This window comes from Caulobacter sp. (assembly GCF_039596335.1).
In the GTDB taxonomy this organism is placed as follows: Bacteria; Pseudomonadota; Alphaproteobacteria; order Caulobacterales; family Caulobacteraceae; genus Caulobacter.
On sequence record NZ_JBCNJZ010000001.1, the window covers coordinates 610,241 to 666,706 of the forward strand.

Annotated in this window: 48 protein-coding genes and 2 pseudogenes (2 of these 50 only partly in view); 18 read left to right on the forward strand and 32 right to left on the reverse strand. The window is 68.1% G+C overall.

All coding sequences use genetic code 11. The features are described from left to right. Positions 1-1,233 carry the 5' portion of a dihydrolipoyl dehydrogenase gene (gene lpdA, locus ABDW31_RS03015; protein WP_184716171.1) on the reverse strand. It extends 168 nt beyond the left edge of the window, so the window shows 1,233 of its 1,401 coding nt (coding positions 1-1,233); the start codon lies at positions 1,231-1,233; the stop codon falls past the left edge of the window. 250 nt (positions 1,234-1,483) lie between these two features. Between lpdA and ABDW31_RS03020 the strand changes: the two genes are divergently transcribed. Further along, positions 1,484-2,164 (forward strand): AcvB/VirJ family lysyl-phosphatidylglycerol hydrolase, encoded by a 681-nt coding sequence (locus ABDW31_RS03020; protein ID WP_184716169.1) that lies wholly within the window; start codon positions 1,484-1,486, stop codon positions 2,162-2,164. Here the strand turns inward: ABDW31_RS03020 and ABDW31_RS03025 are convergent. From ABDW31_RS03025 to ABDW31_RS03080, 12 genes are all read right to left on the reverse strand, one after another. Continuing rightward, positions 2,161-2,505: a DUF3088 family protein gene (locus ABDW31_RS03025; RefSeq protein ID WP_184716167.1), complete on the reverse strand. Its 345-nt coding sequence runs from the start codon at positions 2,503-2,505 to the stop codon at positions 2,161-2,163. The genes ABDW31_RS03020 and ABDW31_RS03025 overlap by 4 nt on opposite strands. Positions 2,506-2,603: 98 nt before the next feature. Beyond that, positions 2,604-3,830, reverse strand: a complete 1,227-nt coding sequence (gene odhB, locus ABDW31_RS03030) for a 2-oxoglutarate dehydrogenase complex dihydrolipoyllysine-residue succinyltransferase (protein ID WP_184716165.1) — start codon at positions 3,828-3,830, stop codon at positions 2,604-2,606. A gap of 61 nt (positions 3,831-3,891) precedes the next feature. Continuing rightward, on the reverse strand, positions 3,892-6,855 hold the full coding sequence (locus tag ABDW31_RS03035; protein WP_184716163.1) for a 2-oxoglutarate dehydrogenase E1 component: 2,964 nt from the start codon (positions 6,853-6,855) through the stop codon (positions 3,892-3,894). Positions 6,856-7,029: 174 nt separating this feature from the next. Further along, on the reverse strand, positions 7,030-7,914 hold the full coding sequence (sucD, locus tag ABDW31_RS03040) for a succinate--CoA ligase subunit alpha (RefSeq protein ID WP_184716161.1): 885 nt from the start codon (positions 7,912-7,914) through the stop codon (positions 7,030-7,032). After that, positions 7,915-9,114 (reverse strand): ADP-forming succinate--CoA ligase subunit beta, encoded by a 1,200-nt coding sequence (gene sucC / locus ABDW31_RS03045; RefSeq protein WP_184716159.1) that lies wholly within the window; start codon positions 9,112-9,114, stop codon positions 7,915-7,917. A 294-nt stretch (positions 9,115-9,408) separates the two neighbouring features. Next, complete coding sequence (locus tag ABDW31_RS03050) at positions 9,409-12,774, reverse strand: glycosyltransferase (RefSeq protein ID WP_184716157.1); 3,366 nt, start codon at positions 12,772-12,774, stop codon at positions 9,409-9,411. A 95-nt stretch (positions 12,775-12,869) separates the two neighbouring features. Next, positions 12,870-14,183, reverse strand: coding sequence for an MFS transporter (locus ABDW31_RS03055; RefSeq protein WP_184716155.1), 1,314 nt, complete (start codon positions 14,181-14,183; stop codon positions 12,870-12,872). An 85-nt stretch (positions 14,184-14,268) separates the two neighbouring features. Continuing rightward, the gene (locus tag ABDW31_RS03060) at positions 14,269-16,515 is read right to left on the reverse strand and encodes a TonB-dependent receptor (protein WP_184716153.1); all 2,247 of its coding nucleotides are present in this window, start codon (positions 16,513-16,515) and stop codon (positions 14,269-14,271) included. A 161-nt stretch (positions 16,516-16,676) separates the two neighbouring features. Then, a complete protein-coding gene (locus ABDW31_RS03065) occupies positions 16,677-17,393 on the reverse strand; it encodes a TetR family transcriptional regulator (protein WP_184716151.1) in 717 nt (238 codons plus the stop codon). Between the two features lie 78 nt (positions 17,394-17,471). Then, positions 17,472-18,932: a carotenoid oxygenase family protein gene (locus ABDW31_RS03070; RefSeq protein WP_184716149.1), complete on the reverse strand. Its 1,461-nt coding sequence runs from the start codon at positions 18,930-18,932 to the stop codon at positions 17,472-17,474. An 11-nt stretch (positions 18,933-18,943) separates the two neighbouring features. Further along, positions 18,944-19,360 carry a DUF2141 domain-containing protein gene (locus ABDW31_RS03075; RefSeq protein ID WP_184716147.1) on the reverse strand — a complete coding sequence of 139 codons (417 nt, stop codon included), beginning with the start codon at positions 19,358-19,360 and terminating at the stop codon, positions 18,944-18,946. Between the two features lie 32 nt (positions 19,361-19,392). Beyond that, positions 19,393-19,917: a DUF2306 domain-containing protein gene (locus ABDW31_RS03080; RefSeq protein WP_184716145.1), complete on the reverse strand. Its 525-nt coding sequence runs from the start codon at positions 19,915-19,917 to the stop codon at positions 19,393-19,395. Between the two features lie 62 nt (positions 19,918-19,979). Here ABDW31_RS03080 and ABDW31_RS03085 point away from each other — a divergent pair, with 62 nt between their 5' ends. Then, entirely contained in the window at positions 19,980-20,807 is an 828-nt protein-coding gene (locus ABDW31_RS03085) for a LytTR family DNA-binding domain-containing protein (RefSeq protein WP_184716143.1), read from the forward strand. A gap of 4 nt (positions 20,808-20,811) precedes the next feature. Here ABDW31_RS03085 and ABDW31_RS03090 read toward each other — a convergent pair whose 3' ends face one another. The 6 genes and pseudogenes from ABDW31_RS03090 to ABDW31_RS03115 all read right to left on the reverse strand — a co-directional run bounded on the left by ABDW31_RS03090 (position 20,812) and on the right by ABDW31_RS03115 (position 29,118). Next, complete coding sequence (locus ABDW31_RS03090; RefSeq protein ID WP_343698303.1) at positions 20,812-21,576, reverse strand: methyl-accepting chemotaxis protein; 765 nt, start codon at positions 21,574-21,576, stop codon at positions 20,812-20,814. Positions 21,577-21,969: 393 nt separating this feature from the next. Further along, positions 21,970-22,722, reverse strand: a pseudogene (locus ABDW31_RS03095) (MCP four helix bundle domain-containing protein); the annotation flags it as partial. Positions 22,723-23,012: 290 nt separating this feature from the next. Next, the gene (locus ABDW31_RS03100; RefSeq protein ID WP_184716139.1) at positions 23,013-24,419 is read right to left on the reverse strand and encodes an efflux transporter outer membrane subunit; all 1,407 of its coding nucleotides are present in this window, start codon (positions 24,417-24,419) and stop codon (positions 23,013-23,015) included. Continuing rightward, a complete protein-coding gene (locus tag ABDW31_RS03105) occupies positions 24,419-27,604 on the reverse strand; it encodes a multidrug efflux RND transporter permease subunit (RefSeq protein ID WP_184716137.1) in 3,186 nt (1,061 codons plus the stop codon). The genes ABDW31_RS03100 and ABDW31_RS03105 overlap by 1 nt, the downstream gene beginning before the upstream one ends. Positions 27,605-27,742: 138 nt before the next feature. Then, positions 27,743-28,903, reverse strand: coding sequence for an efflux RND transporter periplasmic adaptor subunit (locus ABDW31_RS03110; RefSeq protein WP_184716135.1), 1,161 nt, complete (start codon positions 28,901-28,903; stop codon positions 27,743-27,745). A 53-nt stretch (positions 28,904-28,956) separates the two neighbouring features. Then, positions 28,957-29,118, reverse strand: coding sequence for a hypothetical protein (locus ABDW31_RS03115; protein ID WP_184716133.1), 162 nt, complete (start codon positions 29,116-29,118; stop codon positions 28,957-28,959). A gap of 170 nt (positions 29,119-29,288) precedes the next feature. Between ABDW31_RS03115 and ABDW31_RS03120 the strand changes: the two genes are divergently transcribed. Next, positions 29,289-29,927 carry a TetR/AcrR family transcriptional regulator gene (locus ABDW31_RS03120; RefSeq protein ID WP_184716131.1) on the forward strand — a complete coding sequence of 213 codons (639 nt, stop codon included), beginning with the start codon at positions 29,289-29,291 and terminating at the stop codon, positions 29,925-29,927. Positions 29,928-29,938: 11 nt separating this feature from the next. Here the strand turns inward: ABDW31_RS03120 and ABDW31_RS03125 are convergent. Then, positions 29,939-30,024 (reverse strand): annotated as a pseudogene (locus tag ABDW31_RS03125) (hypothetical protein); the annotation flags it as partial. A gap of 14 nt (positions 30,025-30,038) precedes the next feature. After that, positions 30,039-30,791, reverse strand: a complete 753-nt coding sequence (locus ABDW31_RS03130; RefSeq protein WP_184716129.1) for a LuxR family transcriptional regulator — start codon at positions 30,789-30,791, stop codon at positions 30,039-30,041. Positions 30,792-30,888: 97 nt separating this feature from the next. On the opposite strand from ABDW31_RS03130, the gene ABDW31_RS03135 reads away from it, so the two are divergent. Then, positions 30,889-32,073, forward strand: coding sequence for an acyl-CoA dehydrogenase family protein (locus ABDW31_RS03135; protein ID WP_184716127.1), 1,185 nt, complete (start codon positions 30,889-30,891; stop codon positions 32,071-32,073). 108 nt (positions 32,074-32,181) lie between these two features. Then, complete coding sequence (locus tag ABDW31_RS03140; protein WP_184716124.1) at positions 32,182-34,635, forward strand: TonB-dependent receptor; 2,454 nt, start codon at positions 32,182-32,184, stop codon at positions 34,633-34,635. 109 nt (positions 34,636-34,744) lie between these two features. On the opposite strand, the gene modB is transcribed toward ABDW31_RS03140, so the two are convergent. Together modB and modA are read right to left on the reverse strand one after the other, a co-directional pair. Next, positions 34,745-35,422: a molybdate ABC transporter permease subunit gene (gene modB / locus ABDW31_RS03145; protein ID WP_184716123.1), complete on the reverse strand. Its 678-nt coding sequence runs from the start codon at positions 35,420-35,422 to the stop codon at positions 34,745-34,747. Between the two features lie 2 nt (positions 35,423-35,424). After that, entirely contained in the window at positions 35,425-36,189 is a 765-nt protein-coding gene (modA, locus tag ABDW31_RS03150; protein ID WP_184716115.1) for a molybdate ABC transporter substrate-binding protein, read from the reverse strand. Positions 36,190-36,261: 72 nt separating this feature from the next. On the opposite strand from modA, the gene ABDW31_RS03155 reads away from it, so the two are divergent. Then, the gene (locus tag ABDW31_RS03155; RefSeq protein WP_184716113.1) at positions 36,262-37,032 is read left to right on the forward strand and encodes a TOBE domain-containing protein; all 771 of its coding nucleotides are present in this window, start codon (positions 36,262-36,264) and stop codon (positions 37,030-37,032) included. Here ABDW31_RS03155 and ABDW31_RS03160 read toward each other — a convergent pair. From ABDW31_RS03160 to ABDW31_RS03170, 3 genes are read right to left on the reverse strand one after another with little or no spacing between them, the layout of a single operon-like run. Further along, positions 37,029-37,796, reverse strand: coding sequence for a sulfite exporter TauE/SafE family protein (locus ABDW31_RS03160; protein ID WP_184716111.1), 768 nt, complete (start codon positions 37,794-37,796; stop codon positions 37,029-37,031). The two genes, ABDW31_RS03155 and ABDW31_RS03160, sit on opposite strands and share 4 nt — an antisense overlap. 27 nt (positions 37,797-37,823) lie before the next feature. Continuing rightward, positions 37,824-38,837 (reverse strand): aldo/keto reductase, encoded by a 1,014-nt coding sequence (locus ABDW31_RS03165; protein WP_184716109.1) that lies wholly within the window; start codon positions 38,835-38,837, stop codon positions 37,824-37,826. Between the two features lie 13 nt (positions 38,838-38,850). Then, on the reverse strand, positions 38,851-40,014 hold the full coding sequence (locus ABDW31_RS03170) for an MFS transporter (protein ID WP_184716107.1): 1,164 nt from the start codon (positions 40,012-40,014) through the stop codon (positions 38,851-38,853). A gap of 99 nt (positions 40,015-40,113) precedes the next feature. On the opposite strand from ABDW31_RS03170, the gene ABDW31_RS03175 reads away from it, so the two are divergent. Beyond that, positions 40,114-41,040 (forward strand): LysR family transcriptional regulator, encoded by a 927-nt coding sequence (locus ABDW31_RS03175; RefSeq protein WP_184716105.1) that lies wholly within the window; start codon positions 40,114-40,116, stop codon positions 41,038-41,040. A 19-nt stretch (positions 41,041-41,059) separates the two neighbouring features. Here the strand turns inward: ABDW31_RS03175 and ABDW31_RS03180 are convergent, their stop codons facing one another. After that, positions 41,060-42,106: an aspartate-semialdehyde dehydrogenase gene (locus ABDW31_RS03180; RefSeq protein WP_184716103.1), complete on the reverse strand. Its 1,047-nt coding sequence runs from the start codon at positions 42,104-42,106 to the stop codon at positions 41,060-41,062. A gap of 271 nt (positions 42,107-42,377) precedes the next feature. Here ABDW31_RS03180 and ABDW31_RS03185 point away from each other — a divergent pair, with 271 nt between their 5' ends. Then, positions 42,378-43,025, forward strand: a complete 648-nt coding sequence (locus ABDW31_RS03185) for a glutathione S-transferase family protein (RefSeq protein ID WP_184716095.1) — start codon at positions 42,378-42,380, stop codon at positions 43,023-43,025. On the opposite strand, the gene ABDW31_RS03190 is transcribed toward ABDW31_RS03185, so the two are convergent. Then, positions 43,022-43,693, reverse strand: coding sequence for a glutathione S-transferase family protein (locus ABDW31_RS03190; protein ID WP_343698283.1), 672 nt, complete (start codon positions 43,691-43,693; stop codon positions 43,022-43,024). The two genes, ABDW31_RS03185 and ABDW31_RS03190, sit on opposite strands and share 4 nt — an antisense overlap. A 135-nt stretch (positions 43,694-43,828) precedes the next feature. Between ABDW31_RS03190 and ABDW31_RS03195 the strand changes: the two genes are divergently transcribed. The 3 genes from ABDW31_RS03195 (at position 43,829) to ABDW31_RS03205 (ending at position 46,131) form a co-directional block, all read left to right on the forward strand. After that, positions 43,829-44,866, forward strand: a complete 1,038-nt coding sequence (locus tag ABDW31_RS03195; protein WP_184716091.1) for a ribonucleotide-diphosphate reductase subunit beta — start codon at positions 43,829-43,831, stop codon at positions 44,864-44,866. An 80-nt stretch (positions 44,867-44,946) separates the two neighbouring features. Beyond that, positions 44,947-45,159, forward strand: a complete 213-nt coding sequence (locus ABDW31_RS03200) for a DUF2945 domain-containing protein (protein WP_184716089.1) — start codon at positions 44,947-44,949, stop codon at positions 45,157-45,159. Between the two features lie 99 nt (positions 45,160-45,258). Further along, positions 45,259-46,131 carry a 2-dehydropantoate 2-reductase gene (locus tag ABDW31_RS03205; protein WP_343698284.1) on the forward strand — a complete coding sequence of 291 codons (873 nt, stop codon included), beginning with the start codon at positions 45,259-45,261 and terminating at the stop codon, positions 46,129-46,131. 12 nt (positions 46,132-46,143) lie between these two features. Here the strand turns inward: ABDW31_RS03205 and ABDW31_RS03210 are convergent, their stop codons facing one another. After that, positions 46,144-46,578: a DUF6491 family protein gene (locus ABDW31_RS03210; RefSeq protein ID WP_184716085.1), complete on the reverse strand. Its 435-nt coding sequence runs from the start codon at positions 46,576-46,578 to the stop codon at positions 46,144-46,146. 147 nt (positions 46,579-46,725) lie between these two features. After that, positions 46,726-47,985 (reverse strand): dicarboxylate/amino acid:cation symporter, encoded by a 1,260-nt coding sequence (locus tag ABDW31_RS03215; RefSeq protein ID WP_184716083.1) that lies wholly within the window; start codon positions 47,983-47,985, stop codon positions 46,726-46,728. 219 nt (positions 47,986-48,204) lie between these two features. Between ABDW31_RS03215 and ABDW31_RS03220 the strand changes: the two genes are divergently transcribed. Next, on the forward strand, positions 48,205-49,659 hold the full coding sequence (locus ABDW31_RS03220; protein WP_184716081.1) for an AMP nucleosidase: 1,455 nt from the start codon (positions 48,205-48,207) through the stop codon (positions 49,657-49,659). Positions 49,660-49,755: 96 nt separating this feature from the next. Next, a complete protein-coding gene (locus ABDW31_RS03225) occupies positions 49,756-51,531 on the forward strand; it encodes a M14 family metallopeptidase (RefSeq protein ID WP_343698304.1) in 1,776 nt (591 codons plus the stop codon). A 10-nt stretch (positions 51,532-51,541) separates the two neighbouring features. On the opposite strand, the gene ABDW31_RS03230 is transcribed toward ABDW31_RS03225, so the two are convergent. Further along, positions 51,542-52,468 carry a LysR family transcriptional regulator gene (locus tag ABDW31_RS03230; protein WP_184716077.1) on the reverse strand — a complete coding sequence of 309 codons (927 nt, stop codon included), beginning with the start codon at positions 52,466-52,468 and terminating at the stop codon, positions 51,542-51,544. A gap of 75 nt (positions 52,469-52,543) precedes the next feature. Here ABDW31_RS03230 and ABDW31_RS03235 point away from each other — a divergent pair, with 75 nt between their 5' ends. The 5 genes from ABDW31_RS03235 to ABDW31_RS03255 all read left to right on the forward strand — a co-directional run bounded on the left by ABDW31_RS03235 (position 52,544) and on the right by ABDW31_RS03255 (position 56,254). Then, on the forward strand, positions 52,544-53,260 hold the full coding sequence (locus tag ABDW31_RS03235) for an SDR family oxidoreductase (protein WP_184716075.1): 717 nt from the start codon (positions 52,544-52,546) through the stop codon (positions 53,258-53,260). 86 nt (positions 53,261-53,346) lie between these two features. Next, positions 53,347-53,748: an MAPEG family protein gene (locus tag ABDW31_RS03240; protein ID WP_184716073.1), complete on the forward strand. Its 402-nt coding sequence runs from the start codon at positions 53,347-53,349 to the stop codon at positions 53,746-53,748. A 142-nt stretch (positions 53,749-53,890) separates the two neighbouring features. Next, entirely contained in the window at positions 53,891-55,222 is a 1,332-nt protein-coding gene (locus ABDW31_RS03245; RefSeq protein WP_343698285.1) for a TldD/PmbA family protein, read from the forward strand. Beyond that, positions 55,219-55,998 (forward strand): 3'(2'),5'-bisphosphate nucleotidase CysQ, encoded by a 780-nt coding sequence (locus ABDW31_RS03250; RefSeq protein ID WP_184716069.1) that lies wholly within the window; start codon positions 55,219-55,221, stop codon positions 55,996-55,998. The genes ABDW31_RS03245 and ABDW31_RS03250 overlap by 4 nt, the downstream gene beginning before the upstream one ends. A 19-nt stretch (positions 55,999-56,017) precedes the next feature. After that, a complete protein-coding gene (locus ABDW31_RS03255; RefSeq protein ID WP_172265883.1) occupies positions 56,018-56,254 on the forward strand; it encodes a DUF4170 domain-containing protein in 237 nt (78 codons plus the stop codon). 134 nt (positions 56,255-56,388) lie between these two features. Here ABDW31_RS03255 and ABDW31_RS03260 read toward each other — a convergent pair whose 3' ends face one another. Beyond that, positions 56,389-56,466 carry the end of a tyrosine-protein phosphatase gene (locus tag ABDW31_RS03260; RefSeq protein ID WP_184716067.1) on the reverse strand. Its footprint extends 588 nt past the window's final position, so the window shows 78 of its 666 coding nt (coding positions 589-666); its start codon lies off the right edge, out of view — the gene reads right to left on this strand; it ends in the stop codon at positions 56,389-56,391.

Below are 56,466 nucleotides of genomic sequence, written 5' to 3' on the forward strand. Positions count from 1 at the left end.
GGCGCCCAGGATGCGGTCGGTCTTGGCGTCGGCCAGAACCTTCACGAAGCCATCGCCCTCGTGGTTGATCTTGGCGCGGCTGTTGGCCAGGAACGGGAACTTGCCGACCTTGTAGGCGATGCCCGCCGCCTTCAGGTCTTCCTCGGTCTTACCGACCGTGGCGACTTCCGGCTTGGTGTAGATCACGCCCGGGATGATGTCGTAGTTCATGTGGCCGGCCTTGCCCGCGATCAGCTCGATGCAGGCCACGGCCTCGTCCTCGGCCTTGTGGGCCAGCATCGGACCCGAGGTCACATCGCCGATCACCCAGATGCCATCGACGCCGGTCTTGTAGTGGTCGTTGGCGATGACGCCGCGCTTGTCGGGCGTGATGCCGACCGATTCCAGGCCCAGGCCTTGGGTGAACGGACGACGGCCGATGGCGACCAGCACGTAGTCGGCTTCGATCGTCTGAGCCGCGCCGCCGGCGACCGGCTCATGCGTCAGCTTCACGCCCTTGGCGCCGGCTTCCGCGCCGGTGACCTTGGCGCCCAGCTGGAACTTGAAGCCTTGCTTGGTCAGGATCTTCTGGAAGGCGGTGGCCACTTCGCCGTCAGTGCCCGGCAGGATGCGGTCCAGATACTCGACCACGGTCACTTCGGCGCCCAAGCGCTTCCAGACCGAGCCCAGCTCCAGGCCGATGACGCCGGCGCCGACCACGACCAGGCTCTTCGGAACTTCCGGCAGCGACAGGGCGCCGGTCGAGTCGATGATGCGCTTGTTGTCGATCGTCACGCCCGGCAGCGGGGTCGGCTCCGAGCCGGTGGCGATGACAATGTTCTTGGTCTCGAGGGTCTTTTCCGAACCGTCGTCGGCCTTGACCACGACCTTACCGGCGCCGTCGATGCGGCCCCAGCCCTTCACGTACTCGACCTTGTTCTTCTTCATCAGGAACTCGACGCCCTTGGTCAGGGCTTCGACGCTCTCGGCCTTCTGGGCCATCATCTGGTCGAGGTTCAGCTTCGGCTTCACCTCGATGCCCAGCTTGGCGAACTCGCCACCGGCGGCGGCTTCGTAGTATTCCGAGGCGTGCAGCAGAGCCTTCGAGGGCATGCAGCCGACGTTCAGGCAGGTGCCGCCCAGCTTGCCGCGGCCTTCGACGATCGCGGTCTTCAGACCCAGCTGGCCGGCGCGGATAGCCGCGTTGTAGCCACCGGGACCACCACCGATGATGACGACGTCGTACTGAGCCATGGATCTACCGCCTAGAGGACGCGCCGAAAGCGGCGCCGGACAAAATATGGGGCCTCGCCGGCCAAATTGTCAGACCTCTGGAGGCCCGAGTTCCTTAGAGGCAACAGCGCGAAAACGGAACCCTTTTCCACGGCCGCGGCCTTGAAAATCAAGGAGATCAGGCTGGTTGGACTGTCCGGGCGCGCGAGCGTGACAATAGGACGCGCATCCTTGCCTGGAGAGCGCCGCATCTCGGTGACGTCATGGCTTCATGAGCCTGCACAAGCCCCTCATCGCCGCCGTCGCCGCCCTTCTGCTCACCGCAGGCGCGGCCGCCCCCGCGCCGGCCGGGGCCGAAGCGCCGTTCGCCGCCCGGATGGCCGGCGACACCCTGGCGGTGCTCTATTCGGGTGACGGCGGCTGGCGGGCGCTGGACCAGAACGTGGCCCGCCACCTGGCCGACAACGGCGTGCCGACGGTCGGAATCGACTCGCTGAACTACTTCCATGTCCGCCGCACGCCCCAGGCCGCCGCCGCCGATCTGGCCACCGCCCTGCGCCGCTACGAGCAGCAATGGGGTCGCTCGAAGATCGTGCTGATCGGCTATTCGTTCGGGGCCGACGCCCTGCCGGCGATCATTCCCTACCTGCCGGCCGACCTGCGCGGCCATGTCGAGCGACTGGTGCTGATCGGGACCGGCCCGATGGGCGACCTGCAGTTCCATCCGGTCAGCTGGCTGGACATCGCCGCCGCCGACGCCTTCCCCGTCGCCCCGGCGATCGCGGCGCTGAAGAACCTGAAGATCACCTGCGTCTACGGCGACAGGGAAAAGCACGACATCTGCCCCACCCTGCCCGACGCCGAGGTCGCCAAGGTGCGCCTGCCCGGCGATCACCATTTCGACCGCGACTACGCGGCCCTGGGCGCGGCGGTGCTGAACGCCAGCCGCTAGAGCGGCGCGGCCAGCTCGAAGCGCTGCGCCAGCCAGCGCGTGATCGGGCGGGCGTCAGACAGGAAGCTGAGGCCATTAGCGGACTGGATCTCGCCGTGCGGGCCGGCGTCCGGCGCGGCCTCGCCCAGGATCAGGGTCGGGGCGTTCTGGTGATCCTCGCCCAGGCGCTCGACCAGGATCGCGCGCGGACGGGCGTAGTCGACATAGACGATGTCCAGCGCCTGCCGCAGATGCGGATAGGTCGCCAGATAGCCTTCCATCATCGCGCAGTCGGGGCAGAAGCGGATCTGGCCTTCCTTCTCGAAGAAGGGGTTCAGCAGGTAGAGCGTGTCCTTGGCCATCGCGCGCGTCCTTCCGGAAAAGCAAACGGCCCCGGCGATGAGACCGGGGCCGGATACGAAGAAGCCCGCCGGTGAGGGCGGGCTTCTCGCTAAGTCTCTTAGAGGTCCAGCAGCAGGCGCTGCGGGTCTTCCAGGGCTTCCTTGACCTTGACCAGGAAGGTCACGGCGCCGGCGCCGTCGACGACGCGGTGGTCGTACGACAGGGCCAGGTACATCATCGGGCGGATCTCGATCTTGCCGTTGACGACCATGGCGCGTTCCTTGATCGCGTGCATGCCCAGGATGCCCGACTGCGGCGCGTTCAGGATCGGGGTCGACATCAGCGAACCGTAGATGCCGCCGTTGGTGATCGTGAAGGTGCCGCCCTGCATGTCCTCGATGGCCAGGCCGCCGGTGCGGGCCTTCTTGCCGAGGTCGCCGATGGTCTTTTCGATCTCGGCCAGGTTCAGGGTGTCGGCGTCACGCACGACCGGAACCACCAGGCCCTTGTCGGTGCCGACGGCGACGCCGATGTCGTAGTGGTTCTTGTAGATGACGTCCTGGCCGTCGATCTCGGCGTTGACGTCCGGGATGGCCTTCAGCGCGGCCACGACGGCCTTGGTGAAGAACGACATGAAGCCCAGCTTCACGCCGTGGCGCTTCTCGAACACGTCCTTGTACTGGGCGCGCAGCGCCATCACCGCGGTCATGTCGACCTCGTTGAAGGTCGTCAGCATCGCGGCGGTGTTCTGGGCTTCCTTCAGGCGACGGGCGATCGTCTGACGCAGGCGCGTCATCTTCACGCGCTCTTCGCGCTCATGCAGGGCGCGCGGGGCCGACGGGGCGGCGGCCGGGGCCGGAGCGGCGGCGCGGGCTTCCAGAGCGGCCAGGGCGTCGCCCTTGGTCACGCGGCCGTCCTTGCCGGTGCCCACGACCTTCGACAGGTCGAGGTTGTTCTCGGCGGCGACGCGAGCCGGGGCCGGGCTGACCGGAGCGGCCGAAGGCGCGGCGGCGGCGGCCGGGGCCGGAGCAGCAGCGGCGGGAGCCGGCGCGGCCTTCGGGGCTTCAGCAGCCTTCGGCGCGGCGGCAGCCGGAGCAGCCGAGGCGCTCGCGCCTTCGCTCACGACGCCCAGGACGGTGCCCGGAACGACCGTCGCGCCCTCTTCGGCGCCGATGGCCGAGAGCACGCCGTCGGCGGGCGAGGCCACTTCCAGCGAAACCTTGTCGGTTTCCAGCTCGATCAGGATCTCGTCCTTCTTCACCGCCTCGCCAACCTTCTTGGTCCAGCGGGCGACCGTCGCTTCGGTGACGGATTCGCCGAGGGCGGGGGTCATGATGTCGGCCATGGGGCTTTCCAGGTCTTTCTTGTTCGGTCCGGCGGGTTTCAGGTCTGAATGAGGAGCTCGCTTACGCGAACGCCTCGTTCAGGAAGGTCTCGAGTTCTTTCAGGTGGCGGCTCATCAGGCCCGCGGCCGTCGAGGCCGAGGCCGGGCGACCCACGTAACGAGCGCGCTTGGCCTTGATGTCCAGCTTGTCCAGCGTCAGCTCCATCCACGGATCGACGAAGGTCCAGCCGCCCATGTTCTTCGGCTCTTCCTGGCACCAGACCAGGTCGGCGTTCTTGAAGCGGCTCAGCACGTTCATCAGCGACTTCATCGGCCACGGATAGAACTGCTCCAGACGCAGCAGATAGACGTCGTCGCGGCCGGTCTTGGCGCGCTGGTCGACCAGGTCGAAGTAGACCTTGCCCGAGCAGACGATGACGCGCTTGATCTGATCATCGCTCTTGAGCGTGATGCCGCCCACGTCGCAACCAGCCTCGGCGCCGTCCACCATCACGCGGTGGAAGGTCGAGCCTTCGGCGAAATCGGCCAGGTTCGAGACGGCGCGCTTGTGGCGCAGCAGGCTCTTGGGGGCCATCACGATCAGCGGCTTGCGGAACTCGCGGTGCATCTGGCGACGCAGGGCATGGAAGTAGTTCGCCGGCGTCGTGCAGTTGACGACCTGCATGTTGTCTTCTGCGCACGACTGCAGGAAGCGCTCGAGGCGCGCCGAGCTGTGCTCGGGGCCCTGGCCTTCATAGCCGTGCGGCAGCAGCATCACGAGGCCCGACATGCGCAGCCACTTGCGTTCGCCCGAGCTGATGAACTGGTCGATGACCACCTGGGCGCCGTTCACGAAGTCGCCGAACTGGCCTTCCCACAGGGTCAGGGTGTTCGGGTCGGCTAGCGAGAAGCCGTATTCGAAGCCCAGCACCGCCTCTTCCGACAGGGCCGAGTCGATGACTTCGTAGTTGGCCTGGCCCGGACGGATGTTGTTGAGCATCGTGTAGTGCTCTTCGGTCGCCTGATCGATGACGTCCGAGTGGCGCTGGGTGAACGTGCCGCGCACCGAGTCCTGACCCGACAGGCGAACCGGGATGCCTTCGTCCAGCAGGGTGGCGAAGGCCAGGTGTTCGGCCGCGCCCCAGTCGATGCCTTCGCCCTTGGCGAACGCATCGCGACGGTTCTCGATCGCGCGGCGCACGGTCTTGTGGGCGTTGATCCGTTCCGGGATCGTGGTGATCTGGCGACCCAGTTCCTGCAGGCGGGTCAGCGGGAAGGCCGTCTTGCCGCGGCGATCCTCGTCGCCCGGCAGGGTCAGGCCGGCCCACTTGCCGTCCAGCCAGTCGGCCTTGTTGGCCTTGTAGCTCTTGCCGGCGTCGAATTCCTTGTCGAGGAAGCTCTCGAACTCGGTGACCCAGGCGTCGCTCTCGGCCTGGGTGATCAAGCCTTCGCCGATCAGGCGCGCAGCGTACAGTTCACGGGTCGGCGGGTGACCCTTGATCTTGGCGTACATCAGCGGCGACGTCATGGTCGGATCGTCGCCTTCGTTGTGACCGAAGCGGCGATAGCAGACCATGTCGATGACCACGTCCTTGCCGAACATCTGGCGATATTCGGTGGCGACCTTGGCCGCGAAGACCACGGCTTCGGGGTCGTCGCCGTTCACGTGGAAGATCGGGGCTTCGACCATCAGCGCCATGTCGCTGGGGTACGGCGACGAGCGCGAGTAACGCGGGCTGGTCGTGAAGCCGATCTGGTTGTTGACGATGAAGTGGATGGTGCCGCCCGTGCGGTAGCCCTTCAGGCCCGACAGGGTGAAGCACTCGGCCACCACGCCCTGGCCGGCGAACGCGGCGTCGCCGTGCAGCAGCAGCGGCAGCACGTGGCCACGGCCGGCGTCCGGCGTCTCGCGCAGGGTGAAGGCCTGCTTGGCGCGGGCCTTGCCGATCACGACCGGGTTGACGATTTCCAGGTGCGACGGGTTGGCGGTCAGCGACAGGTGGACCTTGTTGTCGTCGAACTCACGGTCCGACGAGGCGCCCATGTGATACTTCACGTCGCCCGAACCCTCGACGTCCGAGGGGACCGACGAGCCGCCTTGGAACTCGTGGAAGATGACATGGTAGGGCTTGCCCATCACGGCGGCCAGCACGTTCAGGCGACCGCGGTGCGGCATGCCCAGGACGATGTCCTTCACGCCCAGAGCGCCGCCGCGCTTGATGATCTGCTCCATGGCCGGGACCATGGATTCACCGCCGTCCAGGCCGAAGCGCTTGGTGCCGGGGAAACGCTTGTGCAGGAACTTCTCGAAACCTTCGGTCTCGATCAGCTTCTTCAGGATGGCGACCTTGCCCTCCTTGGAGAACACGATCTCCTTGTCGCGACCCTCGATGCGCTCCTGCAGCCAGGCCTTCTCGGCCGGGTCGGAGATGTGCATGTACTGGACGCCGACATTGCCGCAGTAGGTGCGGCGCAGGATCTCGAGCATCTCGCGGATGGTCGAGGTCTCCATGCCCATGACGAAGTCGAGGAAGATCGGACGGTCGTAGTCGGCCTCGGCGAAGCCGTAGGTCGCCGGATCCAGTTCGCTGGCGTCCTTGGCCGGGTCCAGACCCAGCGGGTCCAGGTTGGCGGCCAGGTGACCGCGCATCCGGTAGGCCCGGATCATCATGATGGCGCGCAGGCTGTCCAGCGTGGCGGCGCGGACGGCTTCGGCGGAAGCGCCGGGGGCCTTGCCCTCGACGGCCTTGGCGATCTTGGCTTCGACGGCGGGGGCGACGCTGGCCCACTGGCCGTCCAGGGCCGACAGCCAGTCGGGACGCGCGGCGGCGACCTTCTTGGGCGTCCAGGCCGGGTCTTGCGCGGCGCGCTTAACCTGGTCGGTCTGCTCTTGCAGGGTGGAGAAGAAGGCGTTCCACGAGGGATCGACCGATCCGGGGCTCTCCGCCCACTGGGCGTAGAGGTCTTCCACGAAGGCCGCATTGGCTCCGTAAAGGAAGCTGGTCTCGGTCAAGACCTGGTTGAGGATGCCTGCGTCGTCCGCCATTGTTGTTCGCCTTAGATCCGCTTGCTTACGGGAGCGCTACCGCAAGCCCGTAAATATAGTCTCTCAATCGCCCGGGCGCCCGTCGATCGGCGGGGCCCAGGTGATTTTTTCGGATCGTCGACTGGCGGTCGCAAAAAACCTGGGCCCCGCGCGGGGCGGGGTTCGGTGTTCTAGTTAGCCTTTAAGGACTTCCAGCAGGGTCTCGCCCAGCTTGGCCGGCGACGGCGAGACGCGGATGCCCGCCTCTTCCATCGCCGCGATCTTGTCCTCGGCGCCGCCCTTGCCGCCCGACACGATGGCGCCGGCGTGGCCCATGTGACGACCGGGAGGAGCCGTACGGCCGGCAATGAAGCCGACCATGGGCTTCTTGCGACCGCGCTTGGCTTCGTCCTTCAGGAACTGGGCCGCTTCTTCTTCGGCCGAGCCGCCGATTTCACCGATCATGACGATCGACTTGGTGGCTTCGTCGGCCAGGAACAGTTCCAGGACGTCGATGAACTCGGTGCCCTTGACCGGGTCGCCGCCGATACCGACAGCCGTGGTCTGGCCGAGGCCAGCGTTGGTCGTCTGGAACACGGCTTCATAGGTCAGGGTGCCCGAGCGCGACACGACGCCGACCGAGCCTTCCGAGAAGATCGAACCCGGCATGATGCCGATCTTGCACTGGTTCGGCGTCAGGACGCCGGGGCAGTTCGGACCGATCAGGCGCGAGCGCGAGCCGGCCAGAGCCTTCTTCACCTTGACCATGTCCAGCACAGGGATGCCTTCGGTGATGCAGATGATCAGCGGAATCTCGGCTTCGATGGCTTCCAGGATCGAGTCGGCCGCGAAGGGCGGCGGGACGTAGATCACCGAGGCGTCGGCGCCGGTGCGATCCTTGGCTTCGGCGACGGTGTTGAACACCGGCAGGCCGATGTGGGTCTGGCCGCCCTTACCGGGGGTGACGCCACCGACCATCTGCGTGCCGTACGCGATGGCTTGCTCGGTGTGGAACGTGCCTTGAGCGCCGGTGATGCCCTGGCAGATGACCTTGGTTTGCGAACCGATCAGAACCGACATTTAGCGGGCGCCCTTCACAGCAGCGACGATCTTCTCGGCGCCGTCAGACAGATCGTTGGCGGCGATGACGTTCAGGCCGCTTTCCGAGATGATTTTCTTGCCGAGTTCGACGTTGGTGCCTTCCAGACGGACGACCAGCGGAACTTGGAGACCGACTTCCTTCACAGCGGCGATGACGCCTTCCGCGATGATGTCGCAGCGCATGATGCCGCCGAAGATGTTGACCAGGATGCCCTTCACAGCCGGATCGGCGGTGATGATCTTGAAGGCCGCGGTGACCTTCTCCTTCGACGCGCCGCCGCCGACATCCAGGAAGTTGGCCGGCTCGGCGCCGTACAGCTTGATGATGTCCATGGTGGCCATGGCCAGGCCAGCGCCGTTGACCATGCAGCCGATTTCGCCGTCGAGGGCGATATAGGCCAGGTCGTACTTCGAGGCTTCGATTTCCTTGGGGTCTTCTTCGCTCTCGTCGCGCAGCGCCTTGATGTCCGGGTGACGGAACAGCGAGTTGCCGTCGAACGACAGCTTGGCGTCCAGGACGCGCAGGTGGTCATCCGCGGTCACGATCAGCGGGTTGATCTCCAGCATAGCCATGTCCTTGGCCATGAACGCCGTATACAGCTGGTTCAGCAGCGAGGCGGCTTCCTTGGCCAGACCACCGGTCAGGCCCAGGGCGTTGGCCAGGGCGCGGGTGTGGGTCGGCCACACGCCGGTCGCCGGGTCGATGGTGAAGGTGTGGATCTTCTCGGGCGTCGAATGAGCGACGTCCTCGATGTCCATGCCGCCTTCGGTCGAAGCGACCACCGAGACCTTGCTCGTGGCGCGGTCAACCAGCAGCGACAGGTAGAATTCCTTGGCGATCGCGGCGCCTTCCTCGATGTAGAGGCGGTTCACCTGCTTGCCCTTGGGGCCCGTCTGGTGGGTCACCAGCACGCGGCCGAGCATTTCCTCGGCGTTGGTGCGGACTTCCTCGACCGACTTGACGACGCGGACGCCGCCCTTGGCGTCGGGGCCCAGGCCCTCGAACTTGCCCTTGCCACGGCCACCGGCGTGGATCTGGCTCTTCACGACGAAGACCGGCGTGCCGAGCTTCTCGGCAGCTTCCGCGGCTTCGGCGGGCGTGAAGGCGGCGAAGCCGCGCGGCACGGGGGCGCCGAACTCGGCGAGTACAGCTTTGGCTTGATGTTCGTGAATGTTCATGAGGGCCCGGTCTCGACGACGGCTTTCTGAAATGTGGCCGGGTTATAGGAGCGCTGTTTGTCAGGCGCAACCGCACGAAGGCGATAAGGTGAGGCCTTGCGGGCTTCTTCTGACCGAAAGGACATTCCCCGCGCCCGCCTGCACGCTCTGGGCACAAGCATGCGCTGGGCGCGCCCACTGTTACCGGTCACAAAGCTCACCTTCAACAGCCTTAAAAAATGGGCTGGATCAGCCGCTCTTGGCGCCCCGAAAGCGGCTGACGGGCCAGATTTGCTGATACCTAACGTCGACGCCTCAGGCCTCGGGCGTGACCGAGACCGTCGCGCGTCGCTCCAGCTTGCCCCAGCCGACCCGGCCGCCGCGGATCGCCGCAACCACCGATTTGACGACGACATAGTACATCAGCTGGCGATAGCCGAACCGCTGCACGGGCAGGAACGGCAGGTCCGCCCACGGCGCGCGCTTCTCCAGCGCCATGCCCAGCGCGCCGGCCGACAGGTCCACAGCGATGAAGATCGCCCAGTAGGCCAGGCCCAGCAGCATGTCGTCGGGCCGCCACTCCACCGGGTGGGCGACCGCGCCATAGAGGCCGCTGATCAGGCTCCAGACCACCGCCAGGTCGACCAGCGGCGCCGCCACCGCCAACAGGATCTGGAACAGCCAGATTTGCGGCAGAGCCACGAAGCCCAGCACCGGCGTCTTGGCGCCAAACATCGCCCGTCGGTGCTTCCACACGCATTGCAGGGTGCCGAACGACCAGCGGAAGCGCTGCTTGAGCAGGCCGCCCACGGTGTCGGGGGCCTCGGTATAGGCGCGGGCCTCGGGATCGAAGGCCACCTTCCACCCGGCGCGCTGGCAGGCGATGGTCAGGTCCTGGTCCTCGGCCAGGGTGTCGGACGGATAGCCGCCCAGGGCGTCCAGCACGCTCTTGCGCCAGGCTCCGACCGCGCCCGGCACCACCGTCACCGCGCCCAGGGCCGACAGGGCGCGGCGCTCCAGGTTCTGGGCCGTGACATATTCCAGCGCCTGCCAGCGGGTGACGATGTTCAGGCGGTTGCCGACGATGGCGTTGCCGGCGACAGCCCCGATGTCCGGATCCTGGAACCAGCGGGCCAGGCGGCCGATGGTCTCGGGCGGGAACAGGGTGTCGGCGTCCAGGGCCACCACGTACTCGCCCCTCGCCACAGCCAGGCCCTTGTTCACGGCCCGCGCCTTGCCGCCGTTCTCGAAGCTCAGCAGCGTCACGCGCGGATCGTTCGCGAAGTGGTCCCTCACCTCCTGGGCCGTGCGGTCCTTGGAGCCGTCGTCCAGGACCAGGACCTCCAGGTTCTTCCAGTCGCTCTCCAGGATCCGTGCGATCGAGGCGGCGATCACCTTCTCCTCGTTGAAGCAGGGGATCAGCACGCTGACCAGCGGACCGTCGGCCCCATCCAGATCGGCCGGCTCCTCGTGCGTCCAGAAGCGGTGGACCAGGGCCAGGCTGGCCAGGAACACCAGTCGCGCCACGCCGAGGAAGATCGCCGTGATGAACAGGAAGGTCATCGCCGCCTGCGTCCAACGGAAGAAGTCGAAGCCCAGGCGATCCAGCGCCAGGTCCAGACCGTTGCGCGAAGTCGGCGGCATCACCTGCTGCGGGGTCATGCCGGCTAGCTCGCCGACCGTGACCAGGCGATAGCCGCGGGCCCGGATCTGGTCGATCAGTCCCGGCAAAGCCGCGATCGTGTGGCTACGGTCGCCGCCGGCGTCGTGCAGCAGCACCACCTGCCCCGGCCGGTCGCCGGGATTGTCCAGGCGGTCCAGGGTGCGGTCGATGATCTGCTGCGGGGTCGGCTTCTGCCAGTCGTCGGGATCGATGCGCAGGCCCACGGTCATGTAGCCCAGGGTCTGGGCGATCACGAGCGGGGCGACCTCACGCGGGGTCGAGGGCTCGGCGTCACCGAAGAACGGCGGCCGGAACAGGCGCATCGAGCGGCCGGTCAGCACCTCGAACAGGCGCTGGGTGGCGTTCAGCTCGACCTGCACCTGGGGCAGCGGCGTCTCGCCGATATTGGGGTGGGTCCAGCTGTGACCGCCGACATCGTGGCCCTCACGGACCTCGCGCATCACCAGTTCGGGATGCTTCTGCATGTTCTGGCCGATGACGAAGAAGGTCGCCGGCGCCTGCTTGGCCTTCAGGATGTCCAGGATCCTGGGCGTCCAGCGCGGGTCGGGACCGTCGTCGAAGGTCAGGGCCACGACGCCCTTCTTCTGACCGTAGCGGTCGATGACATAGCCGCTGGGGAGGATGTCATAGGTCTCGCCCGAGACCAGGCCGGTGTCGGGATCGAACTCCAGGCTGCGCTTGCCGGGCGTGGGCAGCTGGGCCACGCGCAGCACCTCGCCGCCGCCGTCGAAATCGACGCCCTGCCCGTTAGCCAGGGTCGTCAGCCCCGCCGCTGAGGCCTGACCGTAGGGCTTGCCCATCAGCGACCAGACGCCCGGATCCTCCATGCCCATCCGCCACAGGGCGTAGCCGCGCGGCTTCCAGGCGTCGGTGACCTTGACCTGGTTGAACAGGGTGACCGCATCGAGGAACCAGACGACGTGCTCGTCGCCGTTGTCGTCCTTGTAGGCATAGGTCGGGTTGAGGACGTCGTCGTCCATGCGGATCTTGGCGCCGGCGTCCTGGGCGTTGCGCATAGCCTCGTGGAAGGTGGTCGCCCCCCCCGAAGCGCGAGAGCCTTCCTTGTTCAGCGTCCAGTCGTAGCCGTACGTCCCCAAGGCCATGATCGTGCGGGCCGGGTCGAGAGTGGAGAACCGCTTCTCCAGCTCGGCTTCGTACCAGTCCTGGCCGGCGTTGGGGCCGGGGTCGCCCAGGGCGTAGTGCTGGTCATAGGCCATCAGCAGCAGGGTGTCGGAGGCCTGCTGCAGGCGCCGAAGCGGCCAGCTGACATCGTCGAACGGGGCGGTGACCCAGACCTCCCGGCCGACGGGCTTGAGGGCCGCCCGCGCCTCGTCCAGGAACTGCGGATAGGCCGCCAGGCCCTTGGCCGACAGCGCCTCGAAGTCGAAGACATAGCCGCCGTAGCCCTTGCGCTGGGCGAGGGTCGACAGGTTGTCGATCAGCTTGCGGCGGGCCAGTGGGTCGGCCAACAGGGCGTCGGCCAGCGGTCCGTCGAAGGCGGCGTTGGCCGAGTTGTGGACCAGCGGCAGCACGGCCGGATGGTTCGGGGCGGCGGCGATCCGGGCCGCGCCCTGCGGGTCGTCGACCAGGCTGAGATCGCCCTTGCTGCCTTCGATCGCCACCCACTGGGGCGAGACCACATCCAGCTTGTCGATGTTGCGGCGCAGGGACTCGCGGCTGTCCTCGTCCCACGAGACATAGAAGCCGACCGACAGCGGGCGCACCGCCGTCCCGTTGGGGGCCGCCTTGGGACGGGGCACGCGGCGCCAGGCCTCGGTCGCCTTGACCTTCTTGCGCGGCGTCTCCTGGTGCAGCGCCGTCAGGACCCGCGGATCGCGCAGCGGCGCGTCGGGCAGGCGCGGGGCGAAGGCCAGGGTGGCCACGAAGCCGGCCACCAGGGCGGCGATGGTCGAGGCCAGGATCCCCAGGATCAGCTTGGCCCGCCGCTCGCGCTGACCCGACGGGTCGTGGAAGATGGGACGGTCTTCAGGGCTCATGGCGGCGCTCGCGATTTGAGCCCGGCTTGATCCCCGATCATGACCGAACGGTGGCGTTTGTCAGCGCCCCGTCGCGACGTCTCGCCGCAGCCCGCCTACTCTACCCAATCCCGGTCCAGACGGCGCGAGGCCAGGAAGAACAGCAGCGCCGCCAGCAGGTAGAAACCCAGGCCGGTGTAGATCGACCAGCGCAGCGACTCCTCGCCGAAGGTCGGGCGCAGCAGGTCCGAGACGGCGCCGAAATAGTAGATGCCGACGGCGATCCCCAAGAGGTTGTTGATCAGCAGGAACAGGGCCGAGGCCGTGGTCCGCATCGGGGCCGGGGCCAGGTGCTGGACGGCGGCGGTGATGGGCCCGAGCCAGGCCAGGTTCAGGCCCGTGGGAATGAGGAAGATCAGGAAGGCCACCGTCAGCGACGCTCCACCGCCCAGGCCGCCGACCAGCGATCCGCTGTTCATGGCCAGCAGGAAGCACGGCACCGAAATCAGGAAGGCCACCGCCGGGGTCAGCGGATAGCCGGCCTTGGACTTGGCGCCCAGGCGGTCGGCGACCGCGCCGCCCATCCAGATGCCGACGATGCCGCCCAGGAAGGCAATGCCCGAATAGTACCAGGCGGTCTGGCCCAGGGTCAGGCCCAGGCTGCGCATGAAGAACGACGGCAGCCAGGCTGCGACCCCATAGCCGCAAACCGACGACGAGGCCGCGCCCAGCGACAGCAGCCAGAAGCTGGGCTTGGCCGCCAGCAGGCGGAAGACCTGGCCGACCGGCGCGGCCGGGGCCGGCGCGACCGGCGGCGCATCGGGCGCGCGGTCGGCGCCGCCGCGCGGCGGATCGCGCACGACTAGGCGGAAGATCGGGGCCAGCAGCACGCCCAAGAGGCCCACGACGATGAAGGCCGTGCGCCAGCCGTAGTTCACGGCCAGCAGACCGCCGACCAGGGTGCCGGCCGCCGTGCCCAGCGGAATGCCGAAGGCGTAGGCCGCCAGGGCCCGGGCGCGCTGGTGCTTGGGGAAGTAGTCGGCGATCAGCGAATAGGCCGGGGCCACGCCGCCCGCCTCGCCGATGCCCACACCCATGCGGGCCAGGAACAGCTGGCCAAAGCTGCCGACCATGCCGCACATGGCGGTGAAGCCGCTCCACAGGGTCAGGGCAGCGGTCATGATCCAGACGCGGCTGAAGCGGTCGGCCAGCCAGGCGATCGGAATGGCCAGGGTCGTGTAGAGCAGCGCGAAGGCCAGACCGCCCATCAGGCCGAACTGGGCGTCGGTGAGCTGGAACTCATCCTTGATCGGCTTGGCCAGGATGCCCAGGATCTGCCGGTCCAGGAAGTTGAAGGTGTAGGCTAGGATCAGCATGGCCAGCACCACGTAGCGGTAGCCGCCGCTCGTCTGTTTCGCGTTGTCGCTCATCACCTGCCCCCTTACGCCACAGCCTACATAAAGAAAGGGCGGGACTTGTTGCAGCAAGTCCCGCCCAGTTTCATCGCCTAGATGATTAGAACGCCACCTCGATCGAGCCGGCCACCGTGCGCGGCGGGCCGTAGAAGCCGATCACCGAGTTGTTGTAGGTCGCGCCGGCGAAGTTGTAGCCGCCCGTGCGATAGCGCTCGTTGGTCAGGTTCTTGCCGGTCAGGGCCAGCTTGTAGCGGCCGCCCGGCGCGGTCCAGATCGCCGTCAGGTCAACCAGGGTGAAGGCCTTCTGGTCCAGGGCCGGCAGGGGCTGCTCGAACTGCTGGTACTTGTCGCGATAGCTGACCATCGGGGTGATCGCCAGGTTGCCGCCAGCCAGGTCGCCGCGCCAGGTCAGGCTGACATTGCCCGTCCATTGCGGCGTGTTCTGGAAGCCGTACAGGTCGGCGACGTTGATCACCTGACCGGTCGCCAGCGTCGTCGACGGGTTCAGTGGGTTGGGCGCGCCGGCCGGCACGAAGCGGTTGAAGCTGTCGTACTTGGCGTGGATGTAGCCGAGGGCCACGTTGCCCGACAGGTTCGGGGTCAGCTTGGCGTTGGCTTCGAACTCGGCGCCGTACAGGGTCGAGGCGCCGGCGTTGTCGACCGAGCTGGCGATGCCCGAGGGCACCACGACCTGGGTCGTGACCTGCTGGTCGGTGTACTTCGACAGGAACACCGCCGACGAGAACGAGACCCGGCGCTCGAGCATGTAGCCCTTCAGACCGGCTTCGTAGGTCTTGACGATCTCGGGGCGATAGCCGTCGACGGTCTGCGGGGTGATGAAGGCGTCGCCGCGCATGTCCCAGCCACCCGACTTGAAGCCCTTCGAGAACGAGGCGTAGGTGGTCAGGTCGTCGGTCAGGTCGTACGAGGCCGAGATGCGCGGGGTGAACTGCGAGAAGGTCCGCTCGGCGCTGTAGTTGGTGCGCGTCTGCAGGATCGGACGCTGGGCGCCGCCCTGATACGGCGACGGCGTCGCGCCCAGATAGAACAGGCGGAAGACGTTCGAGCGCTTGGCGTCGCGCGTGGCGCGGGCGCCCAGCGAGACCTTGAAGCGATCGGTCAGGTTGGCGCTGAAGTCGAAGAACGCCGCGAAGCTCTGGGTGCTGACCTTGCCGCCGTCGGCGATCGAGACGCCGAGGTTGCCGGCGATGGTGTCGAACTCGCCCGAGGCCTGGCTGTTCATGTAGTACAGGCCAAAGACGCCCTGGACGTTCTCGTCCGAATAGACCGCCTGCAGTTCCTGCGAGAACGAGCGGTCGTCATAGGTGGCCGGCACGTCCAGGGTCGGCAGCGGGGTGCCGTCGAAGTCGATCAGGGTCTGGGTGTGACCCTTGCGGTCGGCGGTGATCGACTTGAAGGTCAGGTTCTCGGTCGCGTTCCACTCGGCCGTCAGCGACAGGCCTTCGGTCTCGACGTGGTTCTTGTCGCCCAAGCCAGCGCGCGTGTCGTAGACGCTGTCGAGACGCGGGAAGTTGCCCGCCGTCGGCAGGGTCTCGCGGAAGCCGTGACGCGGATTGCTATCGTCCTCGACCCGGTCATAGGCCAGGCGGAAGAACAGGCTGTCGGTCGGCTTGTACTCGGCGCTCAGGCGGAGGGCCTGGACGTCCTTGTCGTAGTGCTCGGCGCCCGTGGTCAGGTTCTTGCCGTAGCCGTCGCGCTTGTAGAGCGCATAGGCGCCGCCGATCGACAGGCCCGTCTCGGCGATCGGGGTCTGGGCCGAGACCAGCAGGTCGGTCTGGTTATAGCTGCCATAGGTCGCGCGGACCTTGGCGCCGGCGTCGTCGCCCAGGCGCTTGGTCACATACTTGATGGCGCCGCCGATGGTGTTGCGGCCGTACAGCGTGCCTTGCGGGCCGCGCAGCACTTCGATGCGCTCGATGTCGAACACATCCAGCACCGCCCCCTGCGGGCGGTAGATGTAGACGTCGTCGACATACAGGCCCACGCCCGGCTCGTAGCCCCACAGCGGATCCTGCTGGCCCACGCCGCGGATGTAGCTGATCAGGGTCGAGTTCGAACCACGCGCCGTCTGGACGGTGATGTTCGGAGTGGTCTGCGACAGGCTGGTGATGTCCGTCGCGCCCTGCTGTTCCAGCTTCTCGGCCGAGAAGGCGGTGACGGCGACCGGCACGTCCTTGAGGCTTTCCTCGCGACGGCGGGCGGTGACGACGACTTCGTCGACCGACAGGCCGTCCGCAGCAGCCGGAGCCTCCTGCGCCCAAGCGCAGCCGGCGATCGCGCTCCATGCCGCGCCGGCCAGCAGCGCGCCTTTCCACATAGACGTCATGGGGTGCTCCCCTCCCTGGTTTCCGCCCTGCCGAACCGGATCCGTCTTTTCGCGGACGCGCGTGCGGCGATCGCCATTTCATCGAACGGCGAATTGCGTTCACCATCACCCGAACCGGCGCCGGACGCCAGTCTTTTTTCATCAGGTGGTGAAAAGGAAGATCAGGGGGCGGAGGAAGCCTTGGCGATCACGGCCTCGAAGCCCGCCGCGCAGTAGGAAAACAGCCGCCGTCGCACGGCCTCCAGGTCGCTGGAATGGCACTCGCCTTCCGACAGCGAGTCGATGCGCCCCGTTTCCGACAGGGTCAGCATCATCGATCCGGTCAGGAACTGATAGCACCAGTAGAGGTCGCGATACTCGGCCTGGGGACGGACGGACTTCAGGGTCTCGACCAGCCGGTGGACGACCGGATCGAAGAACCGGGCCATGGTTTCGCCGCCCCAGGCGGGCGTGTTGTTCACCTGGGCCACGAGGGCGAAGTAGCTTTTCCAGCCGGGGCCGCCGTCCTGCGAGATGCGCAGCAGCGGCTCGATGAAGGCCTCGATCACGCCTTCCACGGTCATGGCGTCCGGCGCGACGGCCTTCACATAGGCGTCCATCGAGGCCTCGCGGGCCTGGTTCAGGATCTCGGCGCGGCGCAGGAACACCGCGTCGAACAGCTCGCGCTTGGCGCCGAAATAGTAGTGGATCAGGGCGGTGTCGACGCCGGCCTCGGACGCCACCTGGCGGGTGGTCACGCCGTAAAAGCCGTGGCGCGCGAACAGCCCCTCGGCCGCGTCGAGGATAGTTTCCTTCAGGTCCAGGCCCTTGGCCTTGGACGGACGGCCGCGTCCGCTGGGGCGGGCCTCGGACGTCGGCGAGGTCTTGACTGCGGTCATCGAGAAAGGGCCCGCCGTGGTTGCGCTCCGTCCTCGGATAGGCGCAACCCGGCGGGCCTGGCAAGAATGACCGTTACGTCAAGCTTGCACAAAGACGCCGTGGAAGGTCACCGGCAGGGCCACGGGCGCGCGCCACGACGCCAGCGGTCCCCTGTCCACGTGGCGGGCGTCGAACACGTGCAGTTCGGTGGCCTTGGCGTCCAGGTTCAGCGTCGTGCCGACCAGCCAGCCGTCGAATTCCGCCGACGAACCGGGGCGCGGGACGAACACCGTCTCCTCGACCAGATGGCGCGGACCGAAGTCGAAGAGCTGATCGCGATCGCGCGCCCAGTCGCGCACCGCCAGCCCCTGGAACAGCGGGCGATCGGCGCGCTCGTTGGTGACGTGCACGGAATAGCGGCGGGCCTGGCCGGCGAAGCGGGCGTCGCCGCGCGGGAACTCGGCGCTGACCATCTCCTTGGCCAGCTCGCCCCGCCCGTCGGCGCGCAGGGTGATCAGGGCCCGGCGCGGCGGCGCGGCCCGCAGGCGCACGCCGCGCAGGATCGCCCCGCCATTGGCGGCCGTGCCCGAGGGGTCCTCGTCGATGCAGGCGTCGAAGCGGATGGTCCCGTCGCGCTCCTCCCAGGCATCGCCCAGGTGGAAGAAGAAGAACGGCGGCAGTTCGAAGATCTGGCGTTGGGTCAGGTCATCCTTGTCGATGACCAGCACCTGGGCGCCCAGCTCCGGCTTCCAGGCCATGGCGGTGGAGATCGGCATGCTCAGCCGCTGCTGGATCCAGGGCTGCAGCACGATCACCAGATGGCGGGTGGTGGCGGTGAAGTCGTGCATGAAGCTGCCGCGCGGCAGGGTGATCATCTCGGCCCTACGCAAGGCGCCGTCCGGGGCCAGTTGCCAGATCATGGCGTGCGCGCCGGCCAGGCCCAGGTTCCAGACCGTACCGTCCGGCTGCACGCGCGGATGGGCCAGGAACGGCATGCCCTTCAGGTCCGGCCGCAGGGTTTTGAGGCCGCGCGTCTCCAGGGTGACCGGGTCCAGCACGGTGGGCGAGCCGCCCTCCCACAGGGCCCACAGCTCGCCGCCGGCCATCATCACCGAGGTGTTGGCGGCGTTGGCGTCGTCGGGCCCGGCCATCTTGGCGCCGGCCCCCGCCGCGGTGCCGTAGCCGGGGGTGATAGCCGCGCCCGCCGCCGTGTCGCGCCGGCGCTTGGCGGTGTCGACGAAGCGGGCGGTCATCCGCGCCTGGCCGTCGGCGATCTGGAACTTGCGGACCAGGCCGTCGCCGTCGAACCAGTGCCCGACGCTGCCGCCCGGACGGCGGAACTTGGCCGGCCCGTTGCGGAACAGCGTGCCCTTCAGATCGGCCGGCGCACGGCCGTGCAGGCGGGTGAGAGCCGCGGGCGCGATGTCAGCTTCGACATCGGCCACGCCCAGGGTCCAGTCCCCGGTTTTGGCATTGGCCGCCGCGGCCCAGACAGCCTCGGGGGTCAGGGACGCGCCGCCCAGCAGGGTCACAGCGCTCAGGATCTCGCGGCGGTTCATCGGCGGGTTCCTCAGTTCAGGTGGATAGCCTGGGCGACGGCGCCCTTGAGCGGGAAGGCGGCGGCTTCGAAGGCGGGCGGGCCCATGACCGGCGGCGCGTCGTTCGAGAAGCCGTAGGGCTCGGTCGGAATGCCGAACGGGTTGCGGCCCATCTTGCCGTCGCCGTCGACGTCGTGGACCGCGCGGACCGCATAGGTCCCGTCCGGCAGGCCTTCCAGCTTGGCGGTCGGTAGGTCGGCGGCGGCCGAGGCGGTGGCGGCCCGGGTCGGCTTGCCCGACGCCCACCTCTCGGGGCTGTCATAGACAGCGATCAGCACGGTCCCGGTCTTGGCCTTCAGGCCCGGGAAGGTCAGGGTCAGGTCGGCGGCGTGGGCGGCGGGCGCGGCGATCAGGGCTGCGGCGACGAGCAGGGTCTTCAGAGCAGTCATGGTGGTTCTCCTTGAAAGAGGGATGCGAGGGCTCAGCCCAGGAACACGGTCCAGAGCAGACGGCCGGGCAGGAAGGTGAAGGCGCCGGCGATCAGCAGGCCGCCGACGAACATGCCGGTCATGGCCCGGCGGTGGGCGGCGACCTTGCCGCGCTTGATGGCGTAGACGGCGCCGGGCAGGCCCACGATCGTCCAGCCTGACAGCAGATGGATGAAGCTGAAGTGGCCGGGATTGATCGTCTGGATGAACAGCGAGCTGACCGCTGTCGTCCCCATGGCGATCACCCAGGTCCAGCCCAGCAGCTTGTGCAGGGTCGTGCCCTTGACCCGCAGCATCAGCACCGCGCCGATCACGAGCGCGGTCAGGGCGGCGGTCAGGTGGACCTGGATGACCGGCGGGGCGGCGGCGATGCGGGAGAAGTCAGGCGCATGGATGCGCTCGACCAGGGCGAAAGCCTGCGGCGAGGCCAGGGCGGCGATCAGGACGGCGGCGCCGACGCCGACCGCGGCGGTGCGCAGCCCCTGCCCTTGCGAAATTGTCTTGCCGTCCGCGGCCATTGTCCTGCACTCCCGGTGGTGGCGGGGCGTCGTGTCGCCTCGCCGTCGAGAGCCTTGGTGGAGTGGTCGGACCCGTGTCTCAATCGTCGTTGCGCCAGTCGCCGGCCTCGCTTCGTGAACGGCTGGGCGGCGCCATTCACGCTTCGCGAACGGCGGTGACCGGCAAGGACTCCCGGCGCGGCTTCATCGTGTCGGCGGCGGCCGGCGTGTTCCTGGCGCTGTTCGGAACGTTCGGCACCTACGCCGTGCCGTTCGGCGTGCGGCTGGCCTATTGGGTCGGGCTGTGCCTGGCCGGCGCCGTTGTCGGCACGGTGGTCAGCCGGCTGATCGGCCGCGAGGGCCGCGCCGACGCCAGGCCCTGGCTCTATGGATCGATGACTGTGATCGGCGTCACCCTGCCCTTCACGGCGGTGGTGTGGCTGGTCAGCGAACTGGCCTTCCAGCGCGGGCTGCGGCCGCAGGCCCTGCCGATGTATCTGGCCCCGGTGTTTATCGTGACGACGGCGATGACGGCCCTGAACTTCCTGGTCCAGCGTCGCCCCACGGAAACCCACGCCGCGCCCGTCGGCGCCCCGGCGCCGCGCTTCATCGACCGCCTGCCGCCCAAGCTGCGCGGCGGCGAGCTCTACGCGGTCGAGGCCGAAGACCACTATCTGCGCCTGCACACCTCGCGCGGCCAGGACCTGATCCTGATGAGGCTGTCCGACGCCGTCGCCGAGCTGGAGGGCATCGAAGGCGCCCAGACCCACCGCTCGTGGTGGGTGGCCAAGGCGGCGGTGCAGGACGCCCGGCGCGGCGACGGCCGGGCGACCCTGCAGCTGAAGGGCGATATCGAGGCCCCCGTCAGCCGCGCCTATGCCAAGGCCCTGCGCGAAGCGGGTTGGTTCTGATCCCCTAAAACTCTTCCCAGTCCTCGATCTTCGGCGCGGCCGAGCCTGGTCGGGCGATCGAACGGACGACGGGTCGCGGCGTTGGGCGTTGGGCCAACACCGGCGCGGCGGGCTTGGCCGCCGGTCGCGGGCTTAGCGTCGCCGCCCGGCCGACATCGAACTGCCCCATCAGTCGGGACAGATCGTCGGCCTCGCGCGCCAGGGCGTGGCTGGCCGCCGTGCTCTCCTCGACCATGGCCGCATTCTGCTGGGTAGACTGGTCCATCTGGCTGACGGCCGAATTGACCTGCTCCAGGCCGGTCGCCTGCTCCTGAGCCGATGCGGCGATCTCGCCGACTAGGCCATTGATCCGGGAGACCTGGGCGACGATCCGGGCCAGGGCCTCACCGGTCTTGCCAACCAGATCGACGCCCGCGTCCACCTGGTCGGTGGAGGCCGTGATGAGCGCCTTGATCTCCTTGGCGGCCTCGGCCGACCGCTGAGCCAAGGCGCGGACTTCCTGCGCGACAACCGCGAAGCCACGGCCGGCTTCCCCAGCGCGCGCCGCCTCGACGCCCGCGTTCAGAGCCAGCAGATTGGTCTGGAAGGCGATCTCGTCGATGACCCCAATGATGTTGCCGATCTGGACCGAGGACTTCTCGATCTCGCCCATGGCGGCCACCGCGTCGGCGACGACCTGCCCGCCGGTCTCGGCATCGGACTTGGCCGCACCGACCACTTGGCGCGCCTCACGGGCGCCCTCGGCCGTGCGCTTGACGGTCGCGGTGATTTCCTCGAGCGCCGCGGCCGTCTCTTCGAGGCTAGCGGCCTGCTGTTCAGTGCGCTTGGCCATGTCGTCGGAGGCGTTGGTGATCTCGCGGCTGCCGGCGCGGATACCGTCGGCGTTGCCCACGATCACCTTCATAGCGTCTTGTAGCTTGCCCGCCGCGCCATTGAAGTCGGCGCGTAGCTTTTCGTACTCGACCGGGAGGGCGTCCTCGACGCGATAGGTCAGGTCGCCGTGCGCCAAGCGATCCAGGCCCACGCCGAACGACTGCACGACCAGCTGCTGCTGCTCGGCAATGGCCTGCGCCGCGGCAGCCTGACGCTCGGCTTCCGAGCGTTCCTTGGCCTGCGCGACCTCAGCGTCCGCGCGCAGCTTTGCGATCGCGTTCTCTTTGAACACCTGTACGGCGGCGGCCATCTGGCCCAGCTCGTCCTTCTGGCCCACGGCCGGGACAGCCACGGCGTGGTCGCCATCGGCCAGGCGACGCATGGCTGCAGTCATCAAGAGTAAGGGCGCACAGACCTTGGCGATCACGACATTGGTGGCGAAGGCCATCAGGCCGGCGGCGACCAGGGCGATCACCGCCATGACGCCCATGGCCAAGCGGCCGGCCGCCTTGGCTGCCGCGCCGTCCGCGTGGGCGACTCGGGTCTGCAGGTCGACGAGCGCCCCGACGTTGAGCGTCACCGGATCGATGGCTGGGTAGAGCTTGGCGTCGACAAAGGCCTCCAGTCCGACGGCGTCCTTGGCCTTCAGCAGGCCCTCCAGGGCCTGGACCGTCGCGTCGGCGGCCGGCAAAGCGGCCGTGACCTTGTCGACCAAGGCCTTTTCCTCGTCGGTCATCTGGGTGGCCGCATAGGCCCGCCAGTTCTGATCGATCTTCGCCTTGGCGATGGCGACGCTCTCCGCGGCCTGATCCATGGAGAGCTCGCCCGAGCGCGCCTTGTGTGCGGCGTCGACGATGCTGACCGCGTACATGTCGCTGACCGCCTTCAGTTGTTCCATCGGCCCAACGCGGTCAGCGATCACCGACTCCATGCGCTGGTTGGCGACGCTGCTGGCGATGAAGCCTGAAAGCCCGATCGCCGCCATCCCCACGCCCAGCGCCACCAGGCAGCCCAGCAGTCTCGTCTTGATGGTCAGGGTCATCGCAAGCCTCACGCTGTCGCGAAGCGGGCGCTCAAACCGAGCGCCCGCCTTTGTTGGCGCGAAGAAAGCCGGCGATGATTAATCAAAACCTTCACTGCCGCTGGCGCGGCCTAACGCCTTCGCCAACACCCGCCATTGGCGGAACGAGGGTCTCTTCGAAGGGGACAATTTCACCCAGGATCGACAATCATAAGACAACGTTGTCGCCATGCCGTCGTCATTGATCGAAGATGTCGACGACCAGACAGAGCCATCGGCGCCTCTGCGACAGAATGTCGCATGCGGGTCGATCATGCTCTCCAACCGCCGCCTAGCGCCTTGTAGATCGCCACGACGTCCGTGTTGACGCTGGTTTCAGCCACGGTGAGCGAATCTTCCGCCGCCAGCAAGGTGCGCTCGGCATCCAACAGAATCAGAAAGTCGATGCCGCCTTCCCGATACTGCACGCGCGCCAGCTCCGCCGCTCGGCGCGAGGCCGCCGCTTGGTCGGTGAGGCTCTTCAGGCGCGATTGCTGCTGGCTATAGGACACCAGAGCATTTTCGAGATCCTCCAACGCGCGCAGCACGGTCCGGTCGTAGCTGGCCAGGGCCGCGTCGTCGCGGGCTCGCGCCGCCCGCAGGCGGGCGTGGGCGCTGCCCAGGTCCAGGGCCGGCCAGCTGACGGTGGGGGCCACCGACCAGGCCTGGCTGGCGCTGTTGCCGAAGCCCGTCGCCGTGCCTGACAGGAAGCCGACGAAGCCGGTCACCGACACGCGCGGGAAGAGGTCGGCCGTGGCCACGCCGACCCGAGCGGTCGCGGCCGCCAGGCGACGCTCAGCCGCCTGGACGTCGGGACGCCGGCGCAGCAGGTCGCCGGCCTCGCCGATCGGCAAGGCGGTGACGAGCGGACGGACATCGTCGGTGCGCGCCACCAGCAGCGTGTCCAACGCGCCGGGTCGCTGGCCGGTCAGCACCGCCAGGCGATGGTTGGCGCGCTTCTCGGCCGTGACCAGGGCGGGGATCGCCGCCTCGGTCGCGTTCAGGCGGGCCTGAGCGCTGGCGACGTCGATCGGACTGCCGGCCCCGGCGTCGAACCGCACCTTGGTCAGGCGCACGGTCTCGCGCTGGGTCTCGAGGTTGCGGTTGGCGACCTTGAGCCGAGCCTGAGCGCCGCGCAGTTCGAGGTAATTTCGAGCCACTTCCGCGGCGACGGTGACCTGGGCGTCGCGCAGGTCGGCCTGAACCGCCCCGGCTTCCGCCCCCGCCGCCTGCACGCCGCGCCGGACGCGGCCGAACAGGTCGATCTCCCAGCGGGCGTCGAAGCCGGCCTGATAGCTCTCGATCTCGGCCCGCTCGGTTGTGAAGCCCGGCTGCTGCTGGTCGCGCTTGGCGTAGGTCCCGCTGGCGCTGACATGCGGCAGCTGGTCCAGCCGCTGCTCGGTGAAGAGGGCCCGGGCCTCGCCGACGCGGGCGACCGCGATGCGAAGGTCCAGGTTCTCGCCCAAGGCCTTGCCGACCAGCTGGTCCAGCACCGGATCGCCGAAGGCCTTCCACCATTCGGCTTCGGGATTGGCGACGGTGAAGACGGCCGGATCGGCGTTCTGGAAGGCGGCCGGCGGGGTCGCCGGCGCCGTGTAGTTCGGGCCCACCGCGCAGGCGGCGGCCGTCAGGGAGACGCCGGCGATCAGCGCGGCGCGCAGGGTGTTGATGACGAACATCAGTGAGCCTCCGCGGCCGGAGCCGCCGTGGTCGTCACCGTCTTCTGGGCGGCCTTGCGGGCCGTGAAGCGACGGATGACGTAGTAGAAGACGGGGGTCAGGATCAGGCCGAAGATCGTCACGCCCAGCATGCCGGAGAACACCGCCACGCCCATGGCCCGACGCATTTCCGCGCCCGCGCCGTGCGACACCACCAGGGGATAGACCCCCATGATGAAGGCGATCGAGGTCATCAGGATCGGCCGTAGGCGCAGGCGGCAGGCCTCCAGCACCGCTTGCAGCGGACTGTCGCCGTGCTCCTCGCGTTCCTTGGCGAACTCGACGATCAGGATAGCGTTCTTACACGCCAGCCCCACCAGCACGATCAGACCGATCTGGGTGAAGATGTTGTTGTCGCCCTTGCTGATCCAGACGCCGGCCAGGGCCGACAGCAGGGTCATTGGCACGATCAGGATGACCACCAACGGCAGGCTCCAGCTTTCGTACTGAGCGACCAGCACCAGGAAGGCCAGCAGCACGCAGAGCGGGAAGACGAAGACCGCCGTGTTGCCCGCCAGGATCTGCTGGTAGGTCAGTTCGGTCCACTCGTAGCCCATGCCGTTGGGCAGCTCCTTCTTGGCCAGGTCTTCCAGGGCCTTCTGGGCCTGGCCGGTCGAGAAGCCGGCGCCGGGGCCGCCGTTGATCTCGGCCGTCAGCATGCCGTTGTAGTGGCTCTCGCGGTCGGGACCGGTGGCTTCGTTGAAGCTGACGAAGGCGCCCAGCGGGATCATCTGGCCGTCGCCGTTGCGGGTCTGCAGGCGCAGCATCTGTTCCGGCTGCAGGCGGAATTTCTGGTCGGCCTGCACGTTGACCTCGTAGGTCCGCCCGAAGCGGTTGAAGTCGTTGACGTACAGCGAGCCCAGATAGACCTGCATGGTCTCGAACAGGTCGGTCAGCGACACGCCCTGAGCCCGGGCCTTTTCACGGTCGATGTCGGCCTGAATCTTCGGGACGCTGACCTGGTAGCTGGAAAACACGCCGGCCAGGGCGGGGTCCTGCCGCGCCTTGTCCATCAGGTTCTGGGTGGCCTTGTACAGCTCATCCGAACCCAGGCCCGCCTTGTCGACGATCTGCATCCGGAAGCCGCCGATGGTGCCCAGGCCCTGGACGGCCGGGGGCGGGAAGACGGCGATCTGGGCGTCGGCGATGGCGCCGAACTTCTGGTTCAGGGCCCCGACGATGGCGCCGGCCTGGGTTTCCTTGCTCTCACGCTCGTTGAAGTCGTCCAGGGCGTAGAACACCGCGGCCGAGTTCGGGCTGTTGATCAGGCCGTTCACCGACAGGCCGGGGAAGGCCACCGAGTGCTTGACGCCCGGAATGGTCTTGGCGATCTCGCCCATCTGGCGCACCACCGCTTCGGTGCGGTCCAGCGAGGCGGCGTCGGGCAGCTGCACGACGGCGACCACATAGGCCTTGTCCTGCTGCGGCACGAAGCCGGTCGGGGTGCGCGAGAAGGCGAAGATCGTCAGCACCAGCAGCACGCCGTAAACCACCAGGCCCGCGGTGGAGCGGCCCAGGGTCTTGGCCACGCCGTTGACATAGCCGTTCGAGGCCTTGGCGAAGAAGCGGTTGAACGGGTTGAACAGCCAGCCCAGGCCGGCGTCGATCAGCTTCTGGAAGCGGTCCTTGGGCGCGTCATGCGACTTCAGGAGCACCGCGGCCAGGGCCGGCGACAGGGTCAGGGAGTTGATAGCCGAGATCACCGTCGAGATGGCGATGGTCAGGGCGAACTGGCGGTAGAACTGGCCCGACAGGCCGCTGATGAAGGCGGTGGGGATGAACACCGCGCAGAGGACGAGGGCCGTGGAGATGATCGGTCCGGTCACCTCGCCCATCGCCTTGCGGGTGGCGTCGGCAGGCTCCAGGCCTAGGGCGATGTTCCGCTCGACGTTCTCGACCACGACGATGGCGTCATCGACGACGATGCCGATGGCCAGCACCAGGCCGAACAGGGTCAGGGCGTTGAGGCCAAAGCCCAGCATCAGCATGATCGCGAAGGTGCCGATCAGCGAGACGGGCACGGCGATCAGCGGAATGATCGAGGCGCGCCAGCCCTGCAGGAACAGCACCACCACCAGCACGACCAGGATGATGGCCTCGATCAGGGTGTGGACCACCGAGTCGATGCTTTCCTGCACGAAGGCCGTGGTGTCGTAGACGATCTCGTAGTCGACGCCTTCGGGGAATTCCTTTTTCAGCTCGGCCATCGTCTTCTTGATGTTGGCCGCCATCTCCAGGGCGTTGGAGCCCGGACGCTGGAAGATCGGCATGGCCACGGCCGGCTTGTTGTCCAGCAACGAGCGCAGGGCGTAGTTGTTGGCGCCCAGCTCGACGCGGGCCACGTCGCCCAGGCGGGTGATCTGGCCGTCGCCGCCTGAGCGGACGATGACCTGGCGGAACTGCTCCTCGTCGGTCAGGCGACCGGGGGCGTTGATCGACAGCTGGAAGTCGGCGCCCGAGCCGGCGTTGGGCGGCGCGCCCAGCTGGCCGGCGGCGACCTGTACGTTCTGCTCGCGCAGGGCGCGGACCACGTCACCGGCGGTCATCGACAGGGCGGCCAGCTTTTCAGGATCGAGCCAGACGCGCATCGAGTACGAGCCGGCGCCGAAGATCTGTACGTCGCCGACGCCGTCGATGCGCTTCAGACGGTCACGCACGTTCAGCTGCGCGTAGTTGCTGAGGTACAGCATGTCGTAGCGATTGTTCGGCGAGGTCATGTGCACGACCAGGGTCAGGTCGGGCGAGGCCTTGTCCGTCGTCACCCCGATCCGCTGCACCTCCTGGGGCAGCTTGGGCAGGGCCTGGGCGACGCGGTTCTGGACCTGCACCTGGGCCTTGTCCAGGTCGGTGCCCAGCGCGAAGGTCACGGTCAGCACCATGGCCCCGTCGGCGGCCGACTGGGACGACTGGTAGATCATGCCCTCGACGCCGTTGATCGCCTGCTCCAGCGGAGCGGCGACGGTCTGGCCGATGACGGATGGGTTGGCGCCCGGATAGGCGGCGCGCACGACCACGGTCGGCGGCACGACTTCGGGATACTCGCTGATCGGCAGTTGAGGCAGCGCCACTAGGCCGGCGAGGAAGATGACGATCGAGAGCACGGCCGCGAAGCGTGGCCGGTTCACGAAGAACTTTGAGAAGGACATGGGGTCGTTCCGGGGAGGAGCGGAAAAGGAGGTACACTTCGGGCGCAAGCGGTCCCTTCCCGCCAGGCGGCGAGCCAAAGGAACCGTTCGAAACCCTGAAAAAGACGCCCGGCTCGTAACGGGAGCCGGGCGCTACGCTTAGTTCTGTCGGATCGGCGTCTCGAGCGCCGCCAGCTGGGCCAGGTCGGCGGTCTCGGTCTTGACCTTGACCGGCGCGACGGTGTCACCCGGCTTGACCTTCTGCAGGCCGCCGACGATCACACGGTCGCCGGGCTTCAGGCCCTGGCGGATGATGCGCAGGTTGCCGGCCAGCGGGCCGATCTCAACGGGGCGGTACTCGGCCTTGTTGGCGGCGCTGACGACCACGACGTAGCGCTTGCCCAGGTCGGTCGCGACAGCGCGATCAGGGGCGAGCGCGACGGTCTGGGGCTCGGCGCTGACCATGCGGATGCGGGCGAACAGGCCCGGGGTGAAGCGGCCGTCGGCATTGGCGAAGATCGCGCGGCCGTTGATGGTGCCGCTCTTGGCGTCCAGGGCGTTGTCGATGAAGGCCAACTTGCCGATGTGCGGATAACCCTCCTCGGTCATCAGGCCCATATAGACCGGGCTCTGCTTGCCGCGCTCGTTGGCGGCGTACTTCAGGAAGGTCTGCTCGTCGGCGTTGAAGGCCGCGTAGATCGGGGTGTCGGACACCACCGTGGTCAACAGGGACGCCTGGGTGACCAGGTTGCCGCGGGTGATGATCGCCTTGGAGACCCGGCCGTCGATCGGCGAGGTCACCTTGGTCCATTCCAGGTTCAGGCGAGCGGTCGTCAGGGCGGCCTGGGCGGCCGAGACATTGGCCTGGGCGGCGCGCTCTTCGGACGCCAGGCGGTCGAATTCGCTCTGGGCCAGGGCGTTCTGGTCGATCAGGCGACGACCCCGCTCGCGATTGACGATCGCCAGGTCCAGCTGGGCCTTGGCGCGGGCCACCTCGGCGGCGGCGCGGTCGGCCTCGGCCTTGTAGGGGCGCGGGTCGATCTGGAAGAGGACCTGACCCTTGCGGATACGGGCGCCTTCCGCAAATTGCGCCCCGTCAATGTAACCGGAGACGCGCGGGCGGATCTCGACGGTGTCGATCGGTTCGAGACGGCCGGTGAAGTCGTCCCACTGACGCAGGGACTTGAAGGCCACATCGGTGACGGTGACCTGGGCCGGCGGCGGCGCGGCGGCTTCCTGCTTGGCCTGGGCCGAGCAGGCGGCCAGCACGGCGACGGCGGCCAGGCCGGCGAAGGAAGTGATGACGGGTTGAAGGCGCATGGGGAGATGCCTGTCGGACAAGGAGTTGATGCGGGGATTTCTTGTTTTTGGGATCATTCGTGCAGGAAGAAGGGGCGAGCCTCGGCGGCTTCGGCCTCTTCCAGCGTCTCGATCCAGCGGGGGATCGCCGTGGCCTTGCAGATCATGAAGGCCAGCAAACCCTTGCACGGCGCAGCGTCGGCGGCGGGGGCGAAGTCGGTCGCTTGAGGCGGCATGGCGTGCGCTCCGTTTTTAGGGTTTAAGAGAATGAAATGTCGCAGGGCCTGTTACTTGACCTGAGCGACCCGAAGGACGATTTAGGATGTGACGAGACCGTTCGGTATCATCGCCATGTGGCGGAGAGATACTGACCGGTAACTCTCACGTCAAGGAGAGGCCTGCCGAAATGGCGACGAGAAATTCTGGGGACGATGTCGGGGGCGACACGGAAGCAGCGGCGGCGGTGTGCGCGCCCGCGTCCAAGCGACCCGCGCGGGACCGGATCTTCGAGACCGCCCGCGAGCTGTTTTACCAGCACGGCATCCGGGCCGTCGGCGTCGAGACCATCGCCGCCGAGGCCGAAGCCACCAAGATGACGCTGTATCGGAACTTCCCGTCCAAGGACGAGTTGGTCGCCGAGGTGCTGCGCGAGCAGGAGCGGGAATATTGGGCGTGGTGGGAGCAGGTCACGTCGTACTGCTGCACCGACCCGCGCGCCCAGCTGGAAGCGATCTTCGACGCCTTCGAAACCAAGGCCTGCAAGCAGGACATCCACGGCTGCCCGCTGTCGAACGCCGCGATCGAGCTGCACGAGGAGAACCACCCCGCCCAGGTGGTGTCGGTGAACTACAAGAAGGAACTGCACCGCCGACTTGTCGATCTGGCCCAACGCGCCGGGGCCAAGGACGACGACTTGGCCGACGCCCTGATGCTGCTGATGGAAGGCGCCGCCACCGCCCGCGTGACCCTGGGCGCCGACGGCCCCGTCCGCGCCGTGGCCCGCTCGGCCCGGGCGCTGATCCGGTGTCATTTGGATCCGGCCTAGTCCCTGCCACGTCCTCGCCCTTCGACAAGCTCAGGGTGAGGACGACTTCCAGCACCGGTTAACAAGAAACCTCACCCTGAGCCTGTCGAAGGGCGAGGTTTCCGGCACGGTCTAGACCGCCCCTCCCCCGCCAATATACCCGAGCCCCGTCGCCCGGTGGATCGCCTGGGCCCGGCCCGCGACGCGCAGTTTCAGCGCCGCGTTCTGGACGTGGAAGCGCACCGTCGGGCCTGAGATGCCGATGATCTGGGCGATGTCGGCGTCGGTCTTGCCGGCCGCCGCCCATTTCAGGCACTGGATCTCGCGCTTGGTCAGGCGCACCGGCGGGGCGTCGTCGCCCAGGCCGTCGCGATAGGCGCAGACCAGCCGCAAGGCCGCCCCGTGCAGCTCATCCGACCGCGCCTCGTAGAGCGCCGGCAGGTTCGCCACCGGCTCCGCGGACGCCCAGACCACCGCCCCGATCACCCCGCCGGTCAGGTAGGTTGGCGCGATGATCGCCGCCTGGACGCCGAAGTCCTGGGCCGCCTCGCGCACCTCGATCGCCTCCAGCCGGGGCAGCGGCCGCCAGCTGGAAAACCGGCCCTGGTGATAGAAGAACGGCTCGGCCGTGTAGCGGGCGGCCAGGATGAACGGCGCGCGCAAGGCGAAGGCCCGGTCGCGCCAGTAGCGCAGCGAGCTGTCCAGCCACTCGAAGGTGGTCTCGGCCAGGGGCCGGCCATCCTGGCCCAGCATCGGTTCGGGGCTGGAAATGTCGGCGCTGGCGGCGACATAGGGCAGGCCGATCGCAGCCCCCAGGTCGCGCACCTTTTCGGCCAGGATCGTGACCCTGGCCAAGCGCTCGCCATCGTTCGCCGGACTCGCCATCTGGGTGGGCCGCTTCCCTATCGTTTCCGATAGCTTGCGCGCCTCCCCCGCCCTTTCGCAAGTTTCCCCGACGATGCCGAAGTGAAGGAATGCGCGGGTGGATTTGGAGCTTTCGGCCGAGGACTTGGCCTTCCGTGACGACGTGCGCGCCTTCCTGGACGCTGAGCTTACGCCGGCGTTGCGCGAGGCCGGCCGGCGGATGACCAGCGTGTTCTGCGACAAGGTCCACAGCCTGGCCTGGCAGAAGATCCTGCACGCCCGCGGCTGGGCGGCGCCGACCTGGCCAGTCGAGTATGGCGGGCCGGGCTGGAGCGAGATCCAGCGCCACGTCTTCTTCGCCGAATGCGCAAGGGCGGGGGCGCCCAACCTGGCGCCGATGGGCCTGCGGATGGTGGCGCCGGCGATCATGAGCTTCGGCACGCCCGAACAGAAGGCGCGCTACCTGCCGCGCATCCTGTCGGGCGAAGACTACTGGTGCCAGGGCTATTCGGAGCCCGGCTCGGGCTCTGACCTGGCCTCCCTGCAGATGCGCGCGGTGCGCGACGGCGACGACTACGTACTGAACGGCTCGAAGATCTGGACCACCCACGCTCAGTGGGCGACGCACATGTTCTGCCTGGTGCGCACCTCGACCGAGGGCAAGCCGCAGGCCGGCATCACATTCCTGCTGATCGAGATGGATCGGCCGGGGATCAAGGTCGATCCGATCATCACCCTGGCCGGCGAGCACGAGGTCAACCAGGTGTTCTTCGACGACGTCCGCACCCCGGCCGCCGACCGGCTGGGCGCCGAAAACCAGGGCTGGACGGTGGCCAAGCACCTCTTGGAATTCGAACGCGGCGGCGGCTACGCGGCAGGCCTCGACGCGGGGCTGGCGCGGCTGCGCGACATGGCGGGGGCGGAGGACCTGCTCGATGACCCCCACTATCGCCGCCGCCTGGCCGAGGCCGAGATCGGGGCCCTGGCCATCGACATCACCGAGCGCCGGGTGCTCTCGGCGCTGGCCGCCGGCGGCAAGCCGGGACCAGCCTCGTCGATCCTGAAGCTGCAAGGCTCCGAACAGCTGCAGCGGCTGGACGAACTGGGCGTCGAGGCGCTCGGATCTTACGTCGCGCCGCACCAACCCAAGGCCCGCGAGGCCGGCTCCAACGAGACCCTCGTCGGCCCCGAGCACGGCCTGACGACCATGGCCCGCTACCTGAACAACCGCGCCGCCTCGATCTATGGCGGCTCCAACGAGATCCAGCGCGACATCATCGCCAAGCTAGTGTTGGGGTTGTAACGGCGCCTCACCTATCAATTCCGATAGCTTGTTACGCGAGAGACCCAAACGCACGCTCCCCTCAGAGTTCCCGCCCAATGCAGGCGGGGCCAAAGGGAGGTTGAACGAATGCCAGGACCTACGCGCCTGACCTTGAGCTTGAGCGTGTCGGCGCTCGCCCTGCTGATGGCGGCCCCCGCCCTAGCACAGACTGGGGGGGCTCAGACCACGGCGGCATCGAAGCAGGAAGACACCCTGACGATCGACACGCTGGTGGTCACGGCCCAACGCCGCGAGGAGACCGCCAACAGCATCGGCATGCCGATCCAGGCGTTCAGCGGCGCGGCCCTGCAGCAGTTGCGGGTCACCGACCCAAAGGACCTGACGACGGTCGCGCCCAGCTTCACGGTCAGCCAGAGCTATCAGGGCGTGCCGACCTATACGCTGCGCGGCATCGGCTTCAACACCATCAACCTGTCGGCCACCTCGACCGTCGGCACCTACTGGGACGAGGTCGCCTACGCCTATCCGTTCATGAACACCGGCCCGGTCTTCGACCTGGAGCGGGTGGAAGTGCTGAAGGGGCCGCAGGGCACGCTGTACGGCCGCAACACCACCGCCGGCCTGATCGACTTCGTGACCAACAAGCCGACCGAAGAGTTCGAGGGCTCGCTGACCGCCGAGGCCGGCAACTTCAAGACCTACAACCTCGAAGGCTATGTCAGCGGCGCCCTGGGCCCGCGCGTGCAGGGCCGCATCGCCTTCCGCTCGGAAGAGAGCGACAAGGGCTGGCAGGTCAGCAACAGCCGCAATGAGCGCCTGGGCAAGGTCGATCGCGACGGCTGGCGCATCTCGCTGGCCATGCAGCCGACCGACAAGGTCGAGGTCGAGGCCTCGTACTCGGGCTGGCGCAACAAGTCCGACACTGTCGCGGCCCAGGCCATCGGCTTCACACCGGCCACCGCCGCCAGCCCGTTCAACGCCCCGGGCCTGGTCAGCTACATCGCCGCCAACCAGCCGACCAAGGCCAGCCAGGCCGACTGGGCCCCACTGGCCGTGCGCTCGGCCAATGCGGGTCCTGGCCTGGGCATCAGTGATCCGCTGCGCGAGAACGACCAGTTCCACGCCGGCAAGCTGCGGGTTACCTGGAACATCAGCGACAAGGTGACGGCAGTCTCGCTGACCAGCTTCAACCGCCTGTCGCGCAAGGCCGTGTTCGACTGGAGCGGTGCGCCCTACGAGATCCTGGTCCAGAAGGCCCACGGCGACATCAAGTCGTTCGCCGAGGAACTGCACTTCGAGGGCGTCACCGACAAGGGCTCGTGGCTGGTCGGCGGCTATGTCGCCCGCGACACCATCTATGACAGCAACCGCACCCTGCTGGGCCAGAACGCCAATGTCGGCACGATCCGCGCGGTCGGCTCGACCCTGCTGGCGACGCCATTCAATTCGTTCGGCTACACAGCCCTGCAGATGAGCCAGGCGTTCCGCACCTATGAGGACGTCGGCAATATCGAGACCAAGACCTGGAGCCTGTTCGCCAACGCCGACCATCGCCTGACCGACAGCCTGAAACTGACCGCGGGCATCCGCTACAGCCAGGACAAGCAGGACTACATCGGCTGCTCGCGCGACTTCGGCGGCTCGATGCTGGTCAATGTCAACGTCGTCAACCGGGCGCTGTTCGCCGGCGCCTATGGCCTGGTGGCCCCGATCGTCCAGGGCGGCTGCAACACCTTCGATCCAGCCACCAAGAGCTTCGGCTTCGTGAAGTCCAAGCTGGACGAGGACAACATCGCCTGGCGCGTGGCCCTGGATTGGCAGGCGTCGGAAGACGTGCTGGTGTTCGGCTCGGTGTCGCGCGGGGCCAAGGCCGGCGCCACGCCGATCAACGCCGCCAACATCTCGACCCAGAACGCCCCGGCCACCCAGGAACTGCTGACCGCCTACGAGCTGGGCGTGAAGGCCGGTCTGTTCGGTCGCCGCGTGCAGGCCAATGTCAGCGGCTTCTACTACGACTACACCGACAAGCAGCTCAGCGTGTACTTCGCCGACCCGATCTACACGGCCCTGTCGCGCCTGGCCAACGTGCCCAACGGCGAGGCCTATGGCGTCGACGGCGACATCACCTGGCGCGCCACCCGCTCGCTGACCTTCATCGCCTCGGCCACCTGGCTGCACACCGAGGTCAAGGGCTACACCGGCATCAACGCCGCCGGCAAAACCCAGAGCTTCGACGGCCAGCCGTTCCTGTACAGCCCGAAGTTCCAGGGCGGCCTGACGGCGCTGTTCAACCACGACCTGGAAAACGGCCTGAAGCTGCAGGCCGCCCTGAACGGCCGCTGGCAGGACAAGTCCGCCGCCGACCTGGAAGGCAACCCGCTATTCGCCATCGACAGCTACGGCATGCTGAACGCCAGCGTCGGCATCGGCTCGCCGGAGAAGGGCTGGGAGCTGTCGATCTGGGGCCGCAACCTGACCGACGAATATTACTGGAGCGCGGTCAGCAGCAACGCCAACACCGTGGTCCGCTTCCCGGGCAAGCCCACCACCTACGGCGCGGCCCTGACCTGGAAGTTCTAGGGGCCTCCAACCATGGACGCTCCGGTGTGATGGCGCCGGAGCGGCGTTCCTCCCCTGCCATCTCAACTCGGTCCCTTGGGCGCGGCGGTTTCCGTCGCGCCCCTTCTTTTCAGCCCTCGCGCGTGCGCAGCAGCACCTTGGACCGCGCCTCGATGGCCAGCAGGGTCAGCAGCACCACCAGCGCAAAGCCCAGCAGCATCAGCGACAGGCGATGGGCCTGCCCCCATTCCAGCGACTCGACCAGACGGTAGATCTCGGTCGACAGCACCATGGTCTCGCCGGGGATCGCCCCGCCCAGCATCATCACCACGCCGAACTCGCCGACCGTGTGGGCGAAGACCAGGATCGCGGCGGCGACATAGCCGGGCAGCGCCAGCGGCAGGGCCACCCGCCAGAACCGCGCCCACGGCGAGGCGCCCAGGGTGGCGGCGGCCTCCAGCGGTTCATCGCCGATGCTGAGGAAGGCGTTGCGCAGCGGCTGCACCGCGAACGGCAGGGAATAGATCAGCGAACCGATCACCAGCCCCTCGAAAGTGAAGGCCAGGGTACGGATTCCGAACGGCTGCAGCAGCGCCATCAGCGGGCTCTTCGGCCCCAGGGCGATCAGCAGGTAGAAGCCCAGCACCGTGGGCGGCAGCACGATCGGCAGGGCCACCAGGGCGGTGATCGGCGTGCGCCAGGCCGAACGCCCGCGCGCCAGCCACCACGACAGCGGCGTGGCCAGGGCCAGCAGCAGCAGCGTGGTCAGCCCCGCCAGCCGGGCCGTCAGCCACAGCACCTCGGTCATGATCAACGGACCTGGTAGCCGTAGCGCTTGATGATCGCCTTGGCCTCGGGCCCTTTCAGGAACGCCAGGAACGCCTTGGCCGCCGCGTTGTTCGCGCTGGTCTTCAGCAGCACCGCCTGCTGGTCGATGGGAGTGTGGAAGGACGTCGGCACCACCCAGCGCGAACCGCCTTTCTCGTTCACGACCTGGGAGAGCGCCACGAAGCCGACCTCGGCCGCGCCGGTCTGAACGTACTGGAAGGCCTGGGTGATCGAGCTGCCCTGCACGATCTTCGGCTTCAGGACGTCGTACAGCTTCAGCTTGGTCATCGTCTCGATCGCCGCCTGGCCATAGGGCGCGGCCTTGGGATCGGCGATCGACAGCTTGTCGAACTTGATCTTGCCCAGCACCGCGCCGCCCTTGCTGTCGGGCCCGTCGATCAGGCCCGGGGTCTTGCTAAACAGCACCAGCCGGCCGGTGGCGTAGGTGAAGCGCGAACCGGCGACCGCCAGCCCTTCGCCCTCGGCCTTCAGCGGCCGCTCGACGTCGGCCGACAGGAACACCTCGTACGGCGCACCATTGGCGATCTGGGTATAGAACTGGCCCGACGAGCCGAAGCTCAAGGTCGCGTCGTGGCCGGTCTTGGCCTTGAAGCGCGCGGCGATCTCCTTGGCCGGTTCGGTGAAGTTGGCGGCCACCGCCACCTTGGTCTCGGCGGCCAGCGCCGAGCCGCCCGACAGGAACACGCCGAACAAGGCGGCGATCAGCATCGGACGGCGGGCGATCATCTGGTAGTCCTGCGGTGAGAGCGCTGCGGATATGCAGCACATCTACATAACGCCGAGAGCAGGACAAGACGCGTGGCGAACGACGACGATTTCAGCGCCTCCCTGATCCTGAAGCGCGGCGGCCTGGCCCGCGTGGGGCTGGAGCGCATCGCCCTGCTGGAAGCCGTCGCGCGCCTGGGCTCGATCAGCGCCGCGGCCAAGGCGGCCGGCCTCTCGTACAAGGGCGCCTGGGACGGGGTGCAGGCGCTGAACAACCTGTTCGACCAGCCGCTGGTCAGCGCCGCGCCCGGCGGCCGCAGCGGCGGGGCGGCCCAGGTCACCGCGCGCGGCCAGGCCGTGATCCGCGCCTTCCGCGCCGCCGAGCGCGAGGTGGGCGCGGCCTTCGCGCGACTGGAAGCCGACTTGAGCAGCGACGCCGAGCTGCTGTGGAGCCTGGGCCTGCGCACTAGCGCCCGCAACGCCCTGCGCGGCGTGGTCCAGACAGTCGAGGGCGACGGCGTCACCGCGATCGTGACCCTAGCGCTGGGCGAGGGCCTGACCCTGCGCGCATCCATCACCCGCCGCAGCGTCGAGGACCTGGACCTCGCGCCCGGCCGGCCGGCCATCGCCCTGATCAAGTCCAGCTTCGTGCGTCTGGACGCCGGTGACGGCGACAACCGCCTGGCCGGCGAGATCGTCGATCGCGAGGCGGGCGAGGCCTCGGCCGAGGTCACCCTGGCCCTGCCCGCCGGCAAGAGCCTGGTGGCGACCTTGCGCCCCGGCGATGGATCCTGGGATCTGCCGGTCGGCGCGACGGTCGAGGCGCGGATCGCGGCGTCCGACGTGATCCTGGCGGTCGACTAGAACAGCCCGCGGGCGCCGTCGAAGGCCAGCTTGCCGCCCACCGCGATCAGCAGGATGTAGATCACCTTGTAGAAGCCCTCGGCCGGCACGCGGCGCACCAGCCAGACCCCGGCCCAGGTCGAGGCCACGGCCAACGGCAGCAGCACCCCGGCGGTAGCCAGCACCTTGGGCGTGAACTGGCCCAGCGCGATATAGGCCGGCACCTTCATCCAGTTCACCACCGCGAAGAAGATGGCGCTGGTGCCGATGAACACGTCGCGCGGCAGACGGCGGGGCAGGACGTAGATCTGGAAGGGCGGACCGCCGGCGTGCGCGATCTGGCTGGTGAAACCGGCGGCGATCCCGCACAGCACGCCCAGCCATGGCCGGCCGGGCGAGGCCTCGACTTGGCTGGCCGCCTTCACCGCCCGCTCGGCCCACAGGCGCTGCAGAGCAAACAGCATGGCCACCAGGCCGACGGCCAGTTCGACGGCGGACTCGTCGACGAAGGCCGCCAGGGCCCAGCCCAGGAAGATGCCGCCTGCCGCAGCCGGCAGCATCAGGATCAGCAGGCCCTTGTCCCAGCTTTTCCGGAACGCCCAGACGCTGACCACGTCCTGGACCAACAGGATCGGCAGGGTGATCGAGGCGGCCATGACCGGCGAGACCGCCAGGGCCATCATCGGCACCGCCACCACCCCGATACCGGCGAACCCGCCCTTGGCCAGGCCCAGCAGGATCACCGCCGGGATGGCGACGGCATAGAAGAACGGATCGGTCAGCATGACCGACGCTTAGGCGCTTCGGTGACGCTACACCAGCGGCGGGTTCAACGCCTTGAAGCCGCCCTCGCGCCAGTACGGATAGTAGGGATAGGGCGGCTCGACGGCGCTAGCGGCGTCCAGGCGGGCGACCTGCTCCGGCGTCAGCGCCCAGCCGATCGCGCCCAAGTTCTGGCGCAGCTGGTCCTCGGTGCGGGCGCCGATGATGACGCTGGACACGGTGGGCCGCTGCAGCAGCCAGTTCAGCGCCACCTGCGGCACGGTCTTCTCGGTCTCGGCGGCGATGGCGTCCAGGGCGTCGACCACGCGGTACAGGCGCTCGTCGTCGACCGGAGGACCAGCGTCGGCGGTGTCGTGCAGCCTGCTCTGGGCGGGCAGCGGCTGGCCACGGCGGACCTTGCCGGTCAGGCGGCCCCAGCCCAGCGGGCTCCAGACCATGGCCCCGACGCCCTGGTCGGCGGCCAACGGCATCAGCTCCCACTCATAGTCGCGGCCGACCAGCGAATAGTAGGCCTGGTGCGCGACGTAGCGCGGCCAGCCATGGCGATCGGCAGCGGCCAGCGCCTTCATCAGCTGCCAGCCCGAGAAGTTGGAGGCGCCGACATAGAGCACCTTGCCCGCCCGGACGAGATCATCGAGGGCCGACAGGGTCTCCTCGACCGGCGTGGCGGCGTCGAAGGCGTGCAGTTGCAGCAGGTCGATGCGGTCGGTGCGCAGGCGCTTCAGCGCCGCCTCGACGCCGTCGATCAAAGACTTGCGCGAGGTCCCGCCGGCCAGGCCCAGCTTGGTCGAGATCAGCGCCTGGTCGCGACGGCCTTCCAGCGCCGCACCCAGGATCTCCTCCGAGGCGCCGTTGGAATAGACGTCGGCGGTGTCGAACAAGGTGACGCCGGCCTCCAGGCAGATGTCGACGATGCGGCGGGCGCCGGCGATATCGGTGTCGCCCCATGCGCTGAACAGCGGGCCCTGGCCGCCGAACGTGCCGGCGCCGAACGACAGGGCGGGAACCTTCAGGCCGGAACGGCCCAGCGAGCGGTAGTCCATCAGGGTCTCTCCTTTAGGCGACGGCGAGCGTGCGGCGTTCGAGGCGAAGCGAGAAAGCAGCCAGGGCCAGGGCCGACAGCGGCACCAGGGCGCCGACCAGCGGGATAGCCGACAGGCCCGGGCCGTGGTCGATCACCGCCCCGCCCAGCCACGCGCCGAAGGCGTTGCCCAGGTTGAAGGCGGCGATGTTCAGGCTGGAGGCCAGGCCCTGGCCCGCGCCGCCGGCTTGGCTCAGCACCCGCATCTGCAGTGGGGCGACGGTGGCGAAGGCGGCCGCGCCCAGCAGGAAGGCGGCGACGACCGCACCGATCTGGCTGTGGAAGGCGAAGGCCGAGACCCCCATGACCACGGTCAGGGCGATCAGCGTGCCGGCCAGGGCGGTGTTCAGGCTCTTGTCGGCCCAGCGGCCGCCCGCCAGGTTGCCGGCCACCAGACCCGCGCCGAACACCAGCAGGATCGGCGAGACGGCGGCCTGCGAGAAGCCGGCCAGTTCGGTGAGGATCGGCTGGATGTAGGTGAAGACGGCGAACACCCCGCCAAAGCCCAGCACGGTCATGGCCAGGCCCAGCTGCACCTGCGGACGGGCCAGCACGGCGAACTCCTCGCGCAGCGGGGCGGGCTCGACCTTTTCCCGGGTGCTGGGCACCAGGGCGGCCAGGACGACCAGGGCCACGGCGCCGACGGCGGCCACGGCCCAGAACGCCGCGCGCCAGCCGAAGGCCAGGCCCAGCCAGGCGCCGAACGGCACGCCCAGCAGGGTCGACAGGGTCAGGCCGGTGAACATGATCGAGATCGCCGAGGCCTTGCGCTCGGGCGCCACCAGCGAGACGGCGACCAGCGACCCGACGCCGAAGAAGGTGCCGTGGGCCAGGGCCGTGACCAGCCGCGCGCCCATCAGGACGCCGTAGGTCGGGGCGATGGCGGCCAGGACGTTGCCCAGGGTGAAGATCGCCATCAGCACCAGCAGAGTGGTCTTCTTGGGCAGGCGGCGCGTGGCCAGGGTCAGGATCGGCGCGCCGACGAAGACGCCCAGGGCGTAGCCGGTCATCAGGAGGCCGGCGGCGGAGATCGAAACGCCGAGATCGGCGGAGACCTGCATCAGCAGGCCCATGATGATGAATTCGGTGACCCCGATGCCGAAGGCGCCGACGGTCAGGGCGTAGAGGGCGAGAGGCATGACAGCCGGCTCCGTGAATGTTCGGGCCGGGAGATAGCGCGTCGCCGTTCGGTGAATTAGATTGCGCTCGGGAAAATCAGTTGTGACTTAGGGGCACAAATGGCGCGCCAGGAGATCAATCGCTCCGGAGAGATGGAGGTCTTCGCCCGCGTCGTCGAGGAGGGCGGCTTCACCGCCGCCGCCAAGGCGCTGTCGATGACCCCCTCGGCGGTCAGCAAGCTGGTGGCGCGGCTGGAGGCCCGGCTGGGCTCGCGGCTGGTCGTTCGCTCGACCCGCAAGCTGCAGCTGACCGCCGAGGGCCTGACCTTCCACGAGCGCGCCTTGCGGGTGCTGGCCGACCTGGACGAGGCCGAGCGCTCGGTCGCCGCCTGCGCCGTGCCCAAGGGGCGCTTGAGGATCAACGCCAATGTGGCGTTCGGCCTGCACCATCTGCTGCCGCTGCTGCCGAAGTTCACGGCCCTGCATCCCCAGGTGCAGGTCGACGTCACCTTGACCGATCAGGTGATCGACCTGCTGGACGAGCGCGCTGAGCTGGCCATCCGCGGCGGCCCCCTGCGGCCCTCGCAACTGATGGCCAGGAAGCTTGGCGAAAGCCGCGCGGCAGTGGTCGCTTCGCCGGAGTACCTGGCCCGGCGGGGAACGCCTCAGCATCCCGACGAGCTGGCGCACCATGATCTGGTGACCTTCAACTTCGCCCGCCACTGCGACGAGTGGCCGTTCCTGATCGAGGGCGAGCGGGTCCACTATCCGGCCCATGGCCGCGTGCTGGCCGGCGACGGCGAGAGCGCCGCCCACCTGGCCAAGGCCGGGCAAGGGATCACCCGGCTGGGCGTCTTCCACATCGCCGATGACATCGCCGCCGGCCGGCTGGTCCCGGTGCTGGAGGCCTTCCATCCCGGCGACCTGGAGACGCTCAGCGCGGTCTATGTCGGCCATGCCGGCCCGCTGCCCGCCAGGGTGCGGGCCATGATCGACTTCCTGGCGGTCGAGGTCGATGTCGACTGGCCGATGGGGCGGGAGCCTTAAGCCCCCGCCCCTCGCTGCCTTAGGCGTCCAGCATCACTTCGGCGATCTGCACCGCGTTCAGGGCCGCGCCCTTGCGCAGGTTGTCGCCGACCACGAACAGAGCCAGGCCGCTGGCCACGGTCGGGTCGGGGCGAATGCGGCCGACGAACACCGGGTCCTGGCCGGTGGCGGCCAGCGGGTTCGGGACGTCCTCCAGCACCACGCCGGGCGCGTCGGCCAGCAGCGCCGTGGCCTCGGCGACCGACAGCGAACGCTCGAACTCGGCGTTGATCGACAGCGAGTGGCCGCTGAACACCGGCACGCGCACGCAGGTGCCCGAGACCGGCAGGCCCGGCAGCTCCAGGATCTTGCGGCTTTCGTCGCGCAGCTTCAGCTCTTCCTCGGTGTAGCCGTCCTCGCCGACCACGTAGTTCAGCGGCACGACATTGTAGGCCAGCGGCACCACCCACTTGACCGGCGCGGGCAGCGGGGCGGCCTCCGGCGAGCGCGCCAGACCATCCAGGTCACCCGCGGCGCCGGCCCGCAGCTGGCTCGACAGCACCTCGATGCCCTCCATGCCGCCGCCCGAGGCGGCCTGGTAGGTGCTGACCGTCAGGCGCTTCAACACCGCCTTGTCATGCAGGGGCTTGAGCACCGGCATGGCGGCCATGGTGGTGCAGTTGGGGTTGGCGACGATGCCCTTCGGGATGTTGTTGAGGGCGTGCGGATTGACCTCGGCGACCACCAGCGGGACGTCCGGGTCCGAGCGCCAGGCCGAGCTGTTGTCGATCACCACGGCGCCGGCCGCGGCGGCCTTGGGGGCCAGTTCGCGCGAGGTGTCGCCGCCGGCCGAGAAGAACACGATGTCCAAGCCGGCGAAGTCGGCGGTGGCGGCGTCCTCGACCACGACCTGCTGGCCGTTGAAGTCGACCTTGGTCCCGGCCGAGCGGGCCGAGGCGAACAGGCGCAGTTGGGCCAGCGGGAAGTTCCGCTCGGCCAGCAGCTCGCGCATCATACCGCCCACCAGACCGGTGGCGCCGACGACGCCGACGCGCGGCGGATTGGATCGGGAAAACTTGAAGCTCATGGTCTGCGTCTCCTGGGTGTTCGGAGCGCGGGGAGCTGTCAGATCTCGTTGAGTGAGAGCCGGCCCCGCGCTTGGCGGGGCTGGTTCGAGGATGCCGCTTAGATCGCGCGCATACCCGCCGCCCCACCGAAGCGGGTCGTTTTGCGGGTAATAATTTTAGTCGCGGAAAATTGCATCGGCGGCGCTTCTAGCGGGGAAGCGTCGCCGCGTAAAGTGTCGGAACGGCGGTCGCTGATCCGTCCTTGCGACATCAGCCGCTTGGGAGGTCCTCATGAACCCCGTCATCACCGCCTTCAAGGCCTCGCCCGACCGTGGCCGAGGGCTGGCCCGCGACATGCAGGTGCGCTGGGCGCTGGAGGAGGTCGGCCAACCCTACGACGTGCGCCTGGTCACCTTCGCCGAGATGAAAGAGTTCGCGCACCGGGCGATCCATCCGTTCGGCCAGATCCCGACCTTCGAGGACGGCGGCCTGGCCTTGTTCGAGTCCGGGGCCATCGTGCTGCGCATCGCCGAACAGCATTCGGGCCTGCTGCCGGCCGATCCCGACGCCCGCTCGCGCGCCATCATGTGGATGTTCGCCGCCCAGGCCACGCTGCAGCCGCCGATCGTCGAGTTCGGCATGGCCATGATCCTGGAACGCGACAAGCCGTGGTTCGAAGCCCGCCAGCCGATGCTGGAACAGCGCGTCCGCGACCGCTTGGCCGAGCTCTCCGACCGCCTCGGCGACGCGGACTGGCTGGACGGCGCCTTCAGCGCCGGCGACCTGATGATGGTCACCGTCCTGCGGCGGCTGGGATCGTCGGGACTGGTCGAGGCCTATCCGAAACTTGCCGCCTATGTGGCCCGGGCGGAGGCGCGGCCGGCCTGGCAGAGGGCGTTTGAGGATCAACGCGCGGTGTTCGAGGCCTCGGGCGGCTAGGTCTGCTGCCCTAGCCGCTCCCAGCCGTCGAAGAACGGGAAGCGTTTGGGCCAGAACTCCGCCAGTCGCGGATCCGCATCCACGCGTCGGACGACCTCGCTCATCCTCGGCGCCACGTCGTAGAACCGCACGCGGCGCGGGCCCCAGCGGCTGACGACCGTGACGTAGAGGTCGAGCACCGTCAGCGCGTCGCCCAGGAGGTAGCGGCCCGGCGTCAGCTGGCTTTCCATCATCGCCCAGCAGTCGAGAATGCGCTCGACGGTGGCGGCCTTGATGCGGGCCTGGATCTCCGGGTCCGGGCCGCCCAGACGTGAGGGATCGTCGCGGACCCAGAACAGCGAGTAGATCGAGGCCGGGATGAAGGTCATCCAGCGCAGGAACTGGGCACGGGTCGGGTCGTCGATCGCCGGAGCCAGCCTGGCGGCCGGATAACGGTCGGCCAACCAGATCAGGATGGCGGCGCTTTCGGTGATCGTCTCGCCCTCCGGGGTGATCAGGGCCGGAATCTGCTTAAGGGGATTGATGGCGGCGACCTTGGCCTTTTCGGCCTCGCCTTCCCAGGTCGGGGCCTCGACGATCTCATAGGGCAGGCCGATCAAGGACATAGCCGCTTCGACCGGCACGCCGCCCGATCCGAGGGCGCTGAACAGCTTGAACGGCTTTTCCACAGAATGCCCCTTATGTTGTGGAAGGAGAGCTTCACCACACAAGATGTAGTGGACAGGAAGGGCGTGAGTCTGGCTTACTCCTGCCATATCCTATCCTAGCCCACCCGTCTGATTCCCGCTGCCCGAGGCTCCGCCATGTCCGCTCCGTCGTCGCTGATCCTGCCTGGCCTGATGACCCCTTCGGGCGGCTACAAGCCGTTCCGCTATCCCTGGGCCTATGACTTCTGGAAGAAGCAGCAGCAGGTCCACTGGATGCCGGAAGAGGTGCCGCTGGGCGAAGACCTCAAGGACTGGGCCGTCAAACTGAACGACAAGGAACGGAACCTGCTTACGCAGATCTTCCGCTTCTTCACGCAGTCCGACGTCGAGGTGCAGGACAACTACATGGAGCGCTACGGTCGGGTGTTCAAACCGACCGAAGTGAAGATGATGCTGGCTTCGTTCGCGAACATGGAGACGATCCATATCGCGGCCTACGCCCTGCTGCTCGAGACCATCGGCATGCCCGAGACCGAGTTCTCAGCGTTCATGGAATACGAGGCCATGAAGGACAAGCATGACTACATGCAGACCTTCGGCGTCGACTCCAACGCCGACATCTGCCGCACGCTGGCGATGTTCGGGGGCTTCACCGAAGGCCTGCAGCTGTTCGCCTCGTTCGCGATGCTGATGAACTTCCCGCGCTTTAACAAGATGAAGGGCATGGGCCAGATCGTCTCGTGGTCGATCCGCGACGAGAGCCTGCACTGCGACGGCATCATCAAGCTGTACCACGCCTTCAACAAGGAAACCGGCGCGGTGACCAAGGCCGTGGCCGACGACATCGTCGACTGCTGCAAGACCGTGGTGAAGATGGAGGACGCCTTCATCGACCTGGCCTTCGAGGCCGGCGACATCCAGGGCATGACCCCGGACGACATCAAGCAATACATCCGCTTCGTCGCCGACTGGCGCCTGCGCCAGCTGCAGTTGCCGGAAGTGTACGGCGTGAAGGAAAACCCGCTGCCGTGGCTGCAGGCCCTGCTGTCGGGCGTCGAGCACGCCAACTTCTTCGAAGCCCGCGCCACGGAATACTCCAAGGCCGCGACCAAGGGCTCGTGGCACGGCGCCGAGGGCGTGTGGACCAGCTTCGACGAGATGATGAAGAAGCGCACGGACGTTCCGGCGCTTTAATCACACCCAAGCCTCACACGGGGGTGTCGAGAAGGGCGGGATCGGCGGAGCCGGGTTCCGCCCTTCTTCGTTCTAGGATCATGACCGAGAAAACTTTCAAGGCCGGCGACAAGGTCGCCTGGGACCACAGCCAGGGGACCAGCGTTGGCCGCGTGGTGCGCAAGCAGACCACGCCAACGCGGATCAAGGGCCACAAGGTCGCCGCGTCCAAGGACCATCCCGAATACATCGTCGAAAGCGACAAGACCGGCGCCCGCGCCGCGCATACGCCGCAGGAGCTGCGCAAGCGATGACACTGGCTTCTCCTCCCCCACTTCGCAAGGGAGGAGAAAGAGCCGTGACCCTGTCACGCGGGCGCACTAGTTAGGGCCAACACAGTTGGGAGCCCTCGCATGACCACCATCGCCCTGATCGGACCCGGCGCCATCGGCGGGACGCTCGCCACCTGGCTGGCGCAGCGCGAGGACATCGACCTGACCGTCTGCGTGCGCACGCCGTTCGAGACCCTGTCGGTCGAGACGCCGGACGCGACGATCACGGCCAGCCCGCGCATCGTGACCTCGCCTGAGGGGCTCTCTCCGGTCGACTGGGTGCTGGTGGCGACCAAGACCTATGACGACGCGGCCGCCGCGGCCTGGCTGAAGCCGCTGCGGGGGCCGGACACCAAGGTGGCGGTGATCCGCAACGGCGTGGAGCACCGCGAGGCTTTCGCCGGCCGGGTGGCCGAAGCCAATCTCGTGCCGGTGATCGTCGACTTCCCGGCCGAGCGGCCCGCGCCCGGCGTGTTCCGCCAGCGCCGCTACGGCTGGATCCGCGTGCCGCAAGGCGCGGCAGGCGAGGCGTTCGCCGCCCTGTTCGCCCACACGCCGATCGACGTGGCGACGACCGACGACTTCGTCTCGGTGGCCTGGCGCAAGCTGGCCCTGAACGCGGCCGGGGCGGTCAACGCTGCGACGCTAAAGCCCTCGGGCGTGTCGCACGACGACGGCGCGGCGGCAGTGATGAAGGCGCTGATCGCCGAGTGCGTGGCGGTGGGCCGGGCCGAGGGCGCGACTCTGGCCGACGATCTGGGCGACCAGGTGGTGAACGGCTATCGCGACGGCCCGCCGGATCTGGTCAATTCGCTGCTGGCCGATCGCCAGGCGGGGCGTCCCATGGAGCTGGACGCCCGCAATGGCGTCATCGTCCGCAAGGGCGCGACGCACGGCGTTCCCACGCCGGCCAACGCGATGATCGTAGCGCTGATCAACGCGGCGGCCGGCTAAGTACGGTGCACCTTACGGCTGGTACTTCTTCGGGATCGCCTGAATCTGCTCGGGCGTCAGCTTGGTGATGGTCTTGGCGCGGATCGGCATGGCGAAGCCCATGCCGTCCGAGACCCGCAGGTCCAGGTCCAGCGGCGAGCAGATGCTGTCGGTCCCGCGCACCACCGACACCAGGTGGTTGCCCGGCCAGGTCAGCTGGTTGGAGCCATAGGCCAGGTCGACGCGATAGACGTCGCGGCCGCGAACCTTGAGATACAGGGTGTTCTTGTCCGGGGCGGTCCAGCCGCGCCAGTCGGACAGGTAGAAGCACTGGCGGGGCGGCTTGGCGGGCTTTGCTGCGGCCGTGGCCGTGGCCGCGTCCTGGCTGGCGAAGGCCGCCGGAGCGCCCATGCCGGCAATGGCCAGGCCGATCAGCGCCGTGCGCGCGATGTGAGCGATCCTGCTCATGACGTTCGTCCTAAAAAATCCCTCGCCCTTGAGAGATTGGGCTTCGTTTGAACGGTGTCAAGTTTTTACTGTACATTTGAAACTGTACACGAAAAAGCCCGCCGCTCCGGGGAGCGGCGGGCTTGTCGGGTTCGGTGAGCCGAAGACCTAGACAGTAGCGGCTTCGGCCTCGGGATCGGGGTCGTCCAGCTCGCCCTCCCACTTGGCGACCACGGCGGCGGCGACGCTGTTACCGACGACGTTGGTGGCGCTGCGGCCCATGTCCAGCAGGTGGTCGACGCCCAGCACCAGGGCGATCCAGGCGTCCGGCATGCCGAAGTGGGTCAGGGTGGCCATGATCACCACCAGCGAGGCGCGCGGGATGCCGGCGATGCCCTTCGACGTCACCATCAGCAGGGCCAGCATGAAGATCTGCTGCTGGATCGACAGGTGCACGCCGTGCGCCTGCAGGATGAACATGGTGGCGAACGTGCAGTACAGCATCGAGCCGTCGAGATTGAACGAGTAGCCCAGCGGCAGCACGAACGAGACGATGCGGCGACGCACGCCGATCTTGGGCAGGCCGTCCAGGATGCGCGGATAGGCGGCTTCCGAGCTGGCGGTCGAGAAGGCCAGCAGGGCCGGGTCGCGGATCACGCCGAACAGGGCGATGGCGCGCTTGCCCAGCACGAAGAATGCGGCGGCGAACAGCAACGCCCACAGCACGCCCATGGTGGCGTAGAAGCCCAGGACGAACTTGCCGTAGACCACCAGCATCGAGATGCCTTGCGTGGCGATGGCCGAGGCCAGGGCGCAGAAGATGGCCAGCGGGGCCAGCTTCATCACGAAGCCCGTGACCTTCAGCATGATCTGAGCGCCCTGCTCGGCCAGCTCCATGATCTGCGGGGCCTTGTTGTCCAGCGAGGCCACGGCCGTGCCGACGAACAGCGAGAAGACGACGATCTGCAGGATCTCGTTCTTGGCCATGGCGTCGAAGATCGACGTCGGCACCAGGTGGACGATGAAGGTCTGCAGGGTGAAGCCTTCGGTCGAGGCGGCGGGCGGCGCGCTGCCGCCGGTCACCGCGTCGCTCAGCACCAGGCCCGCGCCCGGCTGCAGCAGGTGGACCATTAAGAGGCCCAGCAGCAGCGACACGGCCGAGGCGGTGATGAACCAGCCCATGGTCTTGACGCCGATGCGGCCGACCGAGGCGGCGTCTTCCATGTGGGCGATGCCGGCCACCAGGGTGGTGAAGACCAGCGGGGCGATGATCATCTTGATCAGGCGCAGGAAGAGGTCGGTGCCCAGCTTGAACCACTTGGCGGCTTCGGCGGCCTGCTCGGGGCTGAGGAACTGGTTGCAGCCCCAGCCCACGGCGACGCCCAGCACCATGGATGCGATAATCAGAATAGCGAAACGCTTGTTCATGAAGTCCCCTCGAGCGCCGACGGCGCGGACGTCCTTGTGTCGACGCGAGATGCCTATGACACGCCCCGATGCTTTGATGACGTACGAGACCCGGCTCGCCTCACCTGCAGCGTGGCATTTTTTGCTTCTTGTGGCCGACGAATGCGGGTTCGTCCATGCCCCATGACGTGAGCACGGGGTGCGTCTCGCCAATGTCGTGAAACATCGCTATAAGGCGCCATGTCAAACCAAGAAAAAGCAATCGCCGTCGTCGAACGGCTCAATGACGAATACGAACGCGCCGTCGGCGCCCTTCGCGACGCCCTCCGGGCCTATCTGGACAATGGAACACGGCCCGACCCGCAGACGCGGTTCGATGGCACGTTCGCCTATCCCGAGCTGCGCCTGACCTATGATCCCGAGGCCCTGCCGCCCAAGCTGGCCCGCTCCTACGCCCGCGTCAGCCGCCCCGGCGTCTATTCCACGACGGTCACCAAGCCGGCCCAGTTCAAGGACTATCTGGTCGAGCAGCTGACCCTGCTGATGGACGACTTCGAGGTCGAGATCGAGATCGACCGGTCGCGCCAGGAAATCCCCTATCCCTACGTGCTGGACGCCACGATCGACCTGAACCAGGCCGACGTGCGCAGCGAGGACATCGCCCGCTTCTTCCCGACCACGGACCTGGCCTTCATTGGCGACGAGATCGCCGACGGCGTCTGGGATCCGGCGCTGGAGGACACGCGGCCCCTGTCGCTGTTCGACGGCCTGCGCACCGACTTCTCGCTGGCTCGCCTGAAGCACTACACCGGCGCCCCGGCCGAGGACGTGCAGCAGTTCATCCTGTTCACGAACTACAACCGCTATGTCGACGAGTTCGTGCGCTGGGGCATCGAGCAGCTGCAGCAGCCTGACAGCCCCTACACGGCGCTGTCGTGCGCCGGCGGCCTGACGATCACCGCCAACACCGCCAATCCCGAGCTGGCCGTGGCCGAATCGACCTGGCGCAAGCACCAGATGCCGGCCTACCACCTGATGGCGCCGGGCGGCGCGGGCGTGACCCTGGTCAACATCGGCGTCGGCCCGTCCAACGCCAAGACCATCTGCGACCACCTGGCCGTTCTGCGTCCGCAGGCCTGGCTGATGATCGGCCACTGCGGCGGCCTGCGCGACACCCAGACCATCGGCGACTACGTCCTGGCCCACGCCTATCTGCGCGACGACCACGTTCTGGACGCCGTGCTGCCGCCCGAGATCCCGGTGCCCTCGATCGCCGAGGTCCAGCGCGCCCTCTACGACGCCTCCAAGGCGATCAGCGGTGATTCCGGCGACCAGCTGAAGAAGCGCCTGCGCACCGGCACCGTCGTCACCACCGACGACCGCAACTGGGAACTGCGCCACAGCCTCTCGGCCCTGCGCTTCAACCAGAGCCGCGCGGTCGCCATCGACATGGAGTCGGCGACGATCTCGGCCCAGGGCTATCGCTTCCGGGTGCCGTACGGGACGCTGCTGTGCGTGTCGGACAAGCCACTGCATGGCGAAATCAAGCTGCCCGGCCAAGCCAACGCCTTCTACGAGCGGGCGATCAGCCAGCACCTGCAGATCGGGATCCTGGCTTGCAAGCTGCTGCACGCCGAAGGCCCCAACCTGCACTCGCGCAAGCTGCGGGCGTTCGACGAGCCGCCTTTCCGCTAAGACTGTGGGCCGCTAAGCCTGAAGGGCCGCCGCGAGATGAAATCCTGTCTTCTGACCGCGGCGGCCCTGGCCGTCGCCCTGACTGCGAGTACGACCATGGCCCAAGTCCCGGACGCAAAGACCAAAGCCCCCTGGGACGAAGCCTTCCTGCCGCCCGCCCCGCATTGGCAGGGCGCCAGCCAGGCGCTGATCCGCGACAAGTCCGATCCGTGGGCGACCGCGTTCGAGGCCGATCCGGCCCACGACTTCTCGCCGACCTATGTCGACACCCGCGCCTGGTTCGACCGGCTGGACAAGGCCAGCAAGCTGATCCGCGTCGAGGACTTCGGCGTCTCGCCGCAGGGTCGCGCCATCTTCGCCGTGATCGCCTCCAAGGACGGCGACACGCTGGATCCGAAGAAGCCCTTGCTGCTGATCCAGGCCGGCATCCATCCCGGCGAGATCGACGGCAAGGACGCCGGCATGATGCTGCTGCGGGACATGGCCTTCCACGGCAAGGATGGGCTGCTGGACAAGGTCAACCTGGTCCTGATCCCGATCCTGTCCGTCGACGGCCACGAGCGCTCGGGCCCCTATTCGCGTCCCAACCAGCGCGGGCCGCGCATCCAGGGCTGGCGCAACACCGCGACCAACCAGAACCTCAATCGCGACTTCATGAAGCTGGACCAGCCGGAGATGCAGGCGCTGAAGCGCCTGCAGGCCAAGTACAAGGCCGATCTCTATGTCGACGTCCACGTGACCGACGGCATGGACTACCAGTACGACGTCACCTACGGCTTCAACGGCGAGAACGGGGTCTGGAACCGCTCGCCAGCCATCGCCAAGTGGCTGGACGGCGTGCTGAAGCCGGCCATGAACCAGAGCCTGGAGGCGCAGGGCCACATCCCGGGCGAGCTGGTGTTCGGCGTCGACGAGCACAATCCCAAGGCCGGTTTCTCGGACGGCGGCCTGGGCGAGCGCTACTCGAACGGCTGGGGCGCGGCCGCCCACGTCCCGACCATCCTGATCGAGAACCACAGCCTCAAGCCCCACGCCCAACGCGTGCTGGGCACCTATGTCTTCATCGAGACGGCCCTGAAGCTCTTGGCCAACAAGGGCGGCGACCTGCGCGCCGCCATCGCCGCCGACAGCGCCCTGCGCCCCGCCGAGATCCCGGCCAACTTCGTTTCCGATCCCAAGCCGGCCTACATGCGGGCCTTCAAGGGCATCGAGTACGAGTACTACGACAGCCCCGCCTCGGGCCGGAAGGAAGTGCGCTGGCTGGGCGTGGCCGATCCGGAGATCTGGCAGACGCCGTTCTACGGCTCCAAGCCGGGCCTGACGCTGAAGCGCCCGAGCGCCTACTACGTGCCCAGCTACCGCGCCGACCTGATCGAGCGGCTGAAGCTGCACGGCGTGACGCTGGAAACCCTGCCGGCCGAAAAGACGATCAAGGTCGAGATGATCCGCCTGACCGACCCCAAGCTTGCTGCCCGCGCCAACGAAGGCCACGTCCAGATCAGCGTCGAGACTATCACCACCGAGACCCGTGACTGGGTGTTCCCCAAGGGCTCTGTGCGCGTGTCGACGGACCAGACGCTGGGCGATCTGGTCGTGCTGCTGCTGGAGCCGCAGTCCAGCGAGAGCTTCTTCGCCTGGGGCATGATCCCCGAGGTGCTGAGCCGCGTGGAATATATCGAGGCCTACGCCATCGCCCCGCTGGCCGAGAAGATGCTGGCCGCCGATCCGAAGCTGACGGCGCAGTTCGAGGCCAAGCTGGCCGCCGAGCCCAAGTTCGCCGCCGATCCCGATGCGCGTCTGGCCTGGTTCTACAAGCGCACACCCTTCTACGACGACCACCACCTGCTGTACCCGATCGCCAGAGAAAACTAGACCTCGAGAACTAGGCGCTCCAGGGCGGAGCGGCGGCGTAAGCTTCAACCAGGGCGTCGATCGCCGCCCGCAGCCGGGCGCTGGGATATGGCGTGCGCGGCCAGACCAGATTGACCGGCAGGGGCGTGTCGAAGACCCCGTCCAGCACCGCCTCCAGCCGGCCGCGGTGCAGGTCCTCCGCGACCAGCCAGCGCGGAACCATGGCCAATCCCGCGCCCGCCCGCGCCGCCTCGGCCAGGCCCAGCGCGTCGCCGATCCGCACCCGTCCCTGGACCGCCAGGACACGCGCGGCGCCTGTCTCATCGACATAGGCCCAGGGCGTCGCGCGGCCATCGCGCGCCTCGACGACGCAGTCATGGCCAGCCAGATCCTCCACCCGCGAGGGTTTTCCGTGCGCTTCCAGATAGGCCGGTGTCGCGCAGACCACCCGCCGCTGGACGCCCAGCGGCCGGGCTGCGAGGCCCGCGCGGTCGTCCAGGGTTCCGATCCGCACCGCCAGATCGACGCCCTCGGCCGTCAGGTGGGCGGCCCGAACGTCGAAGCTCACCTCCAGCCGCAGACTGGGCCAGCGATTGGCCAGGTCCAGCAGCACCGGCATGACGAAGGTCCGCCCCAGCAGCGGCGGCAAGGCTACCCGCAGCAGGCCCGAGGGCTCACCCTGCCCCCGCCGGAGCTCCGCCTCGGCCTCGGCCAGGTCGGCCAGGGCCTGGACGCAGCGCGCGTGGAAGCGGCGGCCGTCGTCGGTCAGGGCCACGGCGCGGGTCGTCCGTTGCAGCAGGCGCACGCCCAGCCTCGCCTCCAGCCGCTGCACCGCCTTGCCGACCGCCGAGGGCGAAAGGCCCAGCGCCGGCGCAGCGGCCGCGAAACCGCCATGCTCGGCCACCGCCACAAAGGCGCGGATGCCGCCGTAGCGGTCGGGAGAAGGAAGCAAGATCATTGTGGAAGGAAATTCCATAATGATCCGAATTCAAGTCGTTTCCGCCTCGCCGCCTTCCCGGCCTACCGTCCAGCCATGCGATACGATGACAAGACCCTGGTGGTGGTGGGCGGAAGCTCTGGGCTGGGCCTGGCGACGGCGCGCGCCTTCGTGGCCGGTGGCGGGCGCGTGGTGATCGGCGGCCGCTCGGCCGAGCGGCTGGACCGCGTCCGCGAAACCTTGGGTGATGCGGCCCAGACGGCGCAGATCGACGTCGGGAACATCGCGTCGGTGGCCCGGTTCTTCGAAGCCGTCGACCGCATCGACTATCTGTTCACCCCGGCCGCCTCCTACGCGATCGCGCCGTTCGACCATCCCGAGGAGACGGCCCTGGCCTCGCCGTTCGAGGGCAAGTTCTGGGGTCAGGTGCGCTGCGTGCGAGCCGCTGCGCCCAAGCTGGCCCGTGACGGCGCAGTGGTGCTGATGTCCGGCGCCGCCAGCGCCCGTCCCCCAAGGGGCGCGGCCCTGTATGCCGCGGCCAACGGTGCAGTCGAGGCGTTCGGGCGCGGCCTGGCGGTCGATCTGGCGCCGGTGCGGGTCAATGTCATCGCGCCCGGGACCATCGACGGCGACCTCTGGCGTCGCCGCCCGGCTGAGGTCCGGCAAGCCGCCTTCGCCGGCCAGACTGCTGGCTCGCTGGTCGGCCGTCCGGGGTCTGAGGGCGAGATCGCCCAGGCGGTGCTGTTCCTGCTGACCAACGGCTTCACGACGGCGGCGACCCTGTTTTCCGACGGCGGCTACAGCCTGCGCTGAACCCAACGCTTAAGGTTAGCGGTTGCCTTCTCCGCCGAAGACGGGCCCATATGCGGCCCGCTTTTGTGTAGACGAAGGGTCCGCGCATGGACGTCATCGCTTCCGGCCACGCGGCCGCCCTGTGGGCCGGCCTGCACCTGTTCCTGCTGCTGACCCTGTCTCTGCTGGTCGTGCGCCTGCGTCAGAAGCACAAGGTGGCGCTGGGCGACGAGGGTATTCCGGAACTGGCCCGCGCCATCCGCGCCTTCGGCAACGCCACCGAATATGTCCCGACCGGCATCGCCGCCATCGCCGTGCTGGCCGTGGCCGGCGCCGCGCCGCTGGCTATCCACGTGGTGGGCTTCGTGCTGTTCGCCGGCCGCGTGGTCCACGCCGTGGGCCTGTCCAACAGTGGCGGCGCCTCGATCCCGCGCGCGGTCGGCATGGTCGCCACCTGGCTGGCCTACATCTTCGCCGGCGTCGCCCTGCTGCTGTCGGCGATCGGCTAAATTCTCCTCCCCCGCGATGCGGGGGAGGTGTCGGCGGAGCTGACGGAGGGGGCCAGCTCGGCCGCCATCCAGTTCGCCCCCTCCGGCGCTTCGCGCCACCTCCCCCGTTGCACGGGGGAGGAGACCTCGTCCATAAGACCGCATGGACGATAATCTGCTGCATGACGTGATCGCCGCCGCGCGCAAGGCCGGGGCGGACGCCGCCGAAGCCGTTTTCGCCGAGCGCCAATCCCTCTCCGTCTCGGTCCGCCTGGGCGAGCTGGAAGAGGTCGAGCGCGAGGAGGCCCGCGATCTGGGCCTGCGCGTGTTCATCGGCAACCGCAGCGCCACCGTCTCCGGCTCGGACGTTTCCGCCGAGGCCCGCGCCAAGCTGGTCGAGCGCGCCGTGGCCATGGCCCGCCTGGCCCCGGAAGATCCCTATGCCAGCCTCGCGCCGCAGGATCGCCTGGCCAAGGGGCCGTTCCCCGAACTCGACCTGATCGACGCCTACGAGCCCACGGCCGAAACCCTCGAGACCCAGGCCCGCATCGCCGAGGAGCATGCGCGCGCGGTCAAGGGCGTGACCAATTCCGACGGCGGCTCGGGCAGCTGGTCGTCGTCGCGCTGGGCGCTGGTCACCAGCGATGGCTTCCACGGGACCCACGCGGCCACCGGCCACTCGGTGTCGGCCTCGGCCATCGCCGGCGAGGGCGCGGGCATGGAACGCGGCGGCGAAGGCCGCTCGACCCGCCACTTCGGCGACCTGCCGGCCGCCGGCGACATCGGCATGGAGGCCGGCCGCCAGGCGGTGGCCCGCCTCAACCCGCGCAAGATCGCCTCGACCACCGCCCCGGTGATCTTCGAGAACCGCCTGGCCATGAGCCTGATCGGCCCGCTGCTGGGCGCGATCTCGGGCCCGTCGATCGCCCGCGGCACCTCGTTCCTGAAGGACAAGCTGGGCCAGCAGATCTTCGCCAAGGGCGTCCATCTGCTGGAAGATCCCCACCGCGTGCGCGGCCTGGGCTCGGCCCCGTTCGACGACGAGGGCGTGGCGACGGAAGCCCGCGCCCTGATCGACGACGGCGTGCTGACCACCTGGCTGATGAACACCAGTTCGGCCAAGCAGCTGGGCCTGGTCACCACCGGCCACGCCTCGCGCGGCCTGGCCGGCCCCTCGGGCGTCTCGACCCACAACCTGACGCTCCAGCCCGGCGCCCAGGATCTGGCGGGACTGATGAAAGACGCCGGCACAGGCCTGCTGGTCACCTCGATGTTTGGCCCCTCGCTGAACGGCAACACCGGCGACTGGTCGGTGGGCTGTTCGGGCGTCTGGTTCGAGAACGGCGAGAGCACCGGCCCGGTCACCGAGATCACCGTGGCCGGCAACCTGATCGACATCTACGCCCGCCTGGTCCCTGGCTCGGACCTGGAGTTCCGGGGCTCCAGCAACAGTCCGTCGATCCTGGTCGACGCCCTAGCGATCGCGGGCAAATGAACGACCTGGACCTGATCCTTCAAGCCGCCACGGAAGCCGGCGAGCTGGCGCTCTCGGCGCGCGAGAGCGGCCTGAAGATCTGGTCCAAGGACGGCGGCTCGCCGGTCACCGACGCCGACCTGGCCGTCGACACCCTGCTGAAGACCGAGCTGATGGCCGAGCGGCCCGACTATGGCTGGCTGTCGGAAGAGACGGCCGACGATCCGGCCCGCCTGTCCACCCGCCGGCAGTTCGTGGTCGACCCGATCGACGGCACCGTGGCCTTCATGAAGGGCAAGCCGTGGTTCGCCGTCTCGATCGCCGTGGTCGAGAACGGCCAGCCGATCGCCGGCGTCGTCCACGCCCCGGCCCTGGATGAGACCTTCGTCGCCACGCTCGACGGCCCCGTCACCCTGAACGGCGCGCCGATCGCGCCCAGCGCCACCGGCGAACTGCTGGACTGCGCCATGCTGGGCGACGCCAAGATGTTCGGCCATCCGGCCTGGCGCGAGCCGTGGCCGGCGATGCGGGTCGAGAGCCGCAACTCGATCGCCTATCGCATGTGCCTGGTGGCCTCCGGCGCCTTCGACGCCGCCATCGCCCTGTCGCCGAAGAGCGAGTGGGACCTGGCCGCAGCCGAGCTGATCTGTCGCCGGGCCGGCGCCTGGGTCAGCGACCACAAGGGCCGCGACTTCGCCTATAATCGCCCCGTTCCGACGGTTCCGAGCCTGGTTTGCGCCAATAAGGCTCTGGCGCCATTGATCCTGTCACGCGTCGGGCATATCGAACTGCCATAAAAACATTCCACGCAGGAACATGCTTCAAATGGCCGATAAACAGCTTCTCCATATCGTCGTAGGCGGCGAACTGAAGGACGTCGCGAACATCGAGTTCCGTGATCTGAGCCAGGTCGAGTTCGTCGGCGCCTATCCCAGCTACGAAGAGGCTCACAAGGCCTGGAAGGCCAAGGCCCAGGCGACGGTGGACAACGCCCACGCGCGGTATTTCATCATCCACGCCCACAAGCTGCTGGATCCGAGCAGCGAGGGCTGAGGCCTAACGGGAGCCGGGTCACTGGCCCCCACCTGACCGCTTCGCGGTCGTCCGCCCCCCAGAGGGGGCAGACGAAGACCCGTCTTCCCCCTCTGGGGGAGGAGGGCCGAAGGCCCGGAGGGGGCAAGTCGCCCCTATTCCCGCCGCAGCACCTTATCGACCAACACCTTCCCCAGCATGTTCGCCCGGAAGGTCTTCTTCATCGCGACCGG

Bases quoted from the DNA above. Each gene is read 5' to 3' on its own strand.
- ABDW31_RS03165 (WP_184716109.1), bottom strand. From the start codon at position 38,837: ATGGACTACCGCTCGCTGGGCCGTTCCGGCCTGAAGGTTCCCGCCCTG.
- modB (WP_184716123.1), bottom strand. From the start codon at position 35,422: ATGACCGAGGTGCTGTGGCTGACGGCCCGGCTGGCGGGGCTGACCACG.
- ABDW31_RS03025 (WP_184716167.1), bottom strand. From the start codon at position 2,505: ATGGCCAAGGACACGCTCTACCTGCTGAACCCCTTCTTCGAGAAGGAA.
- ABDW31_RS03130 (WP_184716129.1), bottom strand. From the start codon at position 30,791: ATGGCGAGTCCGGCGAACGATGGCGAGCGCTTGGCCAGGGTCACGATC.
- ABDW31_RS03220 (WP_184716081.1), top strand. From the start codon at position 48,205: ATGTCAAACCAAGAAAAAGCAATCGCCGTCGTCGAACGGCTCAATGAC.
- ABDW31_RS03115 (WP_184716133.1), bottom strand. From the start codon at position 29,118: ATGCCGCCTCAAGCGACCGACTTCGCCCCCGCCGCCGACGCTGCGCCG.
- ABDW31_RS03200 (WP_184716089.1), top strand. From the start codon at position 44,947: ATGACCGAGAAAACTTTCAAGGCCGGCGACAAGGTCGCCTGGGACCAC.
- ABDW31_RS03235 (WP_184716075.1), top strand. From the start codon at position 52,544: ATGCGATACGATGACAAGACCCTGGTGGTGGTGGGCGGAAGCTCTGGG.
- odhB (WP_184716165.1), bottom strand. From the start codon at position 3,830: ATGGCCGACATCATGACCCCCGCCCTCGGCGAATCCGTCACCGAAGCG.
- ABDW31_RS03050 (WP_184716157.1), bottom strand. From the start codon at position 12,774: ATGAGCCCTGAAGACCGTCCCATCTTCCACGACCCGTCGGGTCAGCGC.
- ABDW31_RS03185 (WP_184716095.1), top strand. From the start codon at position 42,378: ATGAACCCCGTCATCACCGCCTTCAAGGCCTCGCCCGACCGTGGCCGA.
- ABDW31_RS03230 (WP_184716077.1), bottom strand. From the start codon at position 52,468: ATGATCTTGCTTCCTTCTCCCGACCGCTACGGCGGCATCCGCGCCTTT.
- ABDW31_RS03105 (WP_184716137.1), bottom strand. From the start codon at position 27,604: ATGTCCTTCTCAAAGTTCTTCGTGAACCGGCCACGCTTCGCGGCCGTG.
- sucD (WP_184716161.1), bottom strand. From the start codon at position 7,914: ATGTCGGTTCTGATCGGTTCGCAAACCAAGGTCATCTGCCAGGGCATC.
- ABDW31_RS03245 (WP_343698285.1), top strand. From the start codon at position 53,891: ATGGACGATAATCTGCTGCATGACGTGATCGCCGCCGCGCGCAAGGCC.
- ABDW31_RS03170 (WP_184716107.1), bottom strand. From the start codon at position 40,014: ATGCCTCTCGCCCTCTACGCCCTGACCGTCGGCGCCTTCGGCATCGGG.
- ABDW31_RS03070 (WP_184716149.1), bottom strand. From the start codon at position 18,932: ATGAACCGCCGCGAGATCCTGAGCGCTGTGACCCTGCTGGGCGGCGCG.
- sucC (WP_184716159.1), bottom strand. From the start codon at position 9,114: ATGAACATTCACGAACATCAAGCCAAAGCTGTACTCGCCGAGTTCGGC.
- ABDW31_RS03255 (WP_172265883.1), top strand. From the start codon at position 56,018: ATGCTTCAAATGGCCGATAAACAGCTTCTCCATATCGTCGTAGGCGGC.
- ABDW31_RS03110 (WP_184716135.1), bottom strand. From the start codon at position 28,903: ATGCGCCTTCAACCCGTCATCACTTCCTTCGCCGGCCTGGCCGCCGTC.
- ABDW31_RS03205 (WP_343698284.1), top strand. From the start codon at position 45,259: ATGACCACCATCGCCCTGATCGGACCCGGCGCCATCGGCGGGACGCTC.
- ABDW31_RS03175 (WP_184716105.1), top strand. From the start codon at position 40,114: ATGGCGCGCCAGGAGATCAATCGCTCCGGAGAGATGGAGGTCTTCGCC.
- ABDW31_RS03195 (WP_184716091.1), top strand. From the start codon at position 43,829: ATGTCCGCTCCGTCGTCGCTGATCCTGCCTGGCCTGATGACCCCTTCG.
- ABDW31_RS03035 (WP_184716163.1), bottom strand. From the start codon at position 6,855: ATGGCGGACGACGCAGGCATCCTCAACCAGGTCTTGACCGAGACCAGC.
- ABDW31_RS03180 (WP_184716103.1), bottom strand. From the start codon at position 42,106: ATGAGCTTCAAGTTTTCCCGATCCAATCCGCCGCGCGTCGGCGTCGTC.
- ABDW31_RS03075 (WP_184716147.1), bottom strand. From the start codon at position 19,360: ATGACTGCTCTGAAGACCCTGCTCGTCGCCGCAGCCCTGATCGCCGCG.
- ABDW31_RS03100 (WP_184716139.1), bottom strand. From the start codon at position 24,419: ATGTTCGTCATCAACACCCTGCGCGCCGCGCTGATCGCCGGCGTCTCC.
- ABDW31_RS03215 (WP_184716083.1), bottom strand. From the start codon at position 47,985: ATGAACAAGCGTTTCGCTATTCTGATTATCGCATCCATGGTGCTGGGC.
- ABDW31_RS03060 (WP_184716153.1), bottom strand. From the start codon at position 16,515: ATGACGTCTATGTGGAAAGGCGCGCTGCTGGCCGGCGCGGCATGGAGC.
- modA (WP_184716115.1), bottom strand. From the start codon at position 36,189: ATGATCGCCCGCCGTCCGATGCTGATCGCCGCCTTGTTCGGCGTGTTC.
- ABDW31_RS03160 (WP_184716111.1), bottom strand. From the start codon at position 37,796: ATGCTGACCGATCCGTTCTTCTATGCCGTCGCCATCCCGGCGGTGATC.
- ABDW31_RS03240 (WP_184716073.1), top strand. From the start codon at position 53,347: ATGGACGTCATCGCTTCCGGCCACGCGGCCGCCCTGTGGGCCGGCCTG.
- ABDW31_RS03140 (WP_184716124.1), top strand. From the start codon at position 32,182: ATGCCAGGACCTACGCGCCTGACCTTGAGCTTGAGCGTGTCGGCGCTC.
- ABDW31_RS03210 (WP_184716085.1), bottom strand. From the start codon at position 46,578: ATGAGCAGGATCGCTCACATCGCGCGCACGGCGCTGATCGGCCTGGCC.
- ABDW31_RS03080 (WP_184716145.1), bottom strand. From the start codon at position 19,917: ATGGCCGCGGACGGCAAGACAATTTCGCAAGGGCAGGGGCTGCGCACC.
- ABDW31_RS03120 (WP_184716131.1), top strand. From the start codon at position 29,289: ATGGCGACGAGAAATTCTGGGGACGATGTCGGGGGCGACACGGAAGCA.
- ABDW31_RS03250 (WP_184716069.1), top strand. From the start codon at position 55,219: ATGAACGACCTGGACCTGATCCTTCAAGCCGCCACGGAAGCCGGCGAG.
- ABDW31_RS03020 (WP_184716169.1), top strand. From the start codon at position 1,484: ATGAGCCTGCACAAGCCCCTCATCGCCGCCGTCGCCGCCCTTCTGCTC.
- ABDW31_RS03225 (WP_343698304.1), top strand. From the start codon at position 49,756: ATGGCCCAAGTCCCGGACGCAAAGACCAAAGCCCCCTGGGACGAAGCC.
- ABDW31_RS03055 (WP_184716155.1), bottom strand. From the start codon at position 14,183: ATGAGCGACAACGCGAAACAGACGAGCGGCGGCTACCGCTACGTGGTG.
- ABDW31_RS03065 (WP_184716151.1), bottom strand. From the start codon at position 17,393: ATGACCGCAGTCAAGACCTCGCCGACGTCCGAGGCCCGCCCCAGCGGA.